Raw genomic sequence first — 57,479 nt, forward strand, 5'->3', positions numbered from 1 at the left:
CGGCGCGGGGGGGGGGGGGGGGGGGGGTGGCGCCGGGGGGGGGGCCCGGGGGGCCCCCCCCCCCCCCGGGGGGGCGGGCCGCGGGGGGGGGGGGGGCCCGCCCCCCCCCCCCCCCCCCCCCGCCCTCTGTACGACCGTGGCGCGTGAGCCGCCGGCGGCTCAGCTGAAGGAGTCGCCGCAGGCGCAGGAACCCGTCGCGTTCGGGTTGTCGATGGTGAAGCCCTGCTTCTCGATCGTGTCCACGAAGTCGATGGTGGCGCCGCCCAGGTACGGGGCGCTCATGCGGTCGGTGGTGACCTTGACGCCGTCGAAGTCCTTCACCACGTCGCCGTCGAGCGAGCGCTCGTCGAAGAAGAGCTGGTAGCGCAGACCGGAGCAGCCGCCGGGCTGGACGGCGACGCGCAGCGCGAGGTCGTCACGGCCTTCCTGGTCGAGCAGGGCCTTGACCTTGGCCGCGGCGGCGTCGGTCACGATGATGCCGTCGGTGACGGTGGTGGTCTCGTCCGATACGGACATCTACATCTCTCCCGGGTTGTACGGAGACTGCTTGCCGACGGTTTCAACCGGCCGGGCCGCGGATTCATTCCGGGGTCCAACCCGTGTCTTGCCCCTCGGCCTTCCCTTCATGCTCGCACACGCCCCGGGAAGCGGACAGCGGCTCCGGCGCCGGGATTCACGTCACACCGACACTATGGGCGTCGTCAAACTGACGTGAACCGGTTATGATATATAGCGTCAGTTCGACGAAAAGTAGAAAGGGTAGGTGTCGTGACCACCGCCCAAACCCAGGAGCTCGACGTACAGCCGTCGCCCCTCGCCCTGCTGCTTCTCGGCCGCGAGGCCGACCCGAGGAGCGAGCGCGGTGTGGAGTGCCCCGGCGACCTGCCCTCGCCCTCCGACCCCGACCTGGTCGCGCGCGCCCGCGCGGCCAAGGAGAAGCTCGGGGACAAGGTCTTCGTGCTCGGTCACCACTACCAGCGCGACGAGGTCATCCAGTTCGCCGACGTCACGGGTGACTCCTTCAAGCTGGCCCGGGAAGCGGCCGCGCGCCCGGAGGCGGAGTACATCGTCTTCTGCGGTGTGCACTTCATGGCGGAGTCGGCCGACATCCTGACCTCCGACGACCAGAAGGTGGTCCTGCCCGACCTGGCCGCCGGCTGCTCCATGGCGGACATGGCCACCGCCGAGCAGGTCGCCGAGTGCTGGGACGTGCTGACCGAGGCCGGGATCGCCGAGCAGGTCGTACCCGTCTCGTACATGAACTCGTCCGCGGACATCAAGGCGTTCACCGGCAAGCACGGCGGCACCATCTGTACGTCGTCCAACGCCGAGCGCGCCCTGAACTGGGCCTTCGAGCAGGGCGAGAAGGTGCTCTTCCTGCCCGACCAGCACCTCGGCCGCAACACCGCGGTGCGGGAGATGGGCATGTCGCTGGAGGACTGCGTCCTCTACAACCCGCACAAGCCGAACGGCGGGCTGACCGCCGAGGAACTGCGCGCCGCGAAGATGATCCTGTGGCGGGGTCACTGCTCGGTGCACGGCCGCTTCAGCCTCGACTCGGTGAACGACGTGCGTGAGCGCATCCCGGGCGTGAACGTCCTGGTGCACCCCGAGTGCCGGCACGAGGTCGTGGCGGCGGCGGACCACGTCGGCTCGACCGAGTACATCATCAAGGCCCTGGAGGCGGCCCCGGCCGGCTCCAAGTGGGCCATCGGGACCGAGCTGAACCTGGTCCGGCGGCTGGCGAACCGTTTCGCTTCCGAGGACAAGGAGATCGTCTTCCTGGACAAGACGGTCTGCTTCTGCTCGACCATGAACCGCATCGACCTGCCGCACCTGGTCTGGGCGCTGGAGTCCCTCGCCGAGGGCACCCTGGTCAACCGCATCGAGGTCGACAAGGAGACCGAGGCCTTCGCGAAGCTGGCGCTGGAGCGGATGCTCGCCCTGCCGTAGGGGGCCCTCTCCCACCCGCCCGTCAGGTGCGGGGCTGTCGAACGGCTCAGGTCCCGCCCGGCCACCTTCGGTGTCGGGCGGGACCTGAGCCGTTCTCGCGCGGTCAGACGTTCGCGGGCTCCGGTTCGTCCGATGCCTGCGACGGGGACGGCGCGTCGCCGTCCTTCTTCGCCGCCTTCTTCTTCGCGCGCCGCTCCTTGCGCAGTTCCAGCATCGCGTAGAGCGTCGGCACCAGCAGCAGGGTCAGCAGGGTCGACGTGATCAGGCCGCCGATCACCACCACCGCCAGCGGCTGGGCGATGAAGCCGCCCTCGCCGGTGATGCCCAGCGCCATCGGGAGCAGCGCGAAGATGGTCGCCAGGGCCGTCATCAGGATGGGCCGCAGACGGTGCCGGCCGCCCTCGATCACCGCTTCGACGACGCCGTAGCCCTGCTTGCGGTACTGGTTGATCAGGTCGATCAGCACGATCGCGTTGGTGACCACGATGCCGATCAGCATCAGCATGCCGATCATCGCCGGGACGCCCATCGGGGTGCCCGTCGCCAGCAGCAGGCCGATCGCGCCGGTCGCCGCGAACGGGATCGACACCAGCAGGATCAGCGGCTGGGCCAGCGACCGGAAGGTGCCGACCAGCAGCATGAACACGATCGCGATCGCCGCGAGCATGGCCAGGCCCAGGTTGACGAACGCCTCGTCCTGGTCGGCGGTGACGCCGCCGATCTCGGCCGTGGCGCCGGCCGGCAGGTCCAGCGCGTTGATCTCCGACTGGAGTTCCGTGCCCACCGCCCCGGTGTTGTCTCCGGTCGGCTTGGCGGTGACGGTCGCCGAACGCTGCCCGTCGATGCGGGTCATCGACACCGGACCGTCCACCAGCTCGACCATGGCGATGTCGCCGAGCTTGGCCGGACCCAGGTTCAGGGCCTTCAGCTGGGCCAGCGTCTCGGCCGGCTGGGCCGACCTGATGACGACGTCGCGCTCGGTGTCCTCCAGGACCGCCTTGGCCGCCGGGGTGCCGCGTACGGCCTGGGCGACGGCCGCGCCGAGCGTCTGGTCGGTGAACCCGGCCTCGGCGGCCTTCGCGTTGGCCTTGACCGAGATGCGCGGCACGCTCTGCGCCAGGTCGCTGGTCACGTCGGTGACGTCGTCGAGCCCGGCGACCGTCTTGCGGACCTCCTCGGAGGCCTCACGCAGCACCTGCGCGTCGGCCGCCTTGACGACGACGCTCAGGTCCTGGCTGCCGAAGCCGCCACCGGCGCCGACCGTGGTGGTGCCGATGCCGTCGAGCTTCGCGAGCCCGTCCTCGATGTGGTCCTGGACGTCCTCGGTGGACGCCGAGTCCTCCAGCATGAGCTGGTACGTGGCCTGGTTGGTGTCCGTGCCGCCGCCGAAGGCGGCCATGAAGCCGGACGAACCGATGGTGACCTGGAAGTCCTTGATGCCCTCGGTCTCGCCGAGCAGCTTCTCGACCTTCTTGGCCTGGGCGTCCGTCGCCGCGAGGCTGGTGCCCGGCTCCAGCTCCTGGCTGATGCTCAGGACCTTCTGGTCGCCCTGGTCGAAGAAGTTCGTCTTCAGCAGCGGCGCCATGGCGAACGTGCCGATGAGCACGACGACCGCGATGGCCAGGCTGGACAGGCGGCGGCGGGTGGCGAAGCCCAGGACGGAGACGTAGAGGCGCTGGAGGCGGCTCTTGGCCTCCTTCTCCTCGGCCAGCCGGCGGGCCTCGTCCGCGTCCTCGGGCGTGTCCTTCGGCGGCCGCAGGAACCAGTACGACAGCACCGGGACGACCGTCAGCGACACCAGCAGGGAGGCCAGCAGCGCGGCGGTCACGGTCAGGCTGAAGGAGCCGAACAGCTCGCCGACCATGCCGCCGACCAGGCCGATCGGCAGGAACACGGCCACCGTGGTGAGCGTGGCGGAGGTGACCGCTCCGGCGACCTCGCGGACCGCCTTGAGGATGGCCTCCCGGCGCTCCTCGCCGTAGCCGAGGTGCCGCTTGATGTTCTCCAGGACCACGATCGAGTCGTCGACGACCCGGCCGATGGAGATGGTCAGGGCGCCCAGCGTCAGCATGTTCAGCGACAGGTCGCGGGTCCACAGGACGATCAGGGCGAGCACCACCGACAGCGGGATGGAGACCGCGGTGACCAGGGTGGAGCGGATCGACGCCAGGAAGACCAGGATGACCAGGACGGCGAAGACCAGACCGAGGCCGCCCTCGGTGGTCAGGCCCTTGATGGCCTTGGACACCGCCGGCCCCTGGTCGCTGACCACGGTGAGCGTCGCGCCGGAGCCGAGCTGCTCGCGCAGTTCGGGGAGCTTGTCCTCGACGGCGTCGGAGATCGCGACCGCGCTGCCCTCGTGGTCCATCGTCACGGCGACGGCGAGGGACGGCTTGCCGTCGGTACGGGTGAGGGAGGTGGCCTTGGCCTCCTCCTCCTCGACGGTGGCGACGTCACCGAGGCGGACCGGCTTGTCGACGCCCTCGCCGGTGACCATGAGGTCCTGGATCTGCTTCAGCGAGGTGTAGCCGCCGCCGACCTGGACGGTGCGGTTGGCGCCCTCCTCGTCGAAGGAGCCCGCGGGGACGGTCGCGCCGCCGGCCTGCAGGGACTGGGCGAGGGCCTGCGGAGCCACGCCCGCCCTGGCCAGCTTCGCCTGGTCGGGCGTGACGGTGACCTGGACGTCCCGGACGCCGTCGACCACGACCTGGGCGACCCCGTCGATGTCCTTCAGCTCGGAGACGACCGTCTTGTCGAGCTGGTCGGCCAGCGCCTGCTGGTCCTTGTCCGAGGTGACGGCGAGGACGACGGTCGGGATGTCGTCCGTGGACCCGGAGATGACCTGCGGGTCCACGTCGTCCGGGAGCTGGGCGCCGGCCCGGTTGACGGCCTGCTGGACGTCGGCGACGAGCTGCTGGGTGTCCGGGCCGTAGTCGAAGGACGCCATGATGACGGCGGTGCCCTCACTGGCCGTCGAGGTGATGCCCGAGATGCCGTCGACGGCTTCGAGACTGTCCTCGATCGGTTCGACGACCTGCTTCTCGACCACGTCCGGCGAGGCACCCTGGTAGGGCGCCAGCACGGAGACCATGGGCAGTTCGATGGTGGGCAGCAGCTGCTGCTTGAGCTGGGGGATCGCTATCGCCCCGAAAACGAGCGCGACGATCGACATCAGCCCTATCAGGGCCCGTTGCGCGAGGCTGAATCTCGACAGCCAGGACATGGATCAGGGTCTCTCTTCTGTGGCCGAGCGGAGGACGGGGCACATGCAGCGCCACACGCGGACGCCACACGTGAGCGCCCACCCCAACACCCTGGGCCATGGGTGACCCCTGTTCCCTAGGCCCCAGGTCCATTTCCTTATCCCGCGCATACTCCCGCCGCAGTACACCGGGGCCCGGGTCACTCCACCCTTGGACGTACCAGCCCGGATTCGTAGGCGATGACGACCAGCTGGGCCCGGTCGCGGGCGCCCAGTTTGGACATGGCCCGGTTGACATGGGTCTTGACGGTGAGCGGGCTGACCTCCAGCCGCTCGGCGATCTCGTCGTTGGAGTGCCCGCCGGCGACCTGGACCAGCACCTCCCGCTCACGCACGGTCAGCGTCTCCAGCCGCTCGGCGCGGGCGGGGTCGCGGTCCTCACCGGCCGTTCCGTCCTGGGCGAGGAAGCGGGCTATCAGCCCTTTGGTGGCGACCGGGGACAGCAACGCCTCGCCGCCGGCCGCGACGCGGATGGCGTTGAGCAGTTCCTCGGGTTCCGAGCCCTTGCCGAGGAAGCCGGAGGCGCCCGCGCGCAGCGACTGCACCACGTAGTCGTCGACCTCGAAGGTGGTCAGGATGACCACGCGGACATGGGCGAGGGCCGGGTCGGCGCTGATCAGGCGGGTGGCGGCGAGGCCGTCGGTGCCGGGCATCCGGATGTCCATCAGCACGACGTCGGCCCGCTGTGCGGCGGCCAGCCGGGCCGCCTCCGCGCCGTCGGACGCCTCCCCCACCACCTCCATGTCGGGCTCGGAGTCGACCAGCACCCTGAAGGCGCTGCGCAGCAACGCCTGGTCGTCGGCGAGCAGGACACGGATCGTCATACGGGGCCCTTCGAGGCATCGGCGCGGTTCCTGACCGGAAGGATCGCATGGACCCGGAAGCCGCCTCCGTAGCGGGGACCGGTGGTGAGGGTGCCGCGCACGGCGGTGACGCGCTCGCGCATGCCGAGCAGGCCGTGACCGCCCTGGCCGGTGACGGCTCCGGCGGAGACGTCGGAGTCCCTGGGAGAGACGAAGGCCCTGGCGGGCACGTCGGAGACCCTGGCAGAGGTGCCGGAGACCCTGGCGGAGGCGCCGGGGGGGCCGGCCGGGGCGTCGTCCTCGCCGCCGCCGTCGTCGAGCACGGTGACCTCGATGTTCGGTCCCACCCGGACGATGCTGACCTCGGCCTTCGCCCGCGTCCCGGCGTGCTTCTGCACGTTGGTCAGCGCCTCCTGGATGATGCGGTAGGCGGCCAGGTCGACGGCGGTGGGCCGGTCGGTGCCCTCGTCGGTACGGGCCACCTCGACGTGCAGCCCGGCGTGGTGGAAGGTGGCGACGAGTTCGCCGAGGCGGTCCAGGCCGGGGGCGGGTTCGGTCGGGGCCTCCGGGTCGTCGGACTGACGGAGCAGACCGACGGTGGCGCGCAGCTCGCCCAGCGCGGAGCGGCTGGCCTCCCGTACGTGGGCGAGGGCCTCCTTGGCCTGGTCGGGCCGCTTGTCCATGACGTGGGCGGCGACCCCGGCCTGCACGTTGACCAGGGCGATGTGGTGGGCGACCACGTCGTGCAGGTCGCGGGCGATACGCAGCCGCTCCTCGGCGACGCGGCGGCGGGCCTCCTCCTCCCGGGTGCGCTCGGCCTTCTCGGCCCGGTCCCGGATGGCCTGGACGAAGGCACGCCGGCTGCGGACGGCGTCCCCGGCGCTGGCGCCGATGCCGGTCCAGGCGAAGACGGCGAGGTTCTCCTGCGCGTACCAGGGCAGCGACCCGGCGAGCATGGCGGCGCCGGTGAGCACCGTCATGGTGAGCAGGCCGACCCGCCAGGTGGTGGGGCGGTCGGTGGAGGCGGCGACGGTGAAGAGGGCGACGACGGCGGACATGACGACGGGCGCGCGGGGCTCGCCGGTGACGCCCTCGACGATGGCGACACCGCCGGTGACCGCGAGGACCACCAGGGGGGCGCGGCGGCGGAAGACGAGGGCTGCGGCGCCGGCGGCCATGAGGGCCAGGCTGAGCACATCGGGGGTGCGCAGGGCCCAGCTGACCCCCTCGGGACCGTGCGGGTCCACGAAGGAGCCGGCGACCATGCACACCAGGACGGCGGCCGCGATGGCCGTGTCCAGGGCGTAGGGATGGGCGCCGACGGTGCAGCGGGCGCGGGCGAGGGCGCTCACCGCTGTTGACGGTGGCTGGAGCGGGCGTGTCTTCTCGGCGGGCCCGCATGCGGTGGGCGTCGGCGGGGGGCCGCGCCCCCGGACCTCCGCCTGACGGCCTCGTCCTCCATCTCCCCCACTCCCGGCATCGCCCGAGCGGGGGAACCTCCACGACGAACTGGAGGATTCACGCTCCGCCCGGAATCAGGCCGTCGTCGCTCAATAGCTCCCGAACCTCCTCCAGCGTGGCGTCCGGGGACGGCAGGATGAGGCCGGACGGCTCCAGGAAGTCGTCCGGGACGGGTTCGCCCAGCTCGCGGACCTTGGCCAGGAGGGCCTGGAGGGTCGCGCGGAAGCCGGGGCCGTCGCCGTTCTCCATCTCGGCCTGGAGCTCGTCGTCCAGCTTGTTCAGCTCGGCCAGACGGCCGTCGGCCAGCGTCAGCTGGCCCTCCCCCATGATCCGTACGATCATGTCGCCCTCCTAGGCGTGGGCTACTGCTTGTCGAAGCGCGGAGTGTCCTGCGGCTGCTGCTGGGACTGCGCCCGGCCCTCGTCCTGGCCGCCCTCGATGGCCTGCCGGTCGGAGGTGCTGCCCCCGGACAGTTCTGCCTTCATGCGCTGCAGTTCCAGCTCTACATCCGTACCACCCGAGAGCCGGTCCAGCTCGGCCTGGATGTCGTCCTTGTGCATTCCGGACTGGTCGTCCAGGGCGCCGGAGGCGAGCAGTTCGTCGATGGCGCCGGCCCGGGCCTGGAGCTGGGCGGTCTTGTCCTCGGCCCGCTGGATGGCCAGGCCGACGTCGCCCATCTCCTCGGAGATGCCGGAGAAGGCCTCGCCGATGCGGGTCTGCGCCTGGGCCGCCGTGTAGGTGGCCTTGATGGTCTCCTTCTTCGTACGGAAGGCGTCCACCTTGGCCTGGAGGCGTTGGGCCGCCAGGGTGAGCTTCTCCTCCTCGCCCTGGAGCGTGGCGTGCTGCGTCTCCAGGTCGGTGACCTGCTGCTGGAGCGCGGCGCGCCGGGAGAGCGCCTCGCGGGCCAGGTCCTCGCGGCCCAGCGCCAGCGCCTTGCGGCCCTGGTCCTCCAGCTTGGACGACTGGGACTGGAGCTGGTTGAGCTGAAGCTCCAGGCGCTTGCGGCTGGTCGCCACGTCGGCGACCCCGCGGCGCACCTTCTGCAGCAGCTCCAGCTGTTTCTGGTACGAGTAATCGAGGGTCTCGCGCGGGTCCTCGGCCCGGTCAAGGGCCTTGTTGGCCTTCGCGCGGAAGATCATCCCCATACGCTTCATGACACCGCTCATGGGCTTCGCGCGCCCCCTTCTGACCGACTCCGGCTCCAGCACCTGCGACAGAACCCACAGTACGGGCCCTGCATCCATTACCGCACTGTTCGGGGACGGATGCGCTCATCCCCAAGGACGACTGCGTACGCTCCTGGTCCGGCGTAGGGAGTAGGTGGTCCCCGGGTTGTCCGGAATGATCCGGTGCCCGAGGGCGTACGCGACGTCCCCTCTGTCCACTTACAGACGACCGGCGTTGCCGGATCGTTCCCCACCGGACTGGGGTCCACACCCCGGGACCCCGTACCCTTGGGTTTTGTGTTCCGTAGCCGTGCCAAGGAAGAGAAGGCACCGAGCCTCGTCAAGACGCCGGTGACCGACTCCAATCAGCCCCGTGACCCGCAGGCCCCCAAGGGAAGGCCGACGCCCAAGCGCAGTGCGGCCCAGTCCCAGCGCCGCAGCGTCGCCAACACCCCGATGACGCGCAAGGACGCCGCCAAGCGCCAGCGCGAGGAGCGCCGGACCGCGATGGCCCGACAGCGCGAGGCGCTGGCGAAGGGCGACGAGCGGTACCTGCCGGCCCGTGACAAGGGCCCGGTCCGCAAGTTCGCGCGCGACTTCGTCGACTCGCGGTTCAACATCGCGGAGTACTTCCTGCCGATGGCCGTGATCATCCTCGTGCTGAGCATGATCCAGGTGCCCGCCCTGCAGAACGTCGCGCTGCTGCTGTGGCTGGTCGTGATCGTCGCGATCGTGCTGGACTCGATCGTCACCGGCTTCCGGCTGAAGAAGCGCCTCGCCGAGCGCTTCCCCGACGACCGCAGGCGCGGCGCGGTCGCCTACGCGCTGATGCGCTCCCTCCAGATGCGCCGGCTCCGGCTGCCCAAGCCCCAGGTCAAGCGCGGGGAGCGGCCCTGAGCACGACGCCGTTCGCCGGGGGCGCGGCCGGTGCCTGGCTGAACAGGCTGGGCGGCCTGCGGGACGTCGTACGGCAGGAGCTGGTGGCCCGGCAGCTGGACGAGCAGATAGCCGGGCGCTTCCCGGTCGGCAAGCGGCTGCGGGTGCTCGACGTCGGCATGGGGCAGGGCACCCAGGCGCTCCGGCTGGCCCGGGCCGGGCACCAGGTGACCGGCCTGGAGCGGGACGCCACCATGATCACCGCGGCGCGCGACGCCCTCGCCGGCCAGCCCGAGGGCATCCGGGAGCGCATGCGGATCATCGAGGGCGACGGCCGGGACACCGGCGTCCACTTCCTGCCGGGCAGCTTCGACGTGGTGCTGTGCCACGGCGTGCTCATGTACGTCGAGGAGCCCGACCCGCTGCTCGCGGGGCTGGCCCGGATGCTCGCGCCGGGCGGGCTGCTGTCCCTGCTGGTGCGCAACGGCGACGCGCTCGCCATGCGCCCGGGCCTGCACGGTGAGTGGGCCGGCGCGCTGGCGGCCTTCGACACCACCATCTACCGCAATCACCTGGGCCTCGACGTCCGCGCGGACCGGCTGGCGACGCTGACGGCGAAGCTCGCCGGCATCGGCGCCCCGCTGCACACCTGGTACGGCGTGCGCGTCTTCACGGACGCGGCACCCGACGACGCCCCGGTCCCGGACGACCTGGAGATCCTGCTGGCCGCCGAGGTGCGGGCCGGCCGGACCGACCCGTACCGCGGGGTCGCGGCGCTGCTGCACCTGTGCGGGGTGCGAGGGTAGCGGCGCCCGTTCGGGTGTTCACCGGGGGCCGGGGCAGCGGCGCGCGATGAGACTCGGGGCATGGATGCTTCCCGTGCCCGTCGTGTCTGCCGTACCCGCCGTACCCGTGTGCTGCCGCGGCTGCTCTGCCCGGGCGCCGCGCTGGCCTGCTCCCTGCTGCTCGTCGCCGGCTGCTCCGACACCGGCGCCGGGTCCGGCCCGCAGGCGCGGAGCGGGCGTGAGGCCGACACGGCACAGGCCGCCGCACCGCTCGCGGCCAACGACCTCCAGGCCGACTACGAGCGGGTGATCAAGGACGTGCTCCCGTCGGTCGTGCAGATCCAGGCGGGCGACTCCCTGGGTTCGGGGGTCGTGTACGACGACAAGGGGCACGTCGTCACCAACGCGCACGTCGTCGGGGAGAACAGGGACTTCCGGGTGACGACCGCCCGCAACGAGGAAGCCCTCGCCGCCGAGCTCGTCTCCTCCTACCCCGAGCAGGACCTCGCCGTCATCAGGCTGGAGAGGGTGCCCGAGGGCATGAAGGCGGCCCGCTTCGGCGACTCCTCGAAGGTGGACGTCGGGCAGATCGTGCTGGCGATGGGCTCGCCGCTCGGGCTGTCCTCCAGCGTGACGCAGGGCATCGTCTCGGCGGTCGGACGGACCGTCACCGAGGGCAGCGGCGGGGGCGGTACGGGAGCGACCATCGGCAACATGGTGCAGACCTCCGCGGCCATCAACCCGGGCAACAGCGGAGGCGCCCTGGTGAACCTCGACGGTCAGGTCATCGGCATCCCGACGCTGGCGGCGACCGACCCGGGCCTCGGCGACAGCGCGGCGCCCGGCATCGGGTTCGCGATCCCGGCGTCGATGGTGCGGACGGTCGCCGGCCAGATCATCGAGGACGGCCGGGTGACCGACTCGGGCCGGGCGGCGCTCGGCATCACCGCCCGTACGGTCGTCGACGACGGCTACCGGCCCGCGGGCGTGGCCGTCGTCGAGGTGAGCGACGGCGGGGCCGCCGACGAGGCGGGGCTGCGGCCCGGGGACGTCGTCGTCCGGCTGGGTGACACGGACATCACCACGATCACCTCGCTGGCCGAGGCGCTGGCGCCGATGCGGCCGGGTGACCGGGTGAAGGTGACCTACACCCGCGACGACGACGAACGGACCGCCGAGGTCACGCTGGGCGAGCAGTGAGGGGGCGGGGCGGGCCCTGACCGGGCCGGCCCCGCCCGCCCGGTCAGGCCTTCGGCTCGTCGGCCGCCTCCGCCGTCTCGGCCGCCTCGGCCGCCTCGGCCTCTTCGGCGTGCAGGCTCATCGGGCCGTAGATCTCGGTGGCGTCCTCGAACAGCCGCACCTGGTCGGTGCCGCCCTCCTTGAGGTCCTTCCAGTACTCACCGATCCAGGACTCGGCGTCCCCTTGCGTCGTGAACTCCTCGGGCTGCACCGCGGGCTGGACCTCCGTCCCGTCGGCCGTCTCGAACCGCCACGTCCATGCCGCCATGTACGCCTCCAAGAAATGTGAGCACATGCAGAGCGGAAGCCGGATCTTGGTCCGGCCTCCGACCGCAGCCTATGCGCTGAGCCGGTCGCGCCGTAGAAGGCCGGGAGACAAGAGCGGCCGGGACCGGGGACGGGAGGGGCCGAGCGGGGGCGGGAGGGGGTGAGCGGGGGTGAGCGGGGAGGGGGCCGGCCGCGCTCCGTGGAGGGCCGCCCGCGCTCCATGGGGGCCTCGGGCGCGCATGTCGCGGGGTGACCGGGGAAAATCGGTGCGTGGACGTGACTCTGCTCGGCACCGGTGCCCCCGCGGGACTCCCCCGCCCCGACTGTCCCTGCGCGGCCTGTGCCGCGGCCCAGGGCGAGAACGCGCGCGCGGCGACCGCGCTGCTGGTGGACGGGGCGCTGCTGCTCGACCTGACGCCCGGCGCCGCGTTCGCCGCCGCGCGCGCCGGGCGCTCCCTGACCGGCGTACGGCAGGTGCTGTTGTCGCACCCGCACGACGGCCCCGCCGTGGAGGTGCCGGCCGGGCTGCCGCAGCCGGGGCGGGTGCCGGACGGGCGGGAGCTGGCGCTGCTGACCGGGCACCGGGTGCGGGCGGTGGCGATGGACTCGCCGGGCACCGGGTACGCCGTGAGCGGTCCGGACGGACAGCGGCTGCTGTACCTGCCGCCGGGCGGGGCGCCGGCCGGTCTGGAGGAGCCCGCCGAGACGTACGACCTGGTCCTCGCGGACGTCGTGGGGCGGCCGGACGCGCTGGCGAGGCTGCGGGCGGTGGGCGCGGTGGGCCCGACGACGGACGTCGTCGCCGTCCACCTCGGTCACGACGTGCCGCCGGGACCGGAGCTGGCGCGGCGGCTCTCGGCGGCCGGGGCCCGGGCGGTGCCGGACGGGACGACGCTGGTGGTGGGCTCCTACGAGGACGTGCCCGACGTGCCGCGGCGCACGCTGGTGCTGGGCGGTGCCCGGTCGGGGAAGTCGGTGGAGGCCGAGCGGCGGCTGGAGGCCTTTCCCGAGGTGCTGTACGTCGCGACGGGGGGTTCACGCAACGGGGACACCGAGTGGGCGGCCCGGGTCTGCGCCCACCGGGAGCGGCGGCCGGGGTCCTGGCGCACCGTCGAGACGTGCGACCTGATCCCGCTGCTCAAGGACGACGGGCCGGCGCTGCTCGTCGACTGTCTGTCGCTGTGGCTGACGGACGCGATGGACGCCGTCGGGGCGTGGGACGACGCGGAGTGGGCCGACGGCGGGGAACGGGCCCTGCGGGACCGGGTACGGGAACTGACGGAGGCGGTCCGCGGCACGCGGCGCACCGTCGTGGCCGTGTCGAACGAGGTGGGCTCGGGGATCGTGCCGGCCACGGCGTCGGGCCGCCGCTACCGGGACGAACTCGGTCGGCTGAACGCGGCGTTCGCGGGTGAGTGCGAGCAGGTGCTGCTGGTGGTGGCGGGACAGGCGCTGGTGCTGCGCGGCTGACGGGCGCCGGGTCCCACGGGCGGTACCGCGGGCCCCACGGCGGTGCCGTCGGTCCCGTGGCTGGTACTAGGGGGCTACGGGGCCACGGGGCCACGGGGCTACGGGGCCACGGGGGGCGCTACAGGCACACGAGTGGTGCACAGGGCCCGGGTGCGGTGTACCGGGCCACGGGCGGCACTACGGCGGGGCCGACGGGTACTACGGGGCCGACGGATACCGCGAGGCTGACGGATACCACGGGACTGACGGATACCACGGCGCTGACGCGTCCTTGCGCGCGATGACGCGGTGGGCCCGCGCGCCGGTGAGCACCGTGCAGCCCTGTGCCGCCAGTTCGACGCGCAGACCCGCCGGGTGCGAGGCGCCGGGGACGAGCAGGCGGCGCGGGTCCGCCACGTCCACGAGCAGATGACCGCCGGGGCGGAGCACGTGGAGGGCGGCGCGCAGTTCGGCGCGCGGGTCCGGGACGCGTTCCAGGTGGTGGAAGAGGCTGACGACGTCGTAGCGGGCGCGCAGACGGGCCGCGATGTGCGGGTCCGTCAGACGGCCGACGAACGCCTCCTCGACGCGCTCGACCGCGCGGGCGCGCAGGACGCGGTGGCTGGGGTCCAGGCCGTCGAAGGAGGTGTACGGGAAGTGGGCGCGCGCGGCGTGGGGGAAGTCGGCGTCACCGGTGCCGACGTCCAGCCAGCTCTCCGGGCCGGGGCAGCGGCGGAGCATCGCGCGGGCGGCCAGGCCGTGCCTCAGACGGACTGCGGCCCGGACCAGTGGGTGTTCCGGGCCGAGCGTGGGCGGAGGGTTGCGGAAGGCGTGCCGGCAGTCCAGGCAGCGTTCGAGGACGGATCTGCCGGGGGCGCCCCGGCTCGGTTCCTCGCGGCGCGGGCGGGTGCGCAGCCGCCGGGAGCCGCACCAGGGGCAGTCCTCGCGGCGCGGCCCGTACCGGGGCACGGGAGGCACTTGGGGTGCGGGACGCGGCGCCGAGGGGCCGGAGGGTGCGGAGGGTGCGGACATGGGCGGCTCCCGGCACGAGAGGAGGAGAGCAGACAGGAGGGCGGCATACGACAATCCGCGCAAAACGTTACGTAGGTGATCGCGATCCGGGGCGCAACGACGCCGCCCGGGCGCGGTGCGCACGGGCCCGCCGTCGTGTTCGACCGGGGCCGGTACTGTTCGGCGAATGAGCTCGCTGAATCTCGACGACTTCACCGATCTGATCGAGCGCCCCGACGGCGGGGTGCGCCGCGACGCCGAGGCGCGCCGGGAGCGTCAGGCCGTCCCGCCGGGATCGCTGGGCCGCCTGGACGACCTGGGTGAGTGGCTGGCCGCGGCGCAGTCCGCCGTACCGGTGCGGCCGGTCGAACGGCCCCGGGTGGTGCTCTTCGCCGGCGACCACAAGGTCGCCGAGCTGGGCGTCTCGGCGCGGCCCGCGGGCGGCGCCGGGGAACTGGTGCGGGAGGTTCTGGAGGGCGGCCGGCCCGTGTCCGTGCTCGCCCGGCGGCTCGGCGTGCCGGTGCGGGTCGTCGACATGGCACTGGACTGCGACCCGGAGACGTTGCCGGCCGAGGTGGCGGGGCACCGGGTGCGGCGCGGCGGCGGGCGCATCGACGTCGAGGACGCGCTGACCCTCGAGGAGGCGGAGGCCGCCTTCCGGGCCGGGATGGCGGTGGCCGACGAGGAGGCCGACTCCGGCACCGACCTGGTGGTCCTCGGTGATGTGAGCGTGGGCGGGACCACCGCGGCGGGCGTGCTGGTCGCCGCGCTGTGCGGAACGGACGCGTCGGTCGTCACCGGGCGGGGCGGGCTGGCGATCGACGACCTGGCCTGGATGCGCAAGTGCGCGGCGATCCGCGACGCGCTGCGCCGGGCCCGGCCGGTGCTCGGGGACCAGTTGCGGCTGCTCGCGACGGTGGGCGGCGCCGATCTCGCCGCCATGACGGGCTTCCTGCTGCAGAGCGCGGTACGGAAGACGCCGGTGATCCTGGACGGTGTCGTGTCGGCCGCGTGCGCGCTGGTCGGGCAGCGGGTCGCCTTCCGGGCGCCGGACTGGTGGCTGGCCGCGCACGACAGCGGGGAGCCGGGCCAGGCCAAGGCGCTGGACCGGATGGCCCTGGAGCCGCTGCTGTCCCAGGGCGTGACCGTGGGCGAAGGGGCGGGAGGCCTGCTGGCGTTGCCGCTGGTGCAGGCCGCGGCGGCGTTGGCGGCGGAGCTGCCGGAGGTCTCCGACGGTTCCGGCAGTGAGGCCCCGGTCGACGACGAGTGAGCCGACGCCGCCCCGGCCACCCCGCGTGAGTGCGGGCGGGGGGGCGTGCGGCCCCGCGCTGCCGGCCTGCCGGGACGCCCCCGCCGGCCACCGCCCACCCGTCGCTGCCCGCGGCCGGCGTGTCAGTGGCGGGTGGGGGGCGGGTCGGGGTGGCCGCCGATCCAGTCCTGGACGGCGCGGCGGGGGCCGGACCAACGGCGGTCGTGGCGGTAGGCGCGCAGCCGGGACTTGGCGCGGGCGCGCGGGCGGCGGCCGTAGAAGCGGCGGGCCCAGGGCGGGCCAGGCGGACGGCGCCGACCAGGGCGACGACGGGGACGACCACACCGAAGATCGCGAGGCGGGCCTTGCCCTTCGCCAGGGCGAGGAGGGAGAACAAGAAGTTCCCCGCGACGGTCGCGGTGACGTTGGCGCGGTCCCGCAACTCGTCCTCGGACATGCCGTCGACGCCGAACGGCGTGAATCCGGCGAGCAGCAGGCCGACCAGGGCCGCGGTGACCACCACGACCTCCACGCTCTTGCGGCCCGCCTCGGTCCAGTAGACGTCGTCGAGGTGCAGGATCAGCGCGAACTCGTCGAGGACGAGGCCCGCCCCGATGCCGAAGACCACCGCCGCCAGGGCGGAGCCGAACCCGTGCCGGCCCCCCGCGACCGCGCCGAAGCCTCCGACGACGGTGAGGACGATCCCCGGGACGACGTGGTGGATGTGCACCCCGCCGGCCCGCACGTTGCCGAAGGGGCCTTTCCCGGCCCGGATGAGGCGGGTGACGACCCGGGTGACCACGAACGTCAGCACGAAGGCCGCCAGGGCGAGGAGCAGCGGCAGCTTGCCCGGTTCCATGATGTTGCGCTGCCACCAATCTCCCATATGCGCACTTTAGCCCCGGGCGGGGCTCGTGCCCCGGTGACCGCCGGGTAGTCTGCGCCGGTGCTCAGGACCCCCTTCCCCGACGGCCTCCGTTTCGCGTTCGGCACCCTCACCGTGTTCCCGGTCAGGGTGACCCGTTGGGACCGGGAGGCGGCGCGCGGCGGCATGCTGTGCGCGCCGCTGGCCGGGCTGGCCGTCGGCGCCGCCGCCGCCGCCGTCGGGCTCCTGCTGCTGTTCCTGGGCGCGGGAAGTACGCTCGCCGCGGTCGCCACGGCCGCCGTGCCCGCCGTACTCACCCGGGGGCTGCATCTGGACGGGCTGGCCGACACCGCGGACGGGCTCGGCAGCGGGAAGCCCGCCGAGGACGCGCTGCGCATCATGAAGCAGTCGGACATCGGTCCGTTCGGCGTACTGTCCCTCGTTCTCGTGCTGCTCGCCCAGGTGGCCGCGCTGACCCAGGCCTACGACGCTTCCTGGGCGTGGGGCGCGCTCGCCGCCGTGGTCTCGGCGACCGCCGCCCGGCTGGCGCTCACGCTCGCCGCCCGGGCCGGGGTGCCCGCCGCCCGCCCGGAGGGACTGGGCGCGGCGGTCGCCGGGGTGGTGCCGGTGGGTGGCGCGCTGGCCGTCGCCGCCGTCGTCACGGCGGGCGGGGCGGCGGCGGGCGCGCTCTTCGGGACGTTCGACGGGCCGTACGGCGTGGTGCGCGCGGCGCTCGCCGTGCCGGCCGCCGCCGTCGTCGCCGAACTGCTGCTGCGGCACTGCGTCCGCCGCTTCGGCGGGGTCACCGGTGACGTCTTCGGCGGGGTCGCGGAGACGGCGGCCACCACCGCCCTCGTGGTGCTGGTCCTCGGCTGAGCCCCCGCACCCCGCGAACCCGCGACCCGCCAACCAGGGTCCGGGGGCCCGGGGTTCCAGGGCGGGGTCAGCAGGCCTCGCGCCACGCCCCCAGTTCGTACTTCTTCAGCATCGAACTCAGCCGCAGCTCACGCGAGTCGGCGCAGAACCGCTCGGCCGGCAGCTCGTACTCGACGTGGAAGACCGCCTTGTCCGCGTCGATGAACGGCTGGTTGTCGGCGCACTCGCCGTACTGGGCGCACTGCTCGTTGACCGCGAAGTCGAAGTCGTCCACCAGCTCGGGGATCTGGTCCAGGTCGTTCTTCAGCCCGACGGCCATGCCGCGGTCGTGGGCGAGCTTCGCGATGAGCCGGTTGTAGCGGAGCTGGTCGTCGGCGGTGAGGGGGAAGCCGGTCTCGTTCTTGTAGCCGTCCATGTTGTCCGGCTCGACGGCGTCGAAGCCCTTCTCCCGGCACATGTCGACGCGCTCGGCCATCAGCGGCTCCAGGACGTCCGTCTCCCGGATGTCCAGCCAGCGTTCACCCTCCCAGCCGTTGCCCTTGCCCAGTACCGACTCCGGGAAGTCGCCGGCGTCGGGGCGGAAGTCCTCCCAGGCGCCAGTGGACAGGTAGCAGATGACCTTGCGGCCGTCGTCGTGCAGCGCGGCGACCGTCGCGCCGGTGTGGTCGAAGCCGTCGATGTCGTAGACCGGCACGTCGACGGAGGTGTCGAGCTTTCCGCTGAGCTGCCACTGCCAGGCGGTGCCGGGCCGGGGCTGCCAGCGGTCGCCGCCTTCCGGTTCGGCGCCGGGGGACGACGTGCAGGCCGTGAGCAGCAGAAGCAGGGCTATCGACAGGGCCGGGCGTCTCACGGGAGTTGCTCCAGGGGCGGGGGTGGTGGCGTACGCCAGGAATGATCCCGCATCCCCGGTCCCCCGCGGGCGCGGTCCCGGGTGCCGTACACGCCGACCCGGGTGCCGTACGGCGAACCACGGGACCGCGGGAGAGAGCGATCGCGGTCGCGAGCGTAGGCTCGTGCCGGGTGTTCGCCCGCCCAGGCGGAGACCGCACCGCAGGAGGGATCCAGGGTCGGTTGTCGGGCCCGGTCGACCCACCCGCATTCGGCCATACATGACTTCATACGGAAGCGAGATTTCACCACCGTGACTGCTCTCACTCTCTCCACCGCCGCGGCGCCCGGCCTGCGGGCCGACGCGATCGTGATCGGTGTCGCCAAGGGCAACAAGGGCCCGGTCGTCGCGCCGGGCGCCGAGGCCGTGGACAAGGCGTACGACGGCCGGCTCGCCGGCGTCCTGGAGACCCTCGGTGCCTCCGGCGCCGAGGGCGAGGTGACGAAGCTGCCCGCGCCGGCCGGCTTCAAGGCACCCGTCGTGGTGGCGGTCGGCCTCGGCACCGTGCCCGAGGAGGACGCCGGGTTCGACGCCGAGGCGCTGCGCAGGGCCGCCGGCGCGGCCGCCCGCGCGCTCACCGGCTCCAAGAAGGCCGCCTTCGCCCTGCCGCTGGCCGAGGCCGCCGACGCCGGCGCCGTCGGCGAGGGCGTGCTGCTCGGCGCGTACTCCTTCGAGGCCTACAAGGAGTCCGGCAAGGACCCGAAGGCGAAGAACGGCAAGGCCCCCCTGGCCGAGGCCGCGCTGCTGGGCGGCAAGCCCCGCGACAAGGCGTACAAGGCGGCGATCGAGCGCGCCGCGGCCGTCTGTGAGGAGCTGAACCGCGCCCGCGACCTGGTCAACACCCCGCCGAACGACCTCAACCCCGAGGCGTTCGCGGCCGTCGCGCAGGCCGCCGCCAAGGAGCACGGCATCAAGGTGCAGGTGCTCGACGAGAAGGCGCTCGTCAAGGGCGGCTACGGCGGCGTCCTCGGCGTCGGCGCCGGTTCGGCGTCGGGTCCGCGCCTGGTGAAGCTGTCGTACACGTCGTCCAAGGCGACGAAGTCCCTCGCCTTCGTCGGCAAGGGCATCACCTACGACTCGGGCGGCATCTCGCTGAAGCCGGCCGGTCACAACGAGACCATGAAGTGCGACATGGCCGGTGCCGCCGCCGTGTTCGCCGCGGTCGTCGCCGCCGCGCGCCTCGGCCTGGAGGTCAACGTCACCGGCTGGCTGGCGCTGGCCGAGAACATGCCCTCGGGCTCCGCGACCCGCCCGGGTGACGTGCTGCGCATGTACAGCGGCAAGACGGTGGAGGTGCTCAACACCGACGCCGAGGGCCGGCTCGTGCTCGCCGACGCGCTGTGGGCGGCCTCGCAGGAGAAGCCGGACGCGATCATCGACGTGGCGACCCTGACCGGCGCGATGATGGTGGCGCTGGGCAGCCGGACGTACGGGATCATGGCGAACGACGACGCGTTCCGTGCCGCGGTGCACGAGGCGGCGGAGGAGGTCGGCGAGCCGGCGTGGCCGATGCCGCTGCCGGAGCACCTGCGCAAGGGGATGGACTCGGCGACCGCCGACATCGCGAACATGGGTGAGCGGATGGGCGGCGGTCTGGTGGCCGGCCTGTTCCTGCGCGAGTTCGTCGGTGAGGGCATCACCTGGGCGCACCTGGACGTCGCGGGCCCGGCCTACAACGAGGGCGGCCCGTTCGGATACACCCCGAAGGGCGGGACCGGTACGGCTGTGCGGACCCTGGTGCGGGTCGCCGAGCAGGTCGCCCTCGGCGATCTCGGATGACGTTCGCCCGATAGCTCGGGGTGCGGGTGATTCGGCGGCCGCGAGCCCGTCGCGGATTGTCGCGGATTGTCGTGAGCCCGTCGCGGTTTGTCGCGAGCCCGCGGCGAACCCGCGGCGGGCCGAGGACCGAACAGGGCCCCGCACCCCTGGTGGGCGTCGCCTCCTCCCCCGTCGCAGGGAAACGTGGGACGTCTCACACCCCGGCCCCACGTCTCGTCCGCCCCCTACAAGTGCGAAGATGGGGCTCGGCAGGACAGGGCCCACCCAAGGGCCGAGAACAATGAGCGGCCGGACACCAGCCGCCGACCGGTCACTGGAGACCGGCGTGGCGCACATGCATGGAGGACGTGACGTGGCGAACGACGCCAGCACCGTTTTCGACCTAGTGATCCTCGGCGGTGGCAGCGGTGGTTACGCCGCGGCGCTGCGCGGGGCCCAGCTGGGCCTGGACGTCGCCCTGATCGAGAAGGGCAAGGTCGGCGGTACCTGCCTGCACAACGGTTGCATCCCCACCAAGGCTCTGCTGCACGCGGGTGAGATCGCCGACCAGGCCCGCGAGAGCGAGCAGTTCGGTGTGAAGGCCACCTTCGAGGGCATCGACATGGCGGCCGTCCACAAGTACAAGGACGACGTGATCGCGGGCCTGTACAAGGGCCTGCAGGGTCTGATCGCCTCGCGCAAGGTGACCTACATCGAGGGTGAGGGCCGGCTGTCCTCCCCCACCTCCGTCGACGTGAACGGCCAGCGGGTCCAGGGCCGCCACGTCCTGCTGGCGACCGGCTCCGTGCCGAAGTCGCTGCCGGGCCTGGAGATCGACGGCGACCGGATCATCTCCTCCGACCACGCCCTGGTCCTGGACCGCGTGCCGAAGTCCGCGATCGTCCTGGGCGGCGGCGTGATCGGCGTCGAGTTCGCCTCGGCGTGGAAGTCCTTCGGCACCGACGTCACGATCGTCGAGGGCCTCAAGCACCTCGTGCCGGTCGAGGACGAGAACAGCTCCAAGCTGCTGGAGCGCGCCTTCCGCAAGCGGGGCATCAAGTTCAACCTGGGCACCTTCTTCCAGAAGGCCGAGTACACCCAGGACGGCGTCAAGGTCACCCTCGCCGACGGCAAGGAGTTCGAGGCCGAGGTCCTGCTCGTCGCCATCGGCCGCGGCCCGGTCTCGCAGGGCCTGGGCTACGAGGAGGCCGGCGTCGCCATGGACCGCGGCTACGTCCTCGTCGACGAGTACATGCGGACCAACGTCCCGACCGTCTCCGCCGTCGGTGACCTCGTCCCGACCCTCCAGCTCGCGCACGTCGGCTTCGCCGAGGGCATGCTGGTGGCGGAGCGGCTCGCCGGCCTGAAGACCGTCCCGGTCGACTACGACGGCGTGCCGCGGGTGACGTACTGCCACCCGGAGGTCGCCTCCGTCGGTATCACCGAGGCCAAGGCCAAGGAGATCTACGGTGCGGACAAGGTCGTCGCCCTGAAGTACAACCTGGCGGGCAACGGCAAGAGCAAGATCCTGAAGACCACGGGCGAGATCAAGCTCGTCCAGGTCAAGGACGGTGCCGTGGTCGGCGTCCACATGGTCGGCGACCGCATGGGCGAGCAGGTCGGCGAAGCCCAGCTGATCTACAACTGGGAGGCGCTGCCGGCCGAGGTGGCCCAGCTCGTCCACGCCCACCCGACGCAGAACGAGGCGCTCGGCGAGGCCCACCTGGCGCTGGCCGGCAAGCCCCTGCACTCCCACGACTGACCTCCCTCGGTCACTGGGCGCGACGACACAGACTTCCGCAATTCTTAAGGAGCAACCGAAACCATGCCGGTTTCCGTAACCCTGCCGGCGCTCGGCGAGAGCGTCACCGAGGGCACCGTCACCCGCTGGCTGAAGGCCGAGGGTGAGCGTGTCGAGGCCGACGAGCCGCTGCTCGAGGTCTCGACCGACAAGGTCGACACCGAGATCCCCGCCCCCGCCTCGGGCGTGCTGTCCTCCATCAAGGTGGCCGAGGACGAGACCGTCGAGGTCGGCGCCGAGCTGGCGCTGATCGACGACGGCACCGGCGCCCCGGCCGCCGAGCAGGCCCCGCAGGCCGAGCAGGTCGCCGAGCCGGCTCCCGAGCCCGCGCCGGCCGCCCCCTCCACCGAGCAGGCCGCCCCGGCGCCCGCTCCCACCGCCGAGGCCGCCGCCGGCGGCTCCGCCGAGGGCACGGACGTGGTCCTGCCCGCGCTCGGCGAGTCCGTCACCGAGGGCACCGTCACCCGCTGGCTGAAGTCGGTCGGCGACAGTGTCGAGGCCGACGAGCCGCTGCTCGAGGTGTCCACCGACAAGGTCGACACCGAGATCCCCGCTCCCGCCTCCGGCACCCTGCTGGAGATCGTGGTCGGCGAGGACGAGACCGCGGAGGTCGGCGCCAAGCTGGCCGTCATCGGTGCCGCCGGTGCCGCGCCCGCCGCCGCTCCGGCCGCCCCCGCGGCCCCGGCCCAGCCCGAGCCCACCCCGGCTCCGGCTCCGGCCGCCCCTGCCGCTCCGGCCCCGCAGGCGCCCTCGGCGCCCGCCCCGCAGCAGCAGACCACTCCGGCGCCCGACCCGGCGCCCTCCGCCCCGGTGCCCGCGCCGGCCCCGGCCGCCGCTCCGGCCGCCCCGGCCGCCGCCCAGCCGGTGGACGACGGCGCCTACGTCACCCCGCTGGTGCGCAAGCTCGCCGCCGAGAACGGCGTCGACCTGTCCACCGTCAAGGGCACCGGCGTCGGCGGCCGCATCCGCAAGCAGGATGTCACCGCCGCCGCCGAGGCCGCGAAGGCCGCCGCCCCGGCTCCGGCCGCCGCTGCCGCCGCGCCCGCCGCGAAGAAGGCCCCCGTCCTGGAGGCCTCCCCGCTGCGCGGCCAGACCGTCAAGATGCCGCGCATCCGCAAGGTCATCGGCGACAACATGGTCAAGGCGCTGCGCGAGCAGGCGCAGCTGTCGTCGGTCGTCGAGGTCGACGTCACCCGCCTGATGAAGCTGCGCGCCCGCGCCAAGGACGGCTTCGCGGCGCGTGAGGGCGTCAAGCTCTCGCCGATGCCGTTCTTCGTCAAGGCCGCGGCCCAGGCGCTGAAGGCGCACGCGCCGGTCAACGCCAAGATCAACGAGGCCGAGGGGACCATCACCTACTTCGACACCGAGAACATCGGTATCGCGGTGGACTCCGAGAAGGGCCTGATGACCCCGGTCATCAAGAACGCCGGTGACCTCAACCTGGCCGGCATTGCCAAGGCGACCGCCGACCTGGCGGGCAAGGTCCGGGCCAGCAAGATCAGCCCGGACGAGCTGGCGGGCGCGACCTTCACCATCAGCAACACCGGTTCGCGCGGCGCGCTGTTCGACACGATCATCGTGCCGCCGGGCCAGGTCGCCATCCTCGGCATCGGTGCCACGGTCAAGCGTCCGGCCGTCATCGAGACGGAGGAGGGCACGGTCATCGGCGTCCGCGACATGACGTACCTGACCCTGTCCTACGACCACCGCCTGGTGGACGGCGCCGACGCCGCCCGTTACCTGACGGCGGTCAAGGCGATCCTGGAGGCGGGCGAGTTCGAGGTCGAGCTCGGCCTGTAACCCCGCTGCCAGTGGGTCCCTACGGTGCCCCCGCCCGGAGTTCTCCGGGCGGGGGCACCGTCGTGTCCGGCCGTATGCGGCGTGTAAGTCTCGTCTCACCTGCGTGAAAGCGCCCCCGTGCGCCCTTCCCGCCCGCCGCGACGGCCGTATTGTCTAAGCGTCGAACGCCCCCGGGTCCCGCCCGTCGCCCGGCCACCACCCCTCAACGAGGCCCTACGGGCCGCTGTACTGGATCCGGGACCCTCCCGAAGGAGCTCTCATGACCGCGCCCGTCGTCCACTCGCTGCGCGAACAGATCCGCGAGCACATCCTGGAAGGGATCATCAGTGGACGCTGGCAGCCGGGCGAGCGGATCGTGGAGCGTCGGATCGCCACCGAGCTGGAGGTCAGCCAGACCCCGGTGCGGGAGGCGCTGCGGGAGCTGGAGTCGCTGCGGCTGATCGAGTCGGCGCCGAACAAGGGCGTGCGGGTGCGCAATCTGACCGCCGCCGACCTGGAGGAGAGCTACCCGGTCCGGGCCGGCCTGGAGGCGATCGCGGCCGAACTGGCGGCGGACCGGCTCGCCGAGGACTGCTCGGCCCTGGAACCGCACGTCGCCGCGCTGTACGAGGCCGACCGGGTGTCCGACGGGACGGGCCAGGTGCGGCACACGGTGGGCTTCCACCGGGAGCTGGTGCGGGCGGCCGGCAACTCGGTGCTGCTGCACACCTGGGAAGGCCTGGGTATCGAGGTGTTCACGGCGCTGTCGATACGGTGGCTGGGCACGGTGCAGCAGTCGTACGCGGAGGAGCACGAGGAGCTGGTGGCCGCCTTCCGCCGGCGCGACCCGCGCATCCCCGAGATCGTCAAGGCCCACGTCCTGGGCTGCGCGCCCCGGGCGTAGTTCGTCGCCCCCGCCGCCCGTTCCCGTCCCGACCTCGGTGGGCCGCGCCCCTCAAGGGGCGCGGGGAACCGCGATGCGCCCGCACCCGCCACACAGCCGGAACCACCCGAGCTCCACCGCGCTCACCTGCACAAACCGCCAACTTCTGGGTCACCCCGTGCCACCGCCGGAGGCACCGCGTGCCGACTTTCTCGCGGTCAAGAGGTTTTGCCCCTCAACCCTTTGATCGATCATCGATCAGCGAGTTACAGTCACGTCTGGACTCCCACCAGAGACCAGCCCTGTCCTGCCAAAGACCTAGGGCACCCCCGAACCCTTGCCGATGAGGGAACCCCCTTCGACTGAGGAAGGCGGCGACATGACCGACCCCAAAGCCATCCAGCCGAGCGAGCTCGACCAGCTCCCGGACCGCGACCCCGAGGAGACCGCCGAGTGGCGGGCCTCCCTGGACGCCGTTACCAAGGCGGCCGGGCCGCACCGTGCCGCGTACCTGATGCGCCGCACACTGGAGCGCGCCGAGGGCGCCGGCATCGCACTGCCGAAGCTCCTCGAGACGGACTACGTCAACTCCATCCCGACCGCCGACGAGCCCGCCGTGGACGGCGACGAGGCTCTGGAGCAGCGGATCACCGCCTGGAACCGCTGGAACGCGGCGGCGATGGTGACCCGCGGCAGCAAGTACGGCGTCGGCGGCCACATCGCCACCTTCGCCTCCGCGGCCTGGCTGTACGAGACCGGCTTCAACCACTTCTTCAAGGGCAAGGAGGGGGACGGCTCCGGCGACCAGCTCTACATCCAGGGCCACGCCTCCCCCGGCATCTACGCCCGCGCCTTCCTCGACGGCCGGCTGAACGAGGACCACCTCGACAACTTCCGCCGCGAGGCCGGCGGCAACGGCCTGCCGTCCTACCCGCACCCGCGCCGGCTGCCCTGGCTGTGGGAGTTCCCCACCGTCTCCATGGGCCTCGGCCCGATCTCCGCGATCTACCAGGCGCGGTTCAACCGCTACCTGACCAGCCGCGGCATCAAGGACCTGGCCAACTCCCACGTGTGGGCGTTCCTCGGCGACGGCGAGATGGACGAGCCGGAGTCCACCACCGCGCTCACCCTCGCCTCCCGCGAGGGCCTGGACAACCTGACCTTCGTCATCAACTGCAACCTGCAGCGCCTCGACGGTCCGGTCCGCGCCAACTTCAAGATCGTGCAGGAGCTGGAGGCCCAGTTCCGCGGCGCCGGCTGGAACGTCGTGAAGTCGCTGTGGGGCACGGCGTGGGACGAGCTGTTCCAGCTCGACACCACCGGCGCGCTCGTACGCCGCCTGCGCGAGGTACCGGACGCGCAGGTGCAGACGTACCAGACGCGCGACGCCGCCTACATCCGCGAGGACTTCTTCGGCAAGGACCCGGCGCTCGCCGAGATGGCGAAGCTGCTGAGCGACGACAAGATCCTCGAGTGCTTCCACTACTCGCGCGGCGGCCACGAGTCCCGCAAGGTCTACGCCGCCTACCGCGCCGCGCTCGCCCACAAGGGCGCGCCGACCGTGATCCTGGCCCAGACGGTCAAGGGTCACACCCTCGGCACCGGCTTCGCGTCCAAGAACGCCAACCACCAGATGAAGAAGCTCACGGTGGACCAGTTCAAGGACATGCGCGACCTGCTCGGCCTGCCGATCAAGGACAGCGACTTCGTCGACGGCGTGGTCCCCTACGGCCACCCGGGCGCCGACTCCCCCGAGGTCCGCTACCTCCAGGAGCGCCGCGCCGCCCTCGGCGGTCCGGCCCCGGCCCGCCGCGTGCACCCGCTGGCGCCGCTGCCCGCTCCCGCCGAGAAGACGTTCGCGTCCTTCGACAAGGGCTCCGGCTCGCAGAGCGTGGCCACCACCATGGCCTTCGTCCGCCTGGTCAAGGACCTGGTCCGCGACAAGGAGACCGGCAAGCGCTGGGTGCCGATCGTCCCCGACGAGGCGCGCACCTTCGGCATGGAGAGCCTCTTCCCGTCCCTGGGCATCTACTCGCCCAAGGGCCAGACGTACGAGCCGGTCGACCGTGACCAGCTGATGTACTACAAGGAGGCCAAGAACGGCCAGATCCTCAACGAGGGGATCACCGAGGCCGGTTCGATGGCCGACTTCATCGCCGCTTCGACGTCGTACGCGACGCACGGCGAGGCGATGATCCCGTTCTACATCTTCTACTCGATGTTCGGCTGGCAGCGCACGGCCGACCAGATGTGGCAGCTCGGCGACCAGCTCGGCCGCGGTTTCCTGGTCGGCGCGACGGCCGGCCGGACCACGCTGACCGGTGAGGGCCTCCAGCACGCGGACGGCCACTCCCCCGCCATCGCGGCGACCAACCCGGCCGCGCTGTCGTACGACCCGGCGTTCGCCTACGAGGTCGCGGCGGTCGTCAAGGACGGTCTGCGCCGGATGTACGGCGAGGCGGCCCCGGGCGAGGACCCGAACGTCTTCTACTACCTGACCGTCTACAACGAGCCGATGCCGCAGCCGGCCAAGCCGTCCGGCCCCGGTGTGGACGAGGGCATCGTCAAGGGCCTGTACCGCTTCAACACGGCGGAGTCGGCGGGTCTGGCCCCGGCCGCGAACGCCCCGCGCATCCAGCTGCTGGGTTCCGGCACGGCGATCCACTGGACGCTCAAGGCGCAGCAGCTGCTCGCCGAGGAGTGGGGCGTGGCCGCCGACGTGTGGTCCGCGACCTCCTGGACGGAGCTGCGCCGGGACGCGCTGGACGCCGACGCGGCGCTGCTGCGCGGCGAGGAGCGGGTGCCGTACGTCCGCCGGGTGCTCCAGGGCGCCGAGGGCCCGGTGCTCGCGGTCTCCGACTACATGCGCCAGGTCCCGGACCAGATCGCGCAGTGGGTCGAGCAGGACTGGTCCTCGCTGGGCGCCGACGGCTTCGGTCTGTCGGACACCCGTGAGGCCGCGCGCCGCCACTTCGGTGTCGACGCCGAGTCCATCGTCGTCGCGGCCCTGGCCCAGCTGGCCAGGCGCGGCGAGGTCAAGGCGACGGCCGTGAAGGAGGCGCGCGAGCGCTACGGCCTGTGAGGGCCGGCACGAGCTGAGAGGAGGCCCCCGCCGCGGCGGGGGCCTTCCGCGTCCTCCTGCATGATGTGGGCATGCGCGCTGCCCGCCTCATCAAGATGGTGCTGCTCCTCCAGTCCCGCCCGGCCATGACCGCCGCGGAGCTGGCCCGGGAGCTGGAGGTCTCGGAGCGGACCGTGACGCGGGACGCGCAGGCCCTGTCGGAGGCGGGCGTACCGGTGTACGCGGAGCGCGGCCGGGCCGGGGGCTACCGGCTGATCGGCGGGTACCGCACCCGGCTGACCGGGCTGGCCCGGGGCGAGGCCGAGGCGCTGTTCCTGTCCGGGGTGCCGGGGGCGCTGCGCGAGATGGGCCTTCAGGACGCGGCGTCGGCGGCCCGTCTGAAGGTGTCGGCCGCGCTGCTCCCCTCCCTCCGGGACGCCTCCCGCACGGCGGCGCAGCGGTTCCACCTGGACGCGCCGAACTGGTTCCGGGAGCCGGAGACGCCCGAGGTGCTGCCGGCGGTCGCGGACGCGGTCTGGGACGACCGGACCGTCACCGCGCGCTACCGGCGCGGGGAGGAGGAGGTCGTCCGGGAGCTGGAGCCGTACGGGCTCGTGCTGAAGGCGGGTGTCTGGTACCTGTGCGCGAGGGTCGGGCGGGCCTCGGACGACGGGTCGTTCCGCGTGTACCGCATCGACCGGTTCACGGCGGTGGCGGCGGGTGAGGAGCGCTTCGCGCGGGACGACGGCTTCGACCTGCCCGCGTTCTGGGCGGAGCGGGCCGAGCAGTTCGCGCGGTCGCTCCTGCGGGCGCGGGTCGTGGTGCGGCTGTCGGCACGGGGCGTGCGCGGGCTGCCGTACGCCGTCGACGCGCTGTCCGCCCGCCAGGCGCTGGAGTCCGCTGACGCGCCGGACGCGGACGGGTGGGTGACGGTGACGCTGCCCGTGGAGTCGCAGGAGGTCGCGCTCGTCCAGCTGAGGGGGCTCGGGCCGGAGGTGGAGGTGCTGGCGCCCGAGGCGCTGCGGGAGCGGTGCGCGCGGGACGCGCGGCGGCTGGCGCGGCTGTACGGCGACGGGCCGGAGGGCGACGAGCCGGGCGGCGACGACCTGGAGGCCGGCGAACCGGACGGCGACGAACCGGGCAGCGACGGACCCGGCCGCGACGAACCGGGCCGCGACGAACCGGACGGCGACGAACCGGTCGGCGGCGGGCCGGGCGGCGGTGCGGGCCCGTTCGGCGCATAACGATCCGCCGCACTCCGCGTGCGTCCCACCCCTCCAGGGCCGATGCTGGACCCGTGATGGACGAGACGGAGTTCTGGGAGCTGGTCGACACCACCCGGCAGGGCGCCGACGGCGATCCCGAGGACCAGGCCGACCTGCTCGTGGAGCGGCTCCTCGCGCTGGACCCGGACCTGGTGCTCGACTTCGCCCGTCACTTCGAGGCCCGCTACAACCGCGCCTGCACCTGGGACCTGTGGGGCGCCGCGTGGGTGCTGCTCGGCGGGGCGAGCGACGACGCCTTCGACTACTTCCGGTGCTGGCTGATCGGCCAGGGCCGCGAGGTGTACGAGGGCGGGGTGCACGAACCCGACTCGCTCGCCGAGCTGCTGGACGACTTCGACGAGGAGCTGGACGGCGACGGCGAGGAGCTGGGCTACGCCGCCGACGAGGCGTACGAGCAGCTGACCGGCGCTGTTGCCCCCGACCTGGGCATCGCCCCCGCGCCCTCGGAGCCGCTGGGTACTCCGGTCGACCTGGAGAACGACCGGGCCGTCGCCGAGCGGTTCCCGCGCCTGTGGGAGCGGTTCGGAAAGGACTGACGGTCAGGGCCGGGTGTCCCGGCCCTGGAGCCGGGAGGCCTCCTCCCGGATGTCGGGAAGGCGGGTGGTGAGGGCCGCGCCCGGACAGCTGGTCTGGTAGCCCTCGTCGTGGCCCGCGACGGCGGGCAGGGTGGCGGTGGCGCCGGCGGCGTACCGGCTGAGGCCGTTGCTGGAGACCAGGCTGACCTTCGCGCGCGGGTCGGTGTCGGTACCGCCGAGTTTCCAGGCGGCCAGCGCCGCGATCGCGTCGGTCAGCGCGTCGGGCACGGGCACGCCGGCGGTGAAGGTGCCCAGGGCGGCGATCCCGGTGGTGCGGTGGTTGAAGCCCTGGGTGTGGGCGCCGGTGACGGCACGGTCGATACCGCCGGCGCGGCCCTCGTAGATGGTGCCGCAGCGGTCGACGACGAAGTTGTAGCCGATGTCGTCCCAGTCCCGGGCGCCGGTCTGGCCCGAGTAGACACCGCGGAGGATGGCCGGCACGTCGGCGCAGTCGTAGCCGTTCGGCGTGTCCGTGTGGTGGACGAAGACGGCGAGCACCTTGTCGTCGTAGCGCGGGGGCGGCTGTTCGCGGACGGCGTCGCCCAGCCAGTCCGACCGGGACACGATGGGCGGCCGGGGCGCGGCGTACCGGTCGGCGGCGGGCCCGGCGTGCGTCGCGGCGGCCCGTTCCACTCCGCTCGCGCACAGCGCCAGCGCGGCGACGGCGGCCAGCCCGGGCAGACAGCCGAGCAGTACCCGTACCGCGCCCGGCACGCGGGCGGCGGCGCCCGGCTGGGGAACCGCACGCCGCTCCCGGGCCTCGCGCGGTCCTCGGAAGTCACGCATGGTCCCACTGTCCGGCGGATCGGGTGCGCCCGCGACGTGCGCTGTGCCACTCGGTGGAACCATCGCCCCGGTCCGCGACGTTTTCCGGTTGATCGCACTCGCTCGCACTCGCGCCTGCGGGCCCGGGGTCCGCAGGGGGTCCCAGAAAGGCGGTTCGCGTGGACCTGCTCGACATCCTGCTGGTGCTGGTGGTAGTCGCCTACGCGGCGTCCGGCTACCGGCGCGGACTGGTGGCCGGCTGTGTGTCGCTGGCCGGCTTCGTGGGCGGTGCGGCGGTCGGCGTGTGGATCCTGCCCTGGGTGATGGATCTGGTGACGGCCGGTTCGACGGCGGCGACGGTGACCGCCGTCCTCACGGTGCTGCTGCCGGCGGTGGCGGCCCACGAGCTGGCGGGACGGCTGGCGCTGCGGCTGCGCCGGGAGCTGGACGCCGGGCCGCTCAGGGTGGCCGACGGGATCGGCGGGGCGGTGGCCAACGCGGCGGCGGCGCTGATCGTGGCGTGGGTGGCGGCGAGTGTCCTGACGGCGTCCTCCTCCTCGCTGCTCACCTCCGCGATCCGGGACTCGACGGTGCTGGGCACGGTGCAGCGGGCGATGCCGGACACCACCCCGGCGTGGTTCTCCGGGGCGACGTCCGCGCTGACCGAGGCGGGGTTCCCGCAGGTCTTCAACCCGTTCCAGAACGAGTCGACCGCCAAGGTCCCCGAGCCCTCCGGCGACAGCGTCACGGCGGCGGCCACCAACGCGGCCAAGCGCAGCACGGTCAAGGTCGAGGGCGTCGCCGGCACCCAGGGCCGGGAGGGCAGCGGCTTCGTCTACGCGCCGGAGCACGTGATGACCAACGCCCACGTGGTGGCGGGCATCGACGACCCGACCGTGCGGGTCGGCGGGGTCGGGCCGTCGTACGAGGCGCGGGTGGTGCTGTTCGATCCGGGCAAGGACGTGGCCGTGCTGTTCGTCCCGGACCTGTCCGCTCCCGTCCTGCGGTTCGACGACGACGCGGACCGCGGCGACCCCGCGGTGGTCGCGGGCTATCCGCAGGACGGCGACCTGGACCTGCGCGCGGCGACCGTGGCGGACCGGATGCGGGCGACCGGGCAGAACATCTACAGCGACGCGAACGTCACCCGGGAGATCTACGCGATCCGCTCCACGGTCCGCCCCGGCAACTCGGGCGGACCGCTGCTGACCACCGACGGCCGGGTGTACGGCGTGGTCTTCGCCCGCTCCACCTCCGACGCCCGGACCGGTTACGTGCTGACGGCGGACGAGGTGGCCGCCGACGCGCGGCGCGCGGCGGACGCGACGGAGGCGGTGGACACGGGCGAACCGGTCACGTCTTGAGGACGGGAACGGCCGGGGACGGTCAGGGCCACCGGGACGGTCAGGGACCGACCAGTGACCGCCCCATCGTCACGTCGTCGACGTACTCGCCACCGAGGTGGAACTCCTCCGGCTGCACGCCCTCGACGACGAAGCCCTCGGACTCGTACAGCTTGCGGGCCGCGGTGTTGTGGCCGAGGACGCGCAGGGTGATGCGCCGGGCCTCCAGCCGGCGGGCCTCCTCGACGGCGGCCCGGACGAGGGCGCGGCCGACGCCGTGGCCGCGGGCCGCGTCGGCGACGGCGAGGCCGCGGATCTGGCGTACGTGGGCGTTGGACGCCAGCGGCGTGGGGAAGCCGAGGCGGACGTAGCCGACGACGGCGCCGTCGAGTTCGGCGACCAGGTGGTCGGCGGGGCCGGAGGTCTCGCGGAAGAAGGGGTCGTCCGGTTCCGGCCGGGGCGATACGGCGTGCAGGTAGGACCAGGTCTCGTGGTCGAGCCTGCGCAGCGGCTGCTCGTCGTCGGACCTGGCGCGGCGTATGTGCGGAGCTGGCATGACGATCACTGTACGACGCGGTACCGGGGGTCCGGTCCGGGGTTTTCCGGGGTCCACCCGGCAGGATGGACGCATGGACGATGGACGCTTGGGCGGGGAAGCCTCCCGCATCGCGGTGGCCGGCGCATCCGGTGTCATCGGCAGCGCGCTGGTGCGGTCCCTGACCGCCGACGGGCACGAGGTGGTGCGCCTGGTACGCCACGCGCCCCGGGGGAAGGACGAGGTCCGGTGGGATCCGGAGTCCGGACGCGTGGACGCGGCGGGACTCGCCGGGTGCGACGCGGTGGTCAACCTGGCCGGGGCCGGGGTGGGCGACCGGCGCTGGACCGACGCGTACAAGACGCGCATCCGCGACAGCCGGGTGCACGGCACGGCGGCGCTCGCGGAGGCCGTCGCCTCGCTGGAGCGGCGTCCCCAGGTCTTCGTGAACGGCAGCGCGATCGGCTTCTACGGGGAGACCGGCCACCGGGCCGTCGACGAGAGCGCGCCCGCCGGAGAGGGTTTCCTGCCGTCCGTGTGCCTGGAGTGGGAGGCCGCCGCGGCCCCCGCCCGGGAGGCGGGCGTACGGACGGTGTTCGCGCGGACCGGGCTGGTCGTCGCCCGCCGGGGCGGGGCCTGGGGCCGGCTCTTCCCGCTCTTCCGGGCGGGGCTCGGCGGACGGCTGGGCGACGGCTCCCAGTACTGGTCCTTCGTGGCGCTGCACGACGAGGTGGCGGCGATCCGGCACCTGCTGGACCGCGAGGACCTGTCCGGCCCGTTCAACCTGACCGCCCCGCACCCGCGGACGAACCGTGAGATCACCGCGGCCATGGCACGCGTACTGCGCCGCCCGGCCCCCTTCGCGGTACCCGCCCCCGTCCTGCGCGCGGCGCTCGGCGAGATGGCCGGCGACGTCCTGGGCAGCGCCCGGGTTCTTCCCACCCGCCTGCTGGACTCGGGCTTCCGCTTCGCGTTCCCGGAGATCGACGGGGCGATCCGGGCGGCGCTGTGAGGTGAGGCCGGTCGGTCGGTCCGGGGCGAGCCGGGACCGTCGGTCCGAAGCCGCCCGGACCGTGGGACCGAAGCCGCCCGGACCGTGGGACCGAAGCCGCCCGGACCGTGGGACCGAAGCCGCCCGGACCGTGGGACCGGAGCCGCCGGCCCCCGTGGGCGGGGGCGGCGGCCACGGCCGTGCTGTGAGCCCGACAGACCCCGCGAGCCCCGCAGACCCCGTGGGCCCCGCAGGCCCCCTCCGGGCCCCCTTGGCCCCGTAGACCCGGCGCGCGCGCCGCACTCCGTGCGTGACCGTTCCGCGACACCTTCCGCCCCTTTCCAACCGCGTGCCGACCACCTGACGGCCATACGGCACCCGCATGCGACCGGCGTGCGACCGTGCCCTGTCTCCGCGCGACCCCTTTTGACCATTTCCGGCCCTAACCTCGACTCGAACTCGGGTATCCCTCAAGCCGGACGGGGGCATGACGTCTCCAGCGGCCGCGCAACCTCGAGGAGGGGCACGTGCTTGAGCCCGCGTACCAGGCGGACGTCGTCGTCGTGGGGGCCGGCATCGCCGGACTCGCCGCGGCGCATCGACTGACCAGCGCAGGAGTTACGGTCACGGTCCTGGAGGCCGCCCATGGTGTGGGCGGCCGGATGGCGACCGAGAAGGTCGACGGCTTCCGGCTCGACAGAGTCGGACAGCTGCTGTCCACGGCATACCCAGAACTGCGCCACCTCCCCGGGCCGGACGGCCTCCCGCTGCTGCCCTTCGCGCCCGGCGTCCTGCTGCACAGCGAAGGCCGGCACCACCGCGCGGGCGCTCCGGCGGGCGCACGGGGCGCAAGGGGCGCAAGGGGCGCACTCCACGCTGTACGCGCTCTGGCGAGCGCCCCCCGGTCGGTGCCCGCGCCCCGGCGCCCGGTACTCGCGCCGCGGGCGTCCGGAAGGCCCGTGCCCGTGCCCCGCCCCCGGGCGGGCGCCCCGCTCGGCACGGCCGTCGACCAGGCCCGGCTCGGCGCCGCGCTGACCCGCCTGGCGAACACCCCGGTCGAACGGCTGCTGGCCCGCCCGGAGCTGCCCGCCGCCCAGGCGCCGACGGTGCGGGGGCTGCCGGTCCGCACGATCGACGGCTTCCTCCGCCCGCTGCTCGCCGCCCTGCTGTGCGACCCGGACCTCACGACCTCCAGCCGGTGCGCCGACCTCGCGCTGCGCGCCTTCGCCGCCGGACGGCTCGGACTGCCCGAGGGCGGCGCCGAGGCGCTGCCGGAGCGGCTGGCACGGGCGTTGCCGCCGGGCACCGTGCACACCGGCGTACGGGTCACCTCGGTCGCCACCAACGCCGTGACCACCGCGGAGCACGGCGTCATCCGCTGCCGGGCCGTCCTGGTGGCGACCGACGCGCGCGCCGCGGCCGAGCTGCTGCCGGGTCTGCGCGTGCCGGAGTTCCATCCGGTGACGGTGGTGCACCACACGACGGACGAACCGCCGACGACCGGCACCTCCCTGCTGCTGGACGCGGACCGCGGCGGTCCGGTCGCGCACACGGCGGTGGTCAGCCACGTGGACCCGTCCCGCGCACCGGCCGGGCGCACCCTCGTCTCCTCGACGGTCCTCGGCCCTCCCCCGCCCGACGTCGACACCGCCGTACGCATCCATCTGTCCCGCCTCTACGGCACCTCGACCACCCGCTGGGAGACCCTCGCCGTGCGCCACACCCCCGAGGCGGTCCCGGCCATGCGCCCGCCGCACGACCCGCGCAGGCCGGTACGGCTGCTGGCCGGCCTGTACGTGTGCGGCGACCACCGCGACACCAGCACCGTCCAGGGAGCGCTGCACTCGGGCCGCCGTGCCTCGGCGGCGATCCTGACGGACCTGGGGGCGGGCCGGCCGATGCACACCGCCGACCCCCTGCCCACGGCCCGAGCCGCCTGACGGGCTCGCGGCCCCCCGCGCCTGACGGACCCGGGCCCCTGCCAAGGGCCCGGGCCGCCCGGCGGACTCGCCCCCGGGCTATCCCAGCGCCGCCACCTTGTCCCGGTACCCCCGCACCGGCGCCGCGTCCCGGTACGGCTCCAGGCGCCGTTCGAAGTCGCGTACGTACTCCGCCGCCCGCACCGACCGCATCTCGGCCGCCTGCCCGGCCGCCTCGGCGGCCAGCTGGCAGGCCTGGTCGAGTTCGCCGAGGCCGAGGCGGGCGGTGGCCAGGACGACCCGGCAGAACAGCCGGCTGCGGGCGTAGACGGGGGCGCGCAATTGCAGTGAGCGCTCCGCGTGCTGGGCGGCGGCGCGGAACTGCTGGAGGTCGCGGTGGCAGTGCCCGAACTCGTCGGCGAGCTGCGCCTCGTCGAAGAAGCGCGCCCAGTGCGGCACCTCGTCGCCGGGCCGGGCCGTCTCCAGGGCGCGCTCCGCCCTGACCAGCGAGGCGGTGCAGGCCCGCACCTCGCCGAGCAGGCCGTGCGCCCGCGCCTCGACGGCGTGCAGCAGCGTCTGCACCACCGGCGGCGCGGAGGTCCCCACACCCTGCTGCGCCACCCGCGCGAGCTGTACGGCCTCGCGCCCGTGCCCCAGGTAGACGGCCTGGCGGCTCATGGTGACCAGCACGTAGGAGCCGTACGCCCGGTCCCCCGCCGCCTGCGACAGCCGCAGCGCCTGCACGAAGTAGCGCTGGGCGAGGCCGTGCGCGGCGATGTCGTACGAGGTCCAGCCGGCGAGCCGGGTCAGGTCGGCGGCGGCGGCGAACAGCCGGCGGCCGGTCTGCTCGCCGTAGGTGCCGCGCAGCATCGGCTCCAGCTCGTGTTCCAGGTAGCGCACCAGTGCCTGGCGGGCGTGCCCGCCGCCGTACCGGTCGTCCAGGCTGCGGAACAGCTCGCCGACCGAGCGCAGCGCGGCGAGGTCGCCGCCGGTGACCTTCTGGCCGGGGCCGCGCTCGGCCGGGGCCCGCCGGCGCGACGGGTCGAGCGGGACGGTGGTCCTGGGAGCCGCCGGGCGGCCCTGGGCGGGGATGCGGACGGGCACCTCGGTGCGGGCCACCTTCTCGTCGGCGCGGCCGATGAGCCAGTCCCGGCTGGGCACGACGAGGCCCGCCGGGGTGAAGGCGATCTTGCGCAGTTCGGCGTGGCTGCCGGAGTCCTTGCGCCACAGCCCGCCGACGATGTCGATGGCCTCCTCCGGGCCCGCGGCGAACTCCAGCCCCGCGTAGACGGGCGCACAGGCGTCCAGGCCGAGGTCCTGGGCGGTGAGGCGGCGGCCCAGGCGCCGGGTGAAGACCTCGGCGATCAGGGCCGGGGTGGTGCCGCGGGGCTGCTGGCCGCGCAGCCACCGGGTGACGGACGTCTTGTCGTATCTCAGGTCCAGGCCGTGTTCGAGTCCGAGCTGGTCGACGCGACGCGCGAGACCCGCGTTGGAGAACCCCGCTTCGGCGATGAGCGCGGCGAGCTGGCGGTTGGGGGTGCGCTGCGCGGGTCGTTCCGTCATGGTGCGGTGCGGTCTCCTGCCTTCCGGGCCGTTCGATGTGCCCGGAGCGCCTATGAGCAGCCCTTATGGCCTCGTGAACGGCGCGAATGTAGCGGAGAGTAAGCACTCGATCGCACAATTCGCCCAGCATTCATCCGATCGTGTGAGGATTGCCCGCCCGGCTGACGACGAACGGGCGGTCGTACAGTGGCGTGGGCACGGTTCGTGCCTTACGACCTTCCAGGGAGGCACTTGCCGTGAGTGAGCTGCGGTTCGTCCGCATGGGGTTCGGTGCCGAACGCGTCGAGTACCAGGAGGCGTGGGACGAGCAGCGCCGGGTGCACGCCGCGCGGTTCGCCGACGAGGTCCCCGACACGGTGCTGCTCCTCGAACACCCGCCGGTCTACACCGCCGGCCGGCGTACCGAGGACAGCGAGCGTCCGCTGGACGGCACGCCGGTCGTCGACGTGGACCGCGGCGGCAAGATCACCTGGCACGGTCCGGGCCAGCTGGTGGGCTACCCGATCCAGAAGCTCCCGCGCCCGGTGGACGTGGTGGCGCACGTACGGCGGCTGGAGGAGGCCCTGATCCGCACCTGCGCGGAGTTCGGGCTTCAGACCAGCCGGGTAGAGGGCCGCAGCGGGGTGTGGATCCTCGGCGACCCGGTGGAACGGCGCCCGGCGTTCGGCGGGCTCTCCCTGGACTTCGACCCCCGGCTGGCCGACGACGAGTTCGACCCGCGGATGAACGGGCCGGAGTACGCCCCGTCCAACGCGGGGCAGCGCCGCGAGGACCGCAAGATCGCCGCGATCGGCATCCGGGTCGCCAAGGGCGTCACCATGCACGGCTTCGCCCTGAACGTGAACCCGGACAACAAGTGGTTCGACAGGATCATCCCGTGCGGCATCCGCGACGCGGGCGTCGCCTCCCTGGCGAACGAACTCGGCCGCGACGTGACCATCGAGGACGTACTCCCGGTGGCCGAACGCCACCTGCGGGACGTACTGGAGAACGCGGACCTGAAACCGCGGGTGATCGAGAAGACGCCGGCTGCTTGAAGCCGACCCGTCCGGTCCTGCCAGGCGGAGGGCATAAATCCAGCCCGTCCGGCGTTTGAGGACGAGGCCGTTCAGGCCGAAGCGGGGGCCTGGGGGCGGCAGCCCCCAGCGAGGCCAGCACCCTCGCCGGGCATTCAAATCAACGGGCGTACGCTTAAAGGCGCCGAAGAATCAAACGCTAGGGAGCCGGTCGTGTCCGCAGTCGCACCCGACGGACGCAAGATGCTGCGCCTGGAGGTCCGCAACAGCCAGACCCCCATCGAGCGCAAGCCCGAGTGGATCAAGACCCGGGCGAAAATGGGCCCCGAGTACACCAAGATGCAGAACCTCGTGAAGAGCGAGGGCCTGCACACCGTCTGCCAGGAAGCCGGCTGTCCCAACATCTACGAGTGCTGGGAGGACCGCGAGGCGACCTTCCTCATCGGCGGCGACCAGTGCACCCGGCGCTGTGACTTCTGCCAGATCGACACCGGCAAGCCCGAGGCACTCGACCGCGACGAGCCGCGCCGGGTCGGCGAGTCCGTGGTCACCATGGACCTGAACTACGCGACCATCACCGGTGTCGCCCGTGACGACCTGCCGGACGGCGGCGCCTGGCTGTACGCCGAGACGGTCCGCCAGATCCACCAGCAGACGGCGGGGCGCGAGGACGGCCGGACCAAGGTCGAGCTGCTCGCCCCCGACTTCAACGCGGTGCCGGAGCTCCTCCAGGAGGTCTTCGCCTCCCGCCCCGAGGTCTTCGCGCACAACGTCGAGACGGTCCCCCGGATCTTCAAGCGCATCCGCCCCGGCTTCCGCTACGAGCGCTCCCTGAAGGTCATCACCGACGCCCGTGACTACGGTCTGGTCACGAAGTCGAACCTGATCCTCGGCATGGGCGAGACCCGTGAGGAGATCAGCGAGGCGCTGCGGCAGCTGCACGAGGCCGGCTGCGAGCTGATCACCATCACGCAGTACCTCCGCCCGTCCGTGCGCCACCACCCCGTGGAGCGCTGGGTCAAGCCGCACGAGTTCGTGGAGCTGCAGCAGGAGGCCGAGCAGATCGGCTTCTCCGGTGTGATGTCGGGCCCGCTGGTGCGCTCGTCGTACCGGGCCGGGCGGCTCTACGGGATGGCCATGGAGCAGCGCCGGTCCGCCACCGTGTGAATTCACGCACAAGTCACTACTCGCCAGTAATGGCCGATACGCCGCGGTCCCGACCGTCCTCGCAGATGAGGACACCGGTCGGGGCCGCGGCGCCGTCGCGGCCCCCGGCATCGCGGCTTCATGTCCGTTTGACCGGCGGGTCACGCCCTGGTAACACCAATCAGTGACCCTGAAATCACACCACGTACACCGTCTCCGCACCCGGAGCCGTACCGAGGGGGATCTCCACGATGCAGGCCGCGCCCGTTCGCGCCACCGCCGTTCGTGCCACCGCCGTCCGTGCCACCGCCATCCCGTCGTTCGCCACCGCCCTGCGCGCCGTCGAGTCGCTGCTGATGAGCGGTGGCCAGCGCACCGCCCGGCGCAACGCCTGGACCTCCGTGCTGGAGGACCGCCGCCGCGCCAAGGACCGGATCGAGACGGAGCGCGTCCTCGGGCAGTCCGTCGTCGGCCGCCCCTGACCGACGCCCCCGGCCCCGCCCCGGTCCCCCGGCCCGCCTCCCCGGGCCCGTCCCTTCTCCTCACGCCGGGCACTGCCGTCGTCGGCGCTTTCGGGGGCACGTAGACTTCCTGTCATGGCGAGGAAGGAACCTGCAGCGGACGCTGCGAATCCCGGGCGACTGAAGCAGATCGCTCTGACCTACAAGATGACCCGCAAGGCCGACAAAAAGATCGGTCTTGTACTCGCGGGTGTCGGCATCGTCGTCTTCGGTGTCTTCCTCGCGATCGGTTTCTTGATCGGTCACCCCATCTATCTCGGCATCCTGGGCCTGCTGCTCGCCTTCCTCGCGACGGCGATCGTCTTCGGGCGCCGGGCCGAGCGGGCGGCCTTCGGCCAGATGGAGGGCCAGCCGGGCGCCGCAGCGGCCGTACTGGACAACATCGGCCGGAACTGGACGACCACACCCGCGGTGGCGATGAACCGCAACCAGGACGTGGTGCACCGCGCGGTCGGCAAGGCCGGCATCGTGCTGGTCGCGGAGGGCAACCCGAACCGGGTGAAGTCCCTGCTCGCCGCCGAGAAGAAGAAGATGAACCGCATCGTGGCCGACGTGCCCGTGCACGATCTGGTCGTGGGCACCGGTGAGGGCCAGGTCGAGCTGAAGAAGCTCCGCACGACCATGCTCAAGCTCCCCCGCGTCCTGTCCGGCCCGCAGGTCACCGTGACCAACGACCGGTTGCGCGCGCTGGGCGACCTGATGAGCAACATGCCGCTGCCCAAGGGCCCGATGCCGAAGGGCATGCGCATGCCCAAGGGCGGCAACCCCAGGCAGCGCTGACCCGACAGGACTCCGACACGCCGGTACGGCGACGGGGGCGCCCGACTCAGCCGATGCGCGGCTTCCGCCGCGTGGCTCCGGGCGCCCCCGTCGTCGTACCGTCCGCGCTCGCCGTACCGTCCGCGCTCGCCGTACCGCCTCCGACCGCCGGTGGGCTCAGGGCGTCAGATCCGTACTTCCACGGTGCGCGCCACCCGGTCGTGCAGGCCGCGGCCGTCGCGGTCCCAGATCAGCGCCGGGAGGGCGAGGCACAGCAGGACCGAGCGCAGCAGGGCACGCGCCGGGCTGGGGCGGCCCGTGCCCAGCTCCACCACGCGCAGGCCGAAGAGGCGCTTGCCCGGGGTGAAGCCGACCGTGCCGACGGTCAGCACGCTCAGCAGGAAGTAGATCAGCAGGGCCCAGTTGCCGGTCGCCTGGCCGTAGCCGTCCGTGATCAGGCCGTATGCGATCAGGAGACACAGGCCCCAGTCGACGGCCAGCGCGCCGAGCCGCCTGCCCGGCCGGGCGATCGAGCCCGGCCCGTCTTCCGGCAGACCCAGCTGCTCACCCCGGTATCCGAGATCGGCGCCGGCCCCTTCGATGGCCGCGCGCGGCCCGGAAAGCCACGATCCGATTGCTTGCCTGTTGTCCACCCGTCCACGGTACTGCGCCCGTATATGACCGGCGTACGGCGGGGTGTGGCGGGCCGGGATGAGGCCTACGCTGGAACGGAGCCGGTTAACTTCTGCGAAACAAACGGGTCACGCCCGAGAAATCACCCGTCCCTAGGGTCGAGGAAGCGTGTGCCACCCGCACTGGACGCACGAACGATCTACCACCCCGGCGGGACGGTCGGGAGTAGGAGGAGCTGGATGTTCCAGAACGCCGACGACGTCAAGAAGTACATCGCGGACGAGGACGTCAAGTTCGTCGACGTCCGGTTCTGCGACCTGCCGGGCGTCATGCAGCACTTCACGTTGCCCGCCACGGCGTTCGACCCCGACGACGAGCAGGCCTTCGACGGATCCTCGATCCGCGGCTTCCAGGCCATCCACGAGTCGGACATGTCGCTGCGCCCCGACCTGTCCACGGCGCGGCTCGACCCGTTCCGCCGGGACAAGACCCTCAACATCAACTTCTTCATCCACGACCCGATCACGGGCGAGCAGTACTCCCGCGACCCGCGGAACGTGGCGAAGAAGGCCGAGGCCTACCTCGCCTCCACCGGCATCGCCGACACGGCGTTCTTCGGTCCGGAGGCGGAGTTCTACGTCTTCGACTCCGTCCGCTTCGCCACCAGCGCGAACGAGTCCTTCTACCACATCGACTCCGAGGCCGGCGCCTGGAACACCGGCGCGGTGGAGGACAACCGCGGCTACAAGGTCCGCTACAAGGGCGGCTACTTCCCGGTCCCGCCGGTCGACCACTTCGCCGACCTGCGCGCCGAGATCTCCCTGGAGCTGGAGCGGTCCGGTCTCCAGGTCGAGCGCCAGCACCACGAGGTGGGCACCGCCGGCCAGGCCGAGATCAACTACAAGTTCAACACGCTGCTCGCCGCCGCCGACGACCTCCAGCTCTTCAAGTACATCGTGAAGAACGTGGCCTGGAAGAACGGCAAGACGGCGACCTTCATGCCGAAGCCGATCTTCGGCGACAACGGCTCGGGCATGCACGTCCACCAGTCGCTGTGGTCGGGCGGCGACCCGCTCTTCTACGACGAGCAGGGCTACGCCGGCCTGTCGGACATGGCCCGCTACTACATCGGCGGCATCCTCAAGCACGCCCCGTCGCTGCTGGCCTTCACCAACCCGACGGTGAACTCCTACCACCGCCTGGTGCCGGGCTTCGAGGCGCCGGTGAACCTGGTGTACTCGCAGCGCAACCGCTCCGCCGCGATGCGTATCCCGATCACGGGCTCGAACCCGAAGGCCAAGCGCGTCGAGTTCCGCGCGCCGGACGCCTCCGGCAACCCGTACCTGGCCTTCTCGGCCCTGCTGCTGGCGGGCCTGGACGGCATCAAGAACAAGATCGAGCCGGCCGAACCGATCGACAAGGACCTCTACGAGCTGGCTCCCGAGGAGCACGCGAACGTGGCCCAGGTCCCGACCTCCCTCGGCGCGGTCCTGGACCGCCTGGAGGCCGACCACGAGTTCCTCCTCCAGGGCGACGTCTTCACGCCGGACCTGATCGAGACGTGGATCGACTTCAAGCGCGCCAACGAGATCGCGCCGCTGCAGCTGCGTCCGCACCCGCACGAGTTCGAGATGTACTTCGACGTGTGATCGACGTGTGATCGACACCCGGGTCGGCCCGGGCCGTCCGGCGCCCCCGTCTCCTGCTTGCCAGGGGCGGGGGCGCTGTCGTCGGACCGGTGGTGCGGTGGTTCGGTGGCCGAAAAGCTTCACAGGGGGAACCCGACCCGGAATCATGTTCACTGACACGGTTGTTCGAGTCAGGGGACGGGGAGAGGGACCGGCGATGTCCGAACGGAACGACGAGGAACGCGAGTTCGACATCAAGTGGGCTGACGGTGCCGAGCACAAGGAACCCTCCGCACGCGCCCGGATGCTCGCCGCGCGCTGGAAGGAGAACCCGCCCGGACCGGTCCCCTTCCGCGCCGATCCGGAGCACAGGGGGCGCGGACACCGGTCGTCCTGGGTGTCGACCGTCGTGGTGCTGGGCTGCGTGGCCGCGGTGATCGTCCTGCTCGGGTACATCAACTACCGGACGCCCTACTAGACCGCGTGGCCGCACCAGGACACGACGGGCGGGCGGGCGGGCGGAGGCCGGTATGAGTGACGGACGGCGGCACATCGGGACGGCGGAGCGGCGGGACCGGCTCGCGTCGCGGCAGCGGCTGGCGGGCGAGGTGCGGGCGGGAAGCCCTGAGGAGGTCGCCGGTTCGCTGATCGCCCTGCACGGCACCGACCCCGCGACGGTGTACCTGGCCGTGGGCGCCCGCCTGGCGGACGCGGCGAAGACCGTGGGCGAGACGGAGCGCGCGCTGTACGAGGACGGGACGCTGGTCCGGATGCACGGCATGCGGCACACCGTGTTCGTGTTCCCGACGGAGCTGACCGCGGTCGTACACGCCTCGACCGGCCTCGCGGTCGCCGCCCGGGAGCGGGCCTCGCTGCTCAGGCAGATGGCGGCGGCCGGGGCGCCGGACGCGGCCTGGCTGACGGAGGTCGAGGAGTCGGCGCTGGCCGCGCTGGCCCGGCGCGGCCAGGCGACGGCGGCCGAGCTGGCCCGGGACGAGCCACGCCTGAAGGAGCAGTTCGTGTACGCGGCCGGGAAGAGCTACGAGGGCGTGCACACCGTCTCCACCCGGCTGCTGAAGGTGCTGGGCGTGGAGGGCAGGGTCGTCCGGGGGCGCCCGACGGGCTCGTGGACGTCCAGCCGGTTCCGCTGGGCGCCGGCGCCCGGGCATCCCGGGCTGGAGGCGGCCGGGGCGCAGGCCGAGCTGTTGCGTGGGTGGCTGGCGGCGTGCGGGCCGGCGACCGAGGACGACCTGAAGTGGTGGACGGGGTGGCGGGTGACGGAGGTGCGCCGGGCGCTGGCCGCGATCGGCGCACAGGCGGTGTCGCTGGACGAGGGCACGGGGTACGTGGTCGCCGGTGACGCCGGCCCGGCCGCCGGGCCCGCCGGGCCGTGGGCGGCGCTGCTGCCGGCCCTGGATCCGACGGCGATGGCCTGGCAGCACCGGGACTGGTACCTCGCGCCCGAGCTGCGGCCGATGCTCTTCGACCGCAGCGGCAACGTCGGCCCGACGGTGTGGTGGAACGGCCGCGTGATCGGCGGCTGGGCCCAGCGGGCCGACGGCGAGATCGTCTGGCGGATCCTGGAGAGCGAGGGGACCGGCCGTGAGGCCGAGGCCGCGATCGCGGCGGAGGCGGAACGGCTGCGGGCCTGGGTCGGGACGACACGGGTCACTCCCCGGTTCCGGACGCCCCTGGAGCGTGAGCTGTCGGCGTAGGCCGCTACTCGCTCCGGGCGACGGCGACCGTCGGTGAGGTCCGGGAGGCGCGGAGGGCCGGCACCATTCCCGCGGCGGCGGTCACCAGGACGAGGGCGGTGAAGACCGCCGCGAGCTCCCCGGCCGGCACGCTGAACGGGGCGCTCGTCTCGGCGACCCGGACCACCAGCCAGGAGTACGGCAGGCCGAGGGCCAGACCGAGGATCCCGCCCAGGACTCCGTAGAGCGCGCACTCCACCGTGACCATGCGGTGCACGGCCGCTCCGCTGAGCCCCAGGGCCCGCAACAGCCCGAACTCGCGCCTGCGCTCGACGACGGTGAGACTCGCCGTCGTCGCGACACCGGCGACCGCCACCAGGACGGTCAGACCCAGGACCATGATCACTGTCGTGGCCATCGTGCGCAGGTCGTCCGACCCTCCGGCCTGTCCGGCCGGCTCCTCGGCCATGACCCGGCCGTCGCCGCGCTCCGGGCCGGTCAACGTGTCGGTGATGGCCCGCTGTGCGTGTATCCGCCCCTGAGCGCCGTCTTCCGAGGCGTTGGCGGTGACCATGGTCGGCGCCGCGTCCGCTCCCATACGGGTGAGATCCGCGGCGGTGACGAAGAATTCGCCTCCGTAGGGGCCGGCCCCGGACAGGGTCGCCGCCACCGTGAGGTGGACGGGCCGGCCCTCGAACTCCAGCGTCACACGGTCGCCCGCCCGGACGCCGAGCCGGTGGGCGTGGTCGGCGTCCACGACGACGTGGGCGCGTTCGAGGTCGCCGAGGGAGCCGGTGCGGGCGGTCAGGCTCACACCGGAGCGGACGGTGTCGAGGTCGAGGTCGGAGACCGTCGCGCCGCGGGTGCTCTCGACGGCCTCCGCCGTGCGGAACGCGGTCACGTCGGTGAGTTCGGGGTGGGAGTCCAGATCGGCGGCCAGCGACCGGTCCAGCGACTCACTGTCCCTGGCGTACAGGGAGAAGTCGGCGGGCGACTCCACCGCCTGCCGGTACCGCTCGTAGGCGCTCAGGGAGGCGAGGCAGGTCAGGGTCGAGCCGACCAGGCAGACGCCGAGGGCCACGACGACCGAGACCGAGGCCGCCCTGCCCGGCGCGCCGCCCACTCCGGCGACCGCGAGCCGGCCGGCCGCGCCGGTGCGGCGCAGCGGGACGGCCACGGCCGACAGCACCGGCCGGACCAGACGGGGGCCGAGGGCGATCAGGGCCAGGAAGGCCAGCCCGCCCGAGAGCACCACGAGGGTCAGCGCCGCGAACCGGTCGTACTCCGTGTCGCCGGGCCGGGGCAGCCCGTCGTACTGCTGCCAGGCGAGGAGCGCCGCGCCCGACGCGCACAGCAGGCCCAGCAGGGTCCGGCCGGTGCCGCTCGCCGTGCCCTCCCCGGACGCCGCGCCGCGCAGGGCCTCCAGCGGGGAGACCCGCGAGGCGGTCAGGGACGGGGACAGGACCGCCAGGACCGCCAGGAGGCCGGTGCCGGCAACGGTGAGAACGGCCTCCGTCAGCGGGAGGTGGGAGGGGGCGAACAGCTCGGGCCCCAACCGCCGGGCGAGCGGCGGGACGAGCTGCCCGCAGCCCCAGGCCGCCAGTACCCCGGTCGCGCCGGCCAGCAGGCCGACCACGGCCCCTTCGGCGACGAGCGCGGCGGCGAGCCGTCGCGGGCTCGCCCCGATGGCGCGCAGCAGCGCCAGCTGGCGTACGCGCCGCGCGAAGACGATGCGGAAGGTGGAGGTCGCGACGAGGACGGCCGCGCCGACGGCGACGGCGAGGAAGACGGTGACCAGCTCCAGGACGTCCTTGGCCTCCGCCACCGCCTCCCGGGCCTCCTGGTCGCGCACCTCGTCCCCGGACCGCACCCGCGCTGCGGGCACCGCCTGCCGGATCCGCTCCGTCAGCTCGGCCGACGCGGAACCGGACGCGGAGGATCCGGAGGAGGCGGAGGACGCGGTCTCGGTTCGGATGTCGACGCGGGAGTAGCCCGTCACGCCGAGCAGTTCCACGAGGTGGGGGCCGGGGGCGTACCCGGTGGGCCGCGCGTCGTTCGTGGCGGTGCTGCGGACGATGCCGCTGACCTCGACCGTCACCCGTCGGGTGCCGTCGCCGTCGGGTTCGGGCCGCAGCAGGGTGAGCGACGATCCCGGAGCGAGACCGTACTCCCGCGCGGCCCGCGTGTTGACGGCGAGGCGGCCGGGGCCGGCGGGGTACGTGCCGTCCAGCAGCCGGACTTCCGCCAGGGCGCCGGTGCCCGGGTCCGCGGAGAGTTCGAGGTAGCGTTCGACGGCGCTGCCGTCCAGCGGGCTGCCGCCGTCGATCCGGCCGACGGCCTCGGTGACCGAGGGCGTCCTCCGGATCTCACGGAGGCGGTCCTCGCCGATGTCCTCCCCGTCGTCGCCGGGTGTGACCACGACCGACACCGCTTCGGGTGTTCCGCGGAACTTCTCGACGACGGTCGCGGTGATGATCTGCTGGGCCATGACGGTCCCGAACACGACGAACGCCGCGATCAGCAGCGACAGTCCGGTCGCCGCGAACCGTCCGGGCCGCCTGAGGAGTTCCGCCACCTGGGAGCCCAGGACGGTCGCACGCCACGGGGTGCTCATCGCCGCCTCCCCATGAGGTCGGTGGCGAGTGCGGCGGCCCGTCCGGAGGGGTCGGTGTGCTCGTCCTTCACCACGCGTCCGTCCGCGAGAGTCAGTACCCGGTCGGCGTACCGCGCGGCCGCGGGATCGTGGGTGACCATCACGACGGTCTGGCCGAGGTCGTCGACGGACTGACGCAGCATGGCGAGGACTTCGGCGCCGGACCGGGAGTCGAGGTTGCCGGTGGGTTCGTCGGCGAAGACCACGGCCGGCCGGGCCACCAGCGCCCGTGCCACGGCGACCCGCTGCTGCTGGCCCCCGGACAGCTCGGCGGGGCGGTGCGACAACCGGTGCGCGATGCCCAGGACTTCGCAGATGTGGTCCACCAGGCCGCGGTTCGGGCGGCGCCGGCCGGCCAGGGTGAGGGGCAGCACGATGTTCTCGTAGGCCGTCAGCTGCGGCAGCAGGTTGAACGACTGGAAGACGAACCCGATCCGCTCCCGGCGCACCCGGGTCAGCTGCCGGTCGGCCAGCCCGGTGATCTCCGTTCCGTCCAGCACGATGCTGCCGGAGGTGACGGTGTCGAGTCCGGCGACGCAGTGCATCAGCGTCGACTTCCCGGACCCGGAGGGGCCGACGACGGCGGTGAACCGGGCACGCCGGACACCGACGGTCACCTCGTCGAGGGCCCGCACCTCCGAGGTGCCCTGACGGTAGGTCTTCACCAGGGCGGTGGCGGTGATGACGTCGTCCGGTGTGTGGTCGCGGGTGGCGGTGTGGAGAGTCATGGGGGCGGTTCCCGCGGTCCGGGTCAGGAGCCGAGCGGCGGCATGGACAGGGTGACGCCGGAGTCCGAGCAGTGTCCCCGCGCCTCGTCCTGGAGGTTCTCCACGTCCTTCGCGGACGGCGCTTCGGGGGACTTCTTGGCGGTCTCGACCGCCCATCCCTCGTACTGGGAGATCTTGGCTCCGAGGTAGCCGTCCTTCATCTGCTCGCGGCGCTCGTCACCGGTCTCCCGCCACCACTTCTCCGCGGCCGGCACGGGGCCGGTGGAGATCTCCTCGGCCTCGGTGACGATGCGCTGCGCCAGCCGGCAGTCCTCGGCGGACGCCTGGCTGAGCTCGTCGCGGTCCTGCCACCAGTACGCCGCCCCGGCGAGCAGGGCCGCGGCGGTCACGGCGGTGACCGCGGCGACGACGAGACGGTTCCGCTTGCGGTTCCGCGTGGCGGGCGTGGTGGGCGTGGTGGGCGTGGCGTTCATCGGGTCCTCCGGTGTCTTCTCGGCCGCGTTCGGCGACAGTGAGAAGTCTGGAGTTCGGCGGCCCGCGGGGCATCGGCCACGAATCCGAGATGCGGGGCGGCTGATCTGGCACACCGGTCGGGGTGGTTCCCGCACCCTCGGGGGCAGAGCCCGGGGGCGCTTCTGCACCCTCAGGGGGAGGGACGGACCAGCCCCGACTCATAGGCGAACACGACGGCCTGGGCGCGGTCCCGAAGGTGCAGTTTGGCCATGAGGTTGCCCAGGTGCGTCTTCACCGTGGCCTCCGCGACATACAGGTCCGCCGCGATCTCGGCGTTGGACAGTCCCCGGGCGACCAGGGCCAGCACGTCCCGCTCGCGCGCGGTGAGGGCGTCCAGCCGTTCGGCCTGTCCGTTGGCCGGTCCCAGCCGGTCGGAGACCCGGTCCAGGAGCAGCCGGGTGATGCGCGGCGCCACCACCGACTCCCCCGCGGCCAGGACCCGGATGGCGTTCACGACGTCCGCCGCGGGGGCGTTCTTCAGCAGGAATCCGCCGGCTCCGGCGCGCAGCGCCGCGAAGGCGTCCTCGTCGTTGTCGAAGGTGGTCAGCACCAGCACGCCGGGCGGGGCGTCCAGCCGCATCAGCTGCTCGGTGGCCTGGATGCCGTCCATGACGGGCATGCGGATGTCCATGATGACGACGTCCGCCTCGACCTTTCGCAGCAGCTCGAGGGCGTCCGCCCCGTTCTCCGCCTCACCGACCACCTCGATGTCGTCCTGACCGGCCAGCACCATGGAGAAGCCGGCCCGTATCAGCGGCTGGTCGTCCACCACGGCCACCCGGATCGGTCTGTCCGCCTGTGTCATCACTTCGTCCTTGTCGGAATCGAGGCCCGTACGTACCATCCGCTGCCGAGCCGGGGGCCGGCCTCGAAGCCGCCTCCGGCGAGCTCCGCCCGCTCCCGCATGCCCACGAGTCCGTTGCCTCCCGAGCGCCCGCCGACGCCGCGGCCGGCGAGGGTGCCCGCTCCGTCGTCGACGACGCTGATCAGCAGGGTGCCCTGCTCCTCGTGGAGCCGGATGTCGACCCCGGCGCCGGCTCCGGCGTGGCGGAGCACGTTCGTGAGGCACTCCTGGACGATGCGGAAGGCCGTCATCTCCTCCGCCGGTGACAGGCGTCCTTCGCCGACCTCGACCGACACGTCCACGGTCAGCCCGGCGGCCCGTGCGCGTTCGGCGACGACCTTGATCTCGTCGAGGGTGATCAGGCGCCGTGGCGGGCCGCTGTCGGCGGAGTCCGGGTTTCCCTCGCGCAGCACCCGGACGATGCGGTGCATGTCGTCGATCGCGTCCCGGCCCGTGGCGGCGATCGTCTTCAGCGCGGACTCCGCCATGTCCGGCGACTTGCGCAGCACCGACTCGGCGCCGTCGGCCTGGAGGATCATCACGGCCAGGCTGTGCGCCACCACGTCGTGCAGTTCACGGGCGATCTCGGCCCGCTCCCGGGCCGCGGCCAGCCGGACCCGCTGTTCCTGGTCCCGCTCCGCGTGCCAGGCGCGGGCCGCCTGGCTCTCGGCGTAGAGACGCCGCGTGTGCAGGGCGAAGGCCGTCAGCCAGACCGTCAGCGTCAGTCCCCAGAAGATCGGGAGTGTTTCGAGGTCGGCGAACGGCTCGATGCCGAGGGGCGGCATCCCCACCGTCCCGGCCGCCGTGACCAGCAGCACCGCGGCGCCCGCGAGATACGGCAGCCAGGTGGTCCGGGAATGGTGGACGACCGACAGCATGGCGAACAGCACGGCCGCGTTGTACGAGGCGGGCGCCGACGCCAGCGGCTCCTCGGGCACGTCGTGCAGGGCGAGCTGGACGGCGCTCAGCGCGAGGACGACCGCCATCACCGTGCCGGGGTACCGTCTGCGGGCCAGCAGGCACAGTGCCATCAGCCAGCCCAGCAACAGGTCGTACTCGGCGTCGTAGTACCAGGTCGCCACCATGACCACCAGCGCCATACCGATGTCGCACGCCCGGGCGACGGCGCGTCCGTACCGCCCGGACAGCGCCATCCAGGCCGACGGGACCGGGACCGTCCTCTCCTCAGCCAACCGTCGTACCCCTCTCCTCCCGGCGCGGGCGCAACCACGTGACCCGCGGCACACAAGTGCCGCGGGACCGTGAAGACTTCGCGATGAGGGCGGTGCCCTCACGCGCCCATACTGCCTCAGCACCAGGCCGGGCGGCACGGCGGCGCCGGGCGCATCGAGGACCGAGTGCGCCCGGCGACGGTGACGGTGACGCGCTCAGCGGTTGTAGCGCATGAACGCCCGCACCATGTGGCACGTGATGTCCGACGGCGGGTGGACGCCGATCAGCTGCGCCGTGGTGCGGATCCTCTCGTTGCGGGCCTGGTCGGGCAGGTGGACGCCGGAGTCCAGCAGGGCGATGGCGAGCCTCATCGCCTTGAGCCGGCGGTTGTGCGTGACGTACCACTCGCGGGGGCGGCCCGCCGGCAGCGGACGCTTCTCCACGGGTTCGTACGGCAGGTCGAGCAGGACGGGCCGCTTGGTGGTGGACTGGGTGGGCAACGGCTTCGGCTTCAGTGCGGCAGCGGGCACGGGCATCCTCCTGTCGCGGTCAGGGCGTCGTCCGGACCCCCCGGCGACACCCTCGAACACTGCTTCCATTTTACCGCCCACCACTGACAAACGCCCCTGGCCACAAGGGCTTTCGGGGGCGCTGCGACGCACGGGGCGAACGAGTTCCGGCGCCCTCGGGCTACCGTGTGCGGCATGGAGATCTGGATCAACCCGGCCTGCTCGAAGTGCCGCAGCGCGATCAGCCTGCTCGACGCCGAGGGCGCCGACTACACCGTCCGCCGCTACCTGGAGGACGTACCGAGCGAGGACGAGATCCGCGAGGTGCTCACCCGCCTCGGCCTCGAGCCGTGGGACATCACCCGCGTCCAGGAGCCCGCCGGCAGGGAACTGGGTCTGAGCGACTGGCCCCGTGACGAGGCGTCACGCGACCGCTGGGTCATGGCGCTCGCCGAGCACCCGAAGCTGATCCAGCGCCCGATCGTCACGGCGGACGACGGAACGGCCGTCGTGGGCCGCACCGATGAGGCGGTTCGAGACGCTCTGTCCCGTTAGACGATGACGTGTCGTGCGCCGTGACTCGGAGCGTCCCACGCCGTTGCCCGCCGCCGTCCCGCCCTCCGGCGCGCCCTCGCCGCTCGCACGCCCGCCAGTGCGCCCGGGTCAGGTTCGCCCGACGTCAACGACGACGTGGTGGCGTACGAGCGGGGCGGTGCGTGACGCGGGTTACGGGACGCGGGAATCGGAGGCAATCGGGCCCTTCGTGGACGGCGTACGGGAGGCGGTGGCCGAGGGCGGGCGGGAGCCGTGAGAGACGCGCCACACCGATCCCGGGTAACACGGGGTTCACATACGGGCAACGGACGGGAAATCGCCGGTTGGCACGCTGCACGGCAGTAGACGCGGTGCCCCGGTTGCCGCAGCGCCGCGGCACCCCGCAGTGCGCCCAGACCCACCCCGAAGGATGTGTCCCCGTGACCTTCAAGGCCGAGTACATCTGGATCGACGGCACCGAGCCGACGGCCAAGCTCCGTTCCAAGACGAAGATCATCACGGACGCCCCCGCCGGTCTGGACGCGCTGCCGGTCTGGGGCTTCGACGGGTCCTCCACCAACCAGGCCGAGGGCCGCTCCTCGGACTGTGTGCTCAAGCCGGTCTTCTCCTGCCCCGACCCGATCCGCGGCGGCGACGACATCCTGGTGCTGTGCGAGGTCCTCGACACGGACATGACGCCGCACCCGACCAACACCCGCGCCGCGCTGGCCGAGCTCGCCGAGCGGTTCGCCGCGCAGGAGCCGGTCTTCGGCATCGAGCAGGAGTACACCTTCTTCAAGGGCTCCCGCCCGCTCGGCTTCCCCGAGGGCGGCTTCCCGGCCGCGCAGGGCGGCTACTACTGCGGTGTCGGCTCGGACGAGATCTTCGGCCGTGACATCGTCGAGGCGCACCTGGAGAACTGCCTGAAGGCGGGCCTCGGCATCTCCGGCATCAACGCCGAGGTCATGCCCGGCCAGTGGGAGTTCCAGGTCGGCCCGCTGTCGCCGCTGGAGGTCTCCGACCAGCTCTGGGTGGCCCGCTGGCTGCTCTACCGCACGGCCGAGGACTTCGAGGTCTCCGCCACCCTGGACCCCAAGCCGGTCAAGGGCGACTGGAACGGCGCGGGCGCGCACACCAACTTCTCCACCAAGGCGATGCGTGAGGGCTACGACGCGATCATCACCGCCTGCGAGTCGCTCGGTGAGGGCTCCAAGCCGATGGACCACGTCAAGAACTACGGCGCGGGCATCGACGACCGCCTCACCGGCCTGCACGAGACCGCCCCGTGGAACGAGTACTCCTACGGCGTCTCCGACCGCGGTGCCTCGGTCCGCATCCCGTGGCAGGTCGAGAAGGACGGCAAGGGCTACATCGAGGACCGCCGTCCGAACGCCAACGTCGACCCGTACGTGGTGACCCGCCTGATGGTGGACACCTGCTGCTCCGCGCTGGAGAAGGCCGGCCAGGTCTGATCCGCGCCCCACCCGCGCACCGGGGGCGTCCACCACGACGGTGGACGCCCCTTCGCGCTGCCACCGTGCGGGACGAGCGAGCCGGGCCCGCCCCACACCGGCCGGCGTCCACACAGTGAGAGACGTCTCCTCTCCCGGGCCACCGTCTGCTTCAATAAGCCCATGGTCGGCTTCCGGAAGAACGCGGCGACGGGTCGCCACGACCTCGAGCCCTTCTGGCCCTCCCGTCAGCACGACGACTTCGACCGGGTCTGTTGCCGCGCGACGAACGCGCCGGCCCGCTAGAAAGCCGTACCCCCAGGCCTTCGGCCGGCGCGCACGACGTACGTCCCGCGACGCGCCCGACCACGACATCGCGCCCGTCGCCCCTCCCGACGAACCTCTCGCGCGAAAGAGCTGACGTCTCATGGCGACCACCCGTTCCCTGCCCACCGCCACCCTCGACTCCCCCGCCTCCGCCACCGCTCTCCCCGGCGCCGGCGACCACCGGCACCGGCTGCGTGCCGTCGACCGGGACGAGGTGGTGGACGTCGCGGCCCTGCTGCCGCCCGGCGCCACCTGGCTGCCCGCTCCCCCGCACGCCCTGCCCCCGCTGCCCGGCCGGCCGCCGATGGTCGGCTACCTGGTGCTGGTCCCGGCCGACCGGTACCAGCCTCCGTTCCCGCCGGCCGGCGTGCCCGGCGCCGCACCGGAGGACACCGGGGAGGGCATCGACGGCCGGCCGGGCGACCCGCTCGTCCGGATCGACACCGCGCGGCGCGTCGCCGCGGTGGACGGCCGGGAACTCGGCCTGACTTACCTGGAGTTCGAGCTGCTCGCCCATCTCGTCGCCCACCCGCACCGCGTGCACACCCGCGATCGGCTGGTCACCACGGTGTGGGGGTACGGCCACGTGGGCGACGGCCGCACCGTCGACGTGCACGTGGCCCGGCTGCGCCGCAAGCTCGGCTCCGAGCACCGCCGGACGATCCAGACCGTCCGGCGCGTCGGCTACAAGTACACGCCGCCCAGGGGCCGCTGAGCCTCTGCTGTCGGCAGACCGGCGTTCCCTTCGGCCCCCGCGCCGGGCACAGTGTCCCGCATGAGGCTACTGGTGCTGGGCGGTACGGAGTTCGTGGGACGGGCCGTGGTGGAGGCGGCGCTCGGAGGCGGCTGGGAGGTGACCGTCTTCCACCGCGGCCGGCACGCGCCGCCGCCCGGGGCGCGGACACTGCGCGGCGACCGCACCGCACCCGACGGGCTCGCCGCCCTGGCCGACGGCGCGTGGGACGCCGTCGTCGACACCTGGTCGGCGGCGCCCCGCGCGGTGCGGGACACGGCGCGGCTGCTGCGGGACCGCGCCGGCCGGTACGTGTACGTGTCGAGCTGCTCGGTGTACGCCTGGGCCCCGCCCGCCGGGTACACCGAGGACGCGCCGCTCGTCGAGGGCGCCTCGGCGGACGCCGGGCAGACCGACTACGCCCGCGACAAGCGCGGCGCCGAACTGGCCGTCCTGGACGCCTTCGGCGCGGACCGCTCGGTGCTGGTCCGCTCCGGGCTGATCCTGGGCCCGTACGAGAACATCGGGCGGCTGCCGTGGTGGCTGAACCGCGTCGCACGCGGCGGCCCGGTCCTCGCGCCGGGCCCGCGGGACCTCCCCCTCCAGTACGTCGACGTCCGCGACCTCGCCGACTGGATGCTCGGCGCGGTGGAGCGCGAGCTGAGCGGCCCGTACAACCTGGTCTCCCCACCGGGGCACACCACCATGGGCGCCCTGCTCGAAGCCTGTGTCGCGGCCACGGGCGGCCCGGCCGGGCTGCGCTGGACCGCCCCCGACGACGTCCTCGCCGCCGGCGTCGAGCCCTGGACCCAGCTACCGGTGTGGACGCCCCCGGGCAGCGACCTGCACGACGCCCTGCACGGCGCGGACGTCTCCCGGGCACTGGCGACCGGCCTGAGCTGCCGGCCGGCCGGTGACACCGTCGCCGACACCTGGACCTGGCTGCGGGACATCGGCGGCACGGCGCCGCGGCGCCCGGACCGGCCGCCGGTCGGACTGGACCCCGAGACGGAGGCGAAGGCCCTCGCGGCGGACGACGCTCCCTAGCGTGTACCGGGTCACCAGGTGTATCTGGCACCACCCCCCGGCCGGGGGGCTCGACCCAGTGACCAGCGCCTTCGCATCGGTGAGACTGACTGCATGAACACCGAGACGAAGCACGACGACCGGCAGAGCGACCGACGGACACCGTCACGGACCCGCGACATGGCGCTGTCGGCCGTGCGGGGCCTGGCGCTGGCGTTCATCTCGCTGCCCGGCGCGGTGCTGTGCTTCTGCCTGACCCTCGTGTCCGTCGCGCTCGTCCCGATCGGGATCGGCCTCGTCACCACGCCCTGGGTGCTGACGGGCGTGCGGATGTTCGCGGACTGGCGCCGGCTGCTCGCCGCCGAGTGGGGCGGGGTGCGGATCCAGCGGGCGTACCGGCCGCTGCCCGAGAACGCCAACCCGTGGGCGCGCACCTTCGGAATGCTCAGCGACCCGGCGACCTGGCGGGACTTCATCTGGCTCCCGGTCGACATGACGGCGGGCTTCGTCACCGCGCTGCTGGCCTTCGCGCTGCCGCTCTACCCGCTGGAGGGGTTCGCCATCGCGGCCGGGCTGTGGCGGGTCTGGTCCGACACCTACTGGTACGGCTTCGTGCCCGTCTCCGACCAGACCACCGCGTTCTACGCCGCCGCCCTGGGCGCCGTCCTCCTCGTCGCCGCGTACTGGCTCAGCCCGCTCCTGCTGCGCGCCCACTTCCGGCTCACCGGCGCGGTCCTCGGCTCGGACCAGGAGGAACTCGCCCAGCGGGTGCGCGTCCTGACCGAGACCCGCCGCGACGCCGTCGACACCTCCGCCGCCGAACTGCGCCGCATCGAGCGTGACCTGCACGACGGGGCGCAGGCCCGGCTGGTCGCCATGGGCATGGACCTCGGCACCATCGAAGCGCTGCTGGAGAAGGACCCGGAGCAGGCCCGGCTGCTCCTCGCGCAGGCCCGCCGGTCCTCCGCCGACGCCCTGACCGAGCTGCGCGAGCTGGTGCGCGGCATCCATCCGCCGGTGCTCGCCGAACGCGGCCTGGGCGACGCCGTACGGGCCCTGGCGCTGCGGCTGCCCGTCGCCGTCGAGGTCGACGTGGACCTGCCCGGCCGCGCCGACGCTCCCGTGGAGTCCGCCGCCTACTTCGCGGTCAGCGAGATCCTCACCAACGCCGTGAAGCACTCCGGCGCCGACCGGATCTGGGTCGACGTGCACCACGCCGAGGGTCAGCTGCGCGTCGCCGTCACCGACAACGGCAAGGGCGGTGCGGTGCCCGCGGCGGGGTCGGGCCTGGCCGGGGTGGAGCGCCGGCTCGGTACATTCGACGGCGTCCTGGCCGTCAGCTCGCCCGCGGGCGGCCCCACCATGGTCACCATGGAGATCCCTTGCGCGTTGTCCTAGCCGAAGACCTGTTCCTGCTGCGCGACGGACTGGTCCGGCTCCTCGAGGCCCACGACTTCACGATCGCCGCGGCCGTCGAGACCGGCCCCGAGCTGTCCCGGGCGCTGGCCGAACTGGAGCCGGACGTGGCCGTCGTCGACGTACGCCTGCCGCCCACGCTCACCGACGAGGGCCTGCAGTGCGCGCTCGAGGCCCGCCGCCGGCGGCCGGGGCTGCCGGTCCTGGTCCTCTCCCAGCACGTGGAGCAGCTGTACGCGCGCGAGTTGCTCGCCGACGGCAGCGGCGGGGTGGGGTACCTGCTCAAGGACCGGGTGTTCGACGCGGAGCAGTTCGTGGACGCGGTACGGCGGGTGGCGGCGGGCGGTACGGCGATGGACCCGCAGGTCATCCAGCAACTGCTCAGCCGGCGTGCGGCGGAGGACCGGCCGCTGGAGCGGCTCACCCCCCGGGAGCGGGAGGTGCTGGAGCTGATGGCCCAGGGGCGGACCAACGCGGCGATCGCCGGCAAGCTCGTCGTCACGGAGCGGGCGATCGCGAAACACACGGCGAACATCTTCGCCAAGCTGAGCCTCGAGGTCTCGGACGACGACAACCGCCGTGTACTGGCGGTTCTCGCCTATCTGGACCGCGGCCGCTGACCTCGTCGCCGATCCCACCCGTCCCACCCGTCCCCCAGAACCCGGCGATTTCCGAGACGGGTGAACACCCTTGGAGCGGCTCCCGTAGTTAAGGGAGCCGCTCCCTTCTGGTCGGGCGTTTCGACGCCCGGTGCTCCTCGACGAAGTCGGAGGAGTCCCGTGACTCCGCCCACCGCTGAGGCGGCGGGCTGCCGGCCCGGAGGCTGCGGTCCAGCCCGAACCGACCCTTCGCGGGGCAAAGGACAGACCACCAGAGAGCACAGGGAAGCGATTCCCCCCTCGACCGAGGCCGAGGGCCCCTCGCTAGGAGACTGATGGGACGCAACACGAGAAAACGCCGTACGCCGCTGGCCACCAAGGTCGTCGCCGGGGCGGCGGCCCTGGCGGTCGGCGGCGGCGGTCTGCTCTGGGCCAACTTCAACGCCTCCGCGCACGAGGAGGACCGGGCCCACGACCGGACACGCTCCGCCGCCGCGCAGGTCGCGACGATCGACTGTCCCGACGTCGGCCAGCGGATCTCCGACGTGCCGGACCGGGCGCGCGGGGAGGTCGACGGCGAACTCGCCGCGATGGACAGCCAGATCACCGACGCCTACAAGCGCCTCGCCACCACACGCCGCGCGCAGGCCGGTGACTCGCGGTACGTCCAGAACGCCATCCTCGGCCCGCTCAAGGACCGCCGGAAGGCGGTCATCGACCGGATCCAGCTGGAGATCGACCGGGCCGGCGGCCGGGCCGACGAGAACCTGGACGAACTGGCCCCGTGCCAGGGCCGGCCGGCGGAGCAACCGCAGAACGGCGACGGCCAGAACGGCGGCGACGGCCAGGGTCAGGACGACGGCCAGAACCAGGACGACAACGGCAACGGCGTCGCGGGTCCGGTGGCCGACGACTTCATCGACATCGCCGACGTCGAGCCGAACTCCCGCGACAGCCGGAACGGCCTGGCCGCCGACGGCGACGGTGGCTCCACCGGCAGCTTCACCTCGGACTGCGGTGTCAACGAGAACGACGTCTTCAACAGTGACAACCTGATCGCCGCCCCGGGTGTCGACAACGGCGCGCACCACGTGCACGACTACGTCGGCAACCAGGACAACGACGCCTTCTCCAGCGACGAGGACCTGGCGAACGCCGAGACCTCG

General features: G+C 72.9%; 49 protein-coding genes and 2 pseudogenes (1 of these 51 only partly in view). 31 read left to right on the forward strand and 20 right to left on the reverse strand.

The window, feature by feature from the left end; translation table 11 throughout:
- Positions 1-159 precede the first annotated feature (159 nt).
- Positions 160-516 carry an iron-sulfur cluster assembly accessory protein gene (locus ACH4NX_RS08450; protein ID WP_279566575.1) on the reverse strand — a complete coding sequence of 119 codons (357 nt, stop codon included), beginning with the start codon at positions 514-516 and terminating at the stop codon, positions 160-162.
- 252 nt (positions 517-768) lie between these two features.
- Between ACH4NX_RS08450 and nadA the strand changes: the two genes are divergently transcribed.
- Positions 769-1,953 (forward strand): quinolinate synthase NadA, encoded by a 1,185-nt coding sequence (gene nadA, locus ACH4NX_RS08455; protein WP_351392332.1) that lies wholly within the window; start codon positions 769-771, stop codon positions 1,951-1,953.
- A 103-nt stretch (positions 1,954-2,056) separates the two neighbouring features.
- On the opposite strand, the gene ACH4NX_RS08460 is transcribed toward nadA, so the two are convergent.
- From ACH4NX_RS08460 to ACH4NX_RS08480, 5 genes are all read right to left on the reverse strand, one after another.
- Complete coding sequence (locus tag ACH4NX_RS08460) at positions 2,057-5,176, reverse strand: efflux RND transporter permease subunit (RefSeq protein ID WP_398127741.1); 3,120 nt, start codon at positions 5,174-5,176, stop codon at positions 2,057-2,059.
- Between the two features lie 179 nt (positions 5,177-5,355).
- Positions 5,356-6,039 carry a response regulator transcription factor gene (locus tag ACH4NX_RS08465; protein WP_351392338.1) on the reverse strand — a complete coding sequence of 228 codons (684 nt, stop codon included), beginning with the start codon at positions 6,037-6,039 and terminating at the stop codon, positions 5,356-5,358.
- A complete protein-coding gene (locus tag ACH4NX_RS08470; protein ID WP_351392341.1) occupies positions 6,036-7,370 on the reverse strand; it encodes a histidine kinase in 1,335 nt (444 codons plus the stop codon). Before ACH4NX_RS08470 ends, ACH4NX_RS08465 begins: the two co-directional genes overlap by 4 nt.
- A gap of 166 nt (positions 7,371-7,536) precedes the next feature.
- Positions 7,537-7,821, reverse strand: a complete 285-nt coding sequence (locus tag ACH4NX_RS08475; RefSeq protein ID WP_351392344.1) for a hypothetical protein — start codon at positions 7,819-7,821, stop codon at positions 7,537-7,539.
- A gap of 20 nt (positions 7,822-7,841) precedes the next feature.
- Positions 7,842-8,633 (reverse strand): PspA/IM30 family protein, encoded by a 792-nt coding sequence (locus tag ACH4NX_RS08480; protein WP_351392346.1) that lies wholly within the window; start codon positions 8,631-8,633, stop codon positions 7,842-7,844.
- A 270-nt stretch (positions 8,634-8,903) separates the two neighbouring features.
- Here ACH4NX_RS08480 and ACH4NX_RS08485 point away from each other — a divergent pair, with 270 nt between their 5' ends.
- The 3 genes from ACH4NX_RS08485 (at position 8,904) to ACH4NX_RS08495 (ending at position 11,506) form a co-directional block, all read left to right on the forward strand.
- Positions 8,904-9,542, forward strand: a complete 639-nt coding sequence (locus ACH4NX_RS08485) for a DUF3043 domain-containing protein (RefSeq protein WP_351392519.1) — start codon at positions 8,904-8,906, stop codon at positions 9,540-9,542.
- 83 nt (positions 9,543-9,625) lie between these two features.
- Positions 9,626-10,327 (forward strand): methyltransferase domain-containing protein, encoded by a 702-nt coding sequence (locus ACH4NX_RS08490; protein ID WP_351392349.1) that lies wholly within the window; start codon positions 9,626-9,628, stop codon positions 10,325-10,327.
- Positions 10,328-10,387: 60 nt separating this feature from the next.
- The gene (locus tag ACH4NX_RS08495) at positions 10,388-11,506 is read left to right on the forward strand and encodes a S1C family serine protease (protein WP_398127742.1); all 1,119 of its coding nucleotides are present in this window, start codon (positions 10,388-10,390) and stop codon (positions 11,504-11,506) included.
- Positions 11,507-11,549: 43 nt separating this feature from the next.
- Here ACH4NX_RS08495 and ACH4NX_RS08500 read toward each other — a convergent pair whose 3' ends face one another.
- Positions 11,550-11,813 (reverse strand): hypothetical protein, encoded by a 264-nt coding sequence (locus tag ACH4NX_RS08500; RefSeq protein WP_398127743.1) that lies wholly within the window; start codon positions 11,811-11,813, stop codon positions 11,550-11,552.
- A gap of 269 nt (positions 11,814-12,082) precedes the next feature.
- On the opposite strand from ACH4NX_RS08500, the gene ACH4NX_RS08505 reads away from it, so the two are divergent.
- Positions 12,083-13,282 carry a bifunctional adenosylcobinamide kinase/adenosylcobinamide-phosphate guanylyltransferase gene (locus tag ACH4NX_RS08505; RefSeq protein WP_398127744.1) on the forward strand — a complete coding sequence of 400 codons (1,200 nt, stop codon included), beginning with the start codon at positions 12,083-12,085 and terminating at the stop codon, positions 13,280-13,282.
- 198 nt (positions 13,283-13,480) lie between these two features.
- On the opposite strand, the gene ACH4NX_RS08510 is transcribed toward ACH4NX_RS08505, so the two are convergent.
- Positions 13,481-14,293 (reverse strand): class I SAM-dependent methyltransferase, encoded by an 813-nt coding sequence (locus ACH4NX_RS08510; protein WP_398127745.1) that lies wholly within the window; start codon positions 14,291-14,293, stop codon positions 13,481-13,483.
- 166 nt (positions 14,294-14,459) lie between these two features.
- Here ACH4NX_RS08510 and cobT point away from each other — a divergent pair, with 166 nt between their 5' ends.
- A complete protein-coding gene (gene cobT / locus ACH4NX_RS08515) occupies positions 14,460-15,542 on the forward strand; it encodes a nicotinate-nucleotide--dimethylbenzimidazole phosphoribosyltransferase (protein WP_351392364.1) in 1,083 nt (360 codons plus the stop codon).
- Between the two features lie 122 nt (positions 15,543-15,664).
- On the opposite strand, the pseudogene ACH4NX_RS08520 reads toward cobT, so the two are convergent.
- A pseudogene (locus ACH4NX_RS08520) lies at positions 15,665-16,407 on the reverse strand (hypothetical protein).
- A gap of 60 nt (positions 16,408-16,467) precedes the next feature.
- On the opposite strand from ACH4NX_RS08520, the gene ACH4NX_RS08525 reads away from it, so the two are divergent.
- Entirely contained in the window at positions 16,468-17,262 is a 795-nt protein-coding gene (locus ACH4NX_RS08525; RefSeq protein WP_398127746.1) for an adenosylcobinamide-GDP ribazoletransferase, read from the forward strand.
- Positions 17,263-17,329: 67 nt separating this feature from the next.
- On the opposite strand, the gene ACH4NX_RS08530 is transcribed toward ACH4NX_RS08525, so the two are convergent.
- Complete coding sequence (locus ACH4NX_RS08530; RefSeq protein ID WP_351392370.1) at positions 17,330-18,112, reverse strand: endo alpha-1,4 polygalactosaminidase; 783 nt, start codon at positions 18,110-18,112, stop codon at positions 17,330-17,332.
- Between the two features lie 291 nt (positions 18,113-18,403).
- Between ACH4NX_RS08530 and ACH4NX_RS08535 the strand changes: the two genes are divergently transcribed.
- From ACH4NX_RS08535 to ACH4NX_RS08565, 7 genes and pseudogenes are all read left to right on the forward strand, one after another.
- Positions 18,404-19,930, forward strand: a complete 1,527-nt coding sequence (locus ACH4NX_RS08535) for a leucyl aminopeptidase (RefSeq protein ID WP_398127747.1) — start codon at positions 18,404-18,406, stop codon at positions 19,928-19,930.
- 352 nt (positions 19,931-20,282) lie between these two features.
- Positions 20,283-21,671 carry a dihydrolipoyl dehydrogenase gene (lpdA, locus tag ACH4NX_RS08540; RefSeq protein WP_351392373.1) on the forward strand — a complete coding sequence of 463 codons (1,389 nt, stop codon included), beginning with the start codon at positions 20,283-20,285 and terminating at the stop codon, positions 21,669-21,671.
- 63 nt (positions 21,672-21,734) lie between these two features.
- Positions 21,735-23,510 (forward strand): 2-oxoglutarate dehydrogenase, E2 component, dihydrolipoamide succinyltransferase, encoded by a 1,776-nt coding sequence (gene sucB, locus ACH4NX_RS08545; RefSeq protein ID WP_351392375.1) that lies wholly within the window; start codon positions 21,735-21,737, stop codon positions 23,508-23,510.
- Between the two features lie 259 nt (positions 23,511-23,769).
- Entirely contained in the window at positions 23,770-24,393 is a 624-nt protein-coding gene (locus ACH4NX_RS08550; RefSeq protein ID WP_279563748.1) for a GntR family transcriptional regulator, read from the forward strand.
- 358 nt (positions 24,394-24,751) lie between these two features.
- Entirely contained in the window at positions 24,752-27,454 is a 2,703-nt protein-coding gene (aceE, locus tag ACH4NX_RS08555) for a pyruvate dehydrogenase (acetyl-transferring), homodimeric type (RefSeq protein WP_351392377.1), read from the forward strand.
- Between the two features lie 71 nt (positions 27,455-27,525).
- A pseudogene (locus tag ACH4NX_RS08560) lies at positions 27,526-28,503 on the forward strand (helix-turn-helix transcriptional regulator); the annotation flags it as partial.
- 230 nt (positions 28,504-28,733) lie between these two features.
- Positions 28,734-29,255: a DUF4240 domain-containing protein gene (locus ACH4NX_RS08565; protein WP_351392522.1), complete on the forward strand. Its 522-nt coding sequence runs from the start codon at positions 28,734-28,736 to the stop codon at positions 29,253-29,255.
- Positions 29,256-29,258: 3 nt separating this feature from the next.
- Here ACH4NX_RS08565 and ACH4NX_RS08570 read toward each other — a convergent pair whose 3' ends face one another.
- Positions 29,259-30,143, reverse strand: coding sequence for a peptidoglycan recognition protein (locus ACH4NX_RS08570; protein WP_398127748.1), 885 nt, complete (start codon positions 30,141-30,143; stop codon positions 29,259-29,261).
- Between the two features lie 95 nt (positions 30,144-30,238).
- On the opposite strand from ACH4NX_RS08570, the gene ACH4NX_RS08575 reads away from it, so the two are divergent.
- Positions 30,239-31,423 (forward strand): MarP family serine protease, encoded by a 1,185-nt coding sequence (locus ACH4NX_RS08575; protein WP_398127749.1) that lies wholly within the window; start codon positions 30,239-30,241, stop codon positions 31,421-31,423.
- Between the two features lie 40 nt (positions 31,424-31,463).
- Here the strand turns inward: ACH4NX_RS08575 and ACH4NX_RS08580 are convergent, their stop codons facing one another.
- Positions 31,464-31,958 (reverse strand): GNAT family N-acetyltransferase, encoded by a 495-nt coding sequence (locus ACH4NX_RS08580; RefSeq protein ID WP_351392385.1) that lies wholly within the window; start codon positions 31,956-31,958, stop codon positions 31,464-31,466.
- A gap of 73 nt (positions 31,959-32,031) precedes the next feature.
- On the opposite strand from ACH4NX_RS08580, the gene ACH4NX_RS08585 reads away from it, so the two are divergent.
- Together ACH4NX_RS08585 and ACH4NX_RS08590 are read left to right on the forward strand one after the other, a co-directional pair.
- A complete protein-coding gene (locus ACH4NX_RS08585) occupies positions 32,032-32,949 on the forward strand; it encodes a TIGR01777 family oxidoreductase (protein WP_398127750.1) in 918 nt (305 codons plus the stop codon).
- A gap of 506 nt (positions 32,950-33,455) precedes the next feature.
- A complete protein-coding gene (locus tag ACH4NX_RS08590) occupies positions 33,456-34,868 on the forward strand; it encodes an NAD(P)/FAD-dependent oxidoreductase (protein WP_398127751.1) in 1,413 nt (470 codons plus the stop codon).
- A 78-nt stretch (positions 34,869-34,946) separates the two neighbouring features.
- Here ACH4NX_RS08590 and ACH4NX_RS08595 read toward each other — a convergent pair whose 3' ends face one another.
- Positions 34,947-36,410 carry a regulator gene (locus tag ACH4NX_RS08595; protein WP_398127752.1) on the reverse strand — a complete coding sequence of 488 codons (1,464 nt, stop codon included), beginning with the start codon at positions 36,408-36,410 and terminating at the stop codon, positions 34,947-34,949.
- Positions 36,411-36,646: 236 nt separating this feature from the next.
- Between ACH4NX_RS08595 and lipB the strand changes: the two genes are divergently transcribed.
- The 4 genes from lipB to ACH4NX_RS08615 all read left to right on the forward strand — a co-directional run bounded on the left by lipB (position 36,647) and on the right by ACH4NX_RS08615 (position 39,873).
- Positions 36,647-37,447: a lipoyl(octanoyl) transferase LipB gene (gene lipB, locus ACH4NX_RS08600; RefSeq protein ID WP_398127753.1), complete on the forward strand. Its 801-nt coding sequence runs from the start codon at positions 36,647-36,649 to the stop codon at positions 37,445-37,447.
- Between the two features lie 192 nt (positions 37,448-37,639).
- The gene (lipA, locus tag ACH4NX_RS08605) at positions 37,640-38,593 is read left to right on the forward strand and encodes a lipoyl synthase (protein ID WP_351392396.1); all 954 of its coding nucleotides are present in this window, start codon (positions 37,640-37,642) and stop codon (positions 38,591-38,593) included.
- Between the two features lie 230 nt (positions 38,594-38,823).
- On the forward strand, positions 38,824-39,054 hold the full coding sequence (locus tag ACH4NX_RS08610; protein ID WP_351392399.1) for a hypothetical protein: 231 nt from the start codon (positions 38,824-38,826) through the stop codon (positions 39,052-39,054).
- A 114-nt stretch (positions 39,055-39,168) separates the two neighbouring features.
- Positions 39,169-39,873: a DUF4191 domain-containing protein gene (locus ACH4NX_RS08615; RefSeq protein WP_279563737.1), complete on the forward strand. Its 705-nt coding sequence runs from the start codon at positions 39,169-39,171 to the stop codon at positions 39,871-39,873.
- Positions 39,874-40,037: 164 nt separating this feature from the next.
- On the opposite strand, the gene ACH4NX_RS08620 is transcribed toward ACH4NX_RS08615, so the two are convergent.
- Positions 40,038-40,505 (reverse strand): RDD family protein, encoded by a 468-nt coding sequence (locus ACH4NX_RS08620; RefSeq protein WP_351392402.1) that lies wholly within the window; start codon positions 40,503-40,505, stop codon positions 40,038-40,040.
- 219 nt (positions 40,506-40,724) lie between these two features.
- On the opposite strand from ACH4NX_RS08620, the gene glnA reads away from it, so the two are divergent.
- The 3 genes from glnA to ACH4NX_RS08635 all read left to right on the forward strand — a co-directional run bounded on the left by glnA (position 40,725) and on the right by ACH4NX_RS08635 (position 43,828).
- Positions 40,725-42,134, forward strand: coding sequence for a type I glutamate--ammonia ligase (gene glnA / locus ACH4NX_RS08625; RefSeq protein ID WP_345594272.1), 1,410 nt, complete (start codon positions 40,725-40,727; stop codon positions 42,132-42,134).
- 196 nt (positions 42,135-42,330) lie between these two features.
- A complete protein-coding gene (locus tag ACH4NX_RS08630) occupies positions 42,331-42,591 on the forward strand; it encodes a hypothetical protein (protein ID WP_398127754.1) in 261 nt (86 codons plus the stop codon).
- A 52-nt stretch (positions 42,592-42,643) separates the two neighbouring features.
- Positions 42,644-43,828 carry a winged helix DNA-binding domain-containing protein gene (locus tag ACH4NX_RS08635; protein ID WP_398127755.1) on the forward strand — a complete coding sequence of 395 codons (1,185 nt, stop codon included), beginning with the start codon at positions 42,644-42,646 and terminating at the stop codon, positions 43,826-43,828.
- 4 nt (positions 43,829-43,832) lie between these two features.
- Here ACH4NX_RS08635 and ACH4NX_RS08640 read toward each other — a convergent pair whose 3' ends face one another.
- The 6 genes from ACH4NX_RS08640 to ACH4NX_RS08665 all read right to left on the reverse strand — a co-directional run bounded on the left by ACH4NX_RS08640 (position 43,833) and on the right by ACH4NX_RS08665 (position 50,248).
- Positions 43,833-46,421 carry an FtsX-like permease family protein gene (locus tag ACH4NX_RS08640; RefSeq protein WP_398127756.1) on the reverse strand — a complete coding sequence of 863 codons (2,589 nt, stop codon included), beginning with the start codon at positions 46,419-46,421 and terminating at the stop codon, positions 43,833-43,835.
- Positions 46,418-47,125: an ABC transporter ATP-binding protein gene (locus tag ACH4NX_RS08645; protein ID WP_398127814.1), complete on the reverse strand. Its 708-nt coding sequence runs from the start codon at positions 47,123-47,125 to the stop codon at positions 46,418-46,420. The genes ACH4NX_RS08640 and ACH4NX_RS08645 overlap by 4 nt, the downstream gene beginning before the upstream one ends.
- 86 nt (positions 47,126-47,211) lie before the next feature.
- Positions 47,212-47,661 (reverse strand): hypothetical protein, encoded by a 450-nt coding sequence (locus tag ACH4NX_RS08650; protein ID WP_398127757.1) that lies wholly within the window; start codon positions 47,659-47,661, stop codon positions 47,212-47,214.
- Positions 47,662-47,831: 170 nt separating this feature from the next.
- Positions 47,832-48,506, reverse strand: coding sequence for a response regulator transcription factor (locus ACH4NX_RS08655; protein ID WP_351392417.1), 675 nt, complete (start codon positions 48,504-48,506; stop codon positions 47,832-47,834).
- Positions 48,506-49,738, reverse strand: a complete 1,233-nt coding sequence (locus ACH4NX_RS08660) for a sensor histidine kinase (RefSeq protein ID WP_398127758.1) — start codon at positions 49,736-49,738, stop codon at positions 48,506-48,508. The genes ACH4NX_RS08655 and ACH4NX_RS08660 overlap by 1 nt, the downstream gene beginning before the upstream one ends.
- A 195-nt stretch (positions 49,739-49,933) precedes the next feature.
- Positions 49,934-50,248: a hypothetical protein gene (locus tag ACH4NX_RS08665; protein WP_351392422.1), complete on the reverse strand. Its 315-nt coding sequence runs from the start codon at positions 50,246-50,248 to the stop codon at positions 49,934-49,936.
- Between the two features lie 174 nt (positions 50,249-50,422).
- Between ACH4NX_RS08665 and ACH4NX_RS08670 the strand changes: the two genes are divergently transcribed.
- The 7 genes from ACH4NX_RS08670 to ACH4NX_RS08700 all read left to right on the forward strand — a co-directional run.
- Positions 50,423-50,782, forward strand: coding sequence for an arsenate reductase family protein (locus ACH4NX_RS08670; protein WP_398127759.1), 360 nt, complete (start codon positions 50,423-50,425; stop codon positions 50,780-50,782).
- Positions 50,783-51,201: 419 nt separating this feature from the next.
- Positions 51,202-52,233, forward strand: coding sequence for a glutamine synthetase (gene glnII / locus ACH4NX_RS08675; protein WP_351392426.1), 1,032 nt, complete (start codon positions 51,202-51,204; stop codon positions 52,231-52,233).
- 406 nt (positions 52,234-52,639) lie between these two features.
- Positions 52,640-53,254, forward strand: coding sequence for a winged helix-turn-helix domain-containing protein (locus ACH4NX_RS08680; RefSeq protein WP_398127760.1), 615 nt, complete (start codon positions 52,640-52,642; stop codon positions 53,252-53,254).
- 60 nt (positions 53,255-53,314) lie between these two features.
- A complete protein-coding gene (locus tag ACH4NX_RS08685) occupies positions 53,315-54,319 on the forward strand; it encodes an SDR family oxidoreductase (RefSeq protein WP_398127761.1) in 1,005 nt (334 codons plus the stop codon).
- 93 nt (positions 54,320-54,412) lie between these two features.
- Entirely contained in the window at positions 54,413-55,696 is a 1,284-nt protein-coding gene (locus tag ACH4NX_RS08690) for a sensor domain-containing protein (protein WP_351392435.1), read from the forward strand.
- The gene (locus ACH4NX_RS08695; protein ID WP_351392438.1) at positions 55,681-56,334 is read left to right on the forward strand and encodes a response regulator transcription factor; all 654 of its coding nucleotides are present in this window, start codon (positions 55,681-55,683) and stop codon (positions 56,332-56,334) included. Before ACH4NX_RS08690 ends, ACH4NX_RS08695 begins: the two co-directional genes overlap by 16 nt.
- Before the next feature lie 314 nt (positions 56,335-56,648).
- A protein-coding gene (locus ACH4NX_RS08700; RefSeq protein WP_398127762.1) for a DUF1996 domain-containing protein crosses the window boundary here: on the forward strand, positions 56,649-57,479 show its 5' portion. It continues 651 nt past the right edge of the window; 831 of the gene's 1,482 nt are visible here — the first part of the coding sequence; its start codon is at positions 56,649-56,651; its stop codon lies off the right edge, out of view.

The organism is Streptomyces sp. NPDC017225 (assembly GCF_044331465.1).
In the GTDB taxonomy this organism is placed as follows: Bacteria; Actinomycetota; Actinomycetes; order Streptomycetales; family Streptomycetaceae; genus Streptomyces.

Coding starts and splice junctions, on each gene's coding strand:
- ACH4NX_RS08450 (WP_279566575.1), bottom strand. CDS start 516: ATGTCCGTATCGGACGAGACCACCACCGTCACCGACGGCATCATCGTG.
- ACH4NX_RS08460 (WP_398127741.1), bottom strand. CDS start 5,176: ATGTCCTGGCTGTCGAGATTCAGCCTCGCGCAACGGGCCCTGATAGGG.
- ACH4NX_RS08465 (WP_351392338.1), bottom strand. CDS start 6,039: ATGACGATCCGTGTCCTGCTCGCCGACGACCAGGCGTTGCTGCGCAGC.
- ACH4NX_RS08475 (WP_351392344.1), bottom strand. CDS start 7,821: ATGATCGTACGGATCATGGGGGAGGGCCAGCTGACGCTGGCCGACGGC.
- ACH4NX_RS08480 (WP_351392346.1), bottom strand. CDS start 8,633: ATGAAGCGTATGGGGATGATCTTCCGCGCGAAGGCCAACAAGGCCCTT.
- ACH4NX_RS08495 (WP_398127742.1), top strand. CDS start 10,388: ATGGATGCTTCCCGTGCCCGTCGTGTCTGCCGTACCCGCCGTACCCGT.
- ACH4NX_RS08500 (WP_398127743.1), bottom strand. CDS start 11,813: ATGGCGGCATGGACGTGGCGGTTCGAGACGGCCGACGGGACGGAGGTC.
- ACH4NX_RS08510 (WP_398127745.1), bottom strand. CDS start 14,293: ATGTCCGCACCCTCCGCACCCTCCGGCCCCTCGGCGCCGCGTCCCGCA.
- cobT (WP_351392364.1), top strand. CDS start 14,460: ATGAGCTCGCTGAATCTCGACGACTTCACCGATCTGATCGAGCGCCCC.
- sucB (WP_351392375.1), top strand. CDS start 21,735: ATGCCGGTTTCCGTAACCCTGCCGGCGCTCGGCGAGAGCGTCACCGAG.
- ACH4NX_RS08550 (WP_279563748.1), top strand. CDS start 23,770: ATGACCGCGCCCGTCGTCCACTCGCTGCGCGAACAGATCCGCGAGCAC.
- aceE (WP_351392377.1), top strand. CDS start 24,752: ATGACCGACCCCAAAGCCATCCAGCCGAGCGAGCTCGACCAGCTCCCG.
- ACH4NX_RS08565 (WP_351392522.1), top strand. CDS start 28,734: ATGGACGAGACGGAGTTCTGGGAGCTGGTCGACACCACCCGGCAGGGC.
- ACH4NX_RS08570 (WP_398127748.1), bottom strand. CDS start 30,143: ATGGTTCCACCGAGTGGCACAGCGCACGTCGCGGGCGCACCCGATCCG.
- ACH4NX_RS08580 (WP_351392385.1), bottom strand. CDS start 31,958: ATGCCAGCTCCGCACATACGCCGCGCCAGGTCCGACGACGAGCAGCCG.
- ACH4NX_RS08585 (WP_398127750.1), top strand. CDS start 32,032: ATGGACGATGGACGCTTGGGCGGGGAAGCCTCCCGCATCGCGGTGGCC.
- ACH4NX_RS08595 (WP_398127752.1), bottom strand. CDS start 36,410: ATGACGGAACGACCCGCGCAGCGCACCCCCAACCGCCAGCTCGCCGCG.
- ACH4NX_RS08610 (WP_351392399.1), top strand. CDS start 38,824: ATGCAGGCCGCGCCCGTTCGCGCCACCGCCGTTCGTGCCACCGCCGTC.
- ACH4NX_RS08615 (WP_279563737.1), top strand. CDS start 39,169: ATGGCGAGGAAGGAACCTGCAGCGGACGCTGCGAATCCCGGGCGACTG.
- glnA (WP_345594272.1), top strand. CDS start 40,725: ATGTTCCAGAACGCCGACGACGTCAAGAAGTACATCGCGGACGAGGAC.
- ACH4NX_RS08630 (WP_398127754.1), top strand. CDS start 42,331: ATGTCCGAACGGAACGACGAGGAACGCGAGTTCGACATCAAGTGGGCT.
- ACH4NX_RS08635 (WP_398127755.1), top strand. CDS start 42,644: ATGAGTGACGGACGGCGGCACATCGGGACGGCGGAGCGGCGGGACCGG.
- ACH4NX_RS08640 (WP_398127756.1), bottom strand. CDS start 46,421: ATGAGCACCCCGTGGCGTGCGACCGTCCTGGGCTCCCAGGTGGCGGAA.
- ACH4NX_RS08650 (WP_398127757.1), bottom strand. CDS start 47,661: ATGAACGCCACGCCCACCACGCCCACCACGCCCGCCACGCGGAACCGC.
- ACH4NX_RS08655 (WP_351392417.1), bottom strand. CDS start 48,506: ATGACACAGGCGGACAGACCGATCCGGGTGGCCGTGGTGGACGACCAG.
- ACH4NX_RS08670 (WP_398127759.1), top strand. CDS start 50,423: ATGGAGATCTGGATCAACCCGGCCTGCTCGAAGTGCCGCAGCGCGATC.
- ACH4NX_RS08680 (WP_398127760.1), top strand. CDS start 52,640: ATGGCGACCACCCGTTCCCTGCCCACCGCCACCCTCGACTCCCCCGCC.
- ACH4NX_RS08685 (WP_398127761.1), top strand. CDS start 53,315: ATGAGGCTACTGGTGCTGGGCGGTACGGAGTTCGTGGGACGGGCCGTG.
- ACH4NX_RS08690 (WP_351392435.1), top strand. CDS start 54,413: ATGAACACCGAGACGAAGCACGACGACCGGCAGAGCGACCGACGGACA.